At 53.6% G+C, this 57,153-nt stretch carries 54 protein-coding genes, 1 tRNA gene and 1 pseudogene (1 of these 56 only partly in view); 24 read left to right on the top strand and 32 right to left on the bottom strand.

From position 1 onward, the window contains the following. On the bottom strand, nt 1-498 hold the 5' portion of the coding sequence (locus QVF11_RS03090) for a winged helix-turn-helix domain-containing protein (RefSeq protein WP_287855188.1). 261 nt of this gene lie to the left of the window's left edge; only the first 498 of its 759 coding nucleotides appear in the window; the start codon lies at nt 496-498; the stop codon falls past the left edge of the window. 531 nt (nt 499-1,029) lie between these two features. Here QVF11_RS03090 and QVF11_RS03085 point away from each other — a divergent pair. Next, nucleotides 1,030-1,350 carry a hypothetical protein gene (locus QVF11_RS03085; RefSeq protein WP_139538902.1) on the top strand — a complete coding sequence of 107 codons (321 nt, stop codon included), beginning with the start codon at nt 1,030-1,032 and terminating at the stop codon, nt 1,348-1,350. A 339-nt stretch (nt 1,351-1,689) separates the two neighbouring features. Here the strand turns inward: QVF11_RS03085 and QVF11_RS03080 are convergent, their stop codons facing one another. From QVF11_RS03080 to QVF11_RS03070, 3 genes are read right to left on the bottom strand one after another with little or no spacing between them, the layout of a single operon-like run. Further along, on the bottom strand, nt 1,690-2,403 hold the full coding sequence (locus QVF11_RS03080) for an MgtC/SapB family protein (RefSeq protein WP_139538901.1): 714 nt from the start codon (nt 2,401-2,403) through the stop codon (nt 1,690-1,692). Between the two features lie 31 nt (nt 2,404-2,434). Continuing rightward, nucleotides 2,435-3,670, bottom strand: a complete 1,236-nt coding sequence (locus tag QVF11_RS03075) for an MFS transporter (protein WP_287855187.1) — start codon at nt 3,668-3,670, stop codon at nt 2,435-2,437. Nucleotides 3,671-3,682: 12 nt separating this feature from the next. Next, nucleotides 3,683-4,507: an MBL fold metallo-hydrolase gene (locus QVF11_RS03070; RefSeq protein ID WP_287855186.1), complete on the bottom strand. Its 825-nt coding sequence runs from the start codon at nt 4,505-4,507 to the stop codon at nt 3,683-3,685. A 334-nt stretch (nt 4,508-4,841) separates the two neighbouring features. On the opposite strand from QVF11_RS03070, the gene QVF11_RS03065 reads away from it, so the two are divergent. Further along, on the top strand, nt 4,842-7,016 hold the full coding sequence (locus QVF11_RS03065) for an extracellular solute-binding protein (protein ID WP_287855185.1): 2,175 nt from the start codon (nt 4,842-4,844) through the stop codon (nt 7,014-7,016). Nucleotides 7,017-7,140: 124 nt separating this feature from the next. Here QVF11_RS03065 and QVF11_RS03060 read toward each other — a convergent pair whose 3' ends face one another. Together QVF11_RS03060 and QVF11_RS03055 are read right to left on the bottom strand one after the other, a co-directional pair. Then, the gene (locus QVF11_RS03060) at nt 7,141-8,316 is read right to left on the bottom strand and encodes an MFS transporter (protein ID WP_287855184.1); all 1,176 of its coding nucleotides are present in this window, start codon (nt 8,314-8,316) and stop codon (nt 7,141-7,143) included. Next, nucleotides 8,313-9,503 carry a serine hydrolase domain-containing protein gene (locus QVF11_RS03055; RefSeq protein WP_287855183.1) on the bottom strand — a complete coding sequence of 397 codons (1,191 nt, stop codon included), beginning with the start codon at nt 9,501-9,503 and terminating at the stop codon, nt 8,313-8,315. Before QVF11_RS03055 ends, QVF11_RS03060 begins: the two co-directional genes overlap by 4 nt. 115 nt (nt 9,504-9,618) lie before the next feature. On the opposite strand from QVF11_RS03055, the gene QVF11_RS03050 reads away from it, so the two are divergent. After that, nucleotides 9,619-10,527: a LysR family transcriptional regulator gene (locus QVF11_RS03050; protein ID WP_287855182.1), complete on the top strand. Its 909-nt coding sequence runs from the start codon at nt 9,619-9,621 to the stop codon at nt 10,525-10,527. A 34-nt stretch (nt 10,528-10,561) separates the two neighbouring features. Here QVF11_RS03050 and QVF11_RS03045 read toward each other — a convergent pair whose 3' ends face one another. From QVF11_RS03045 to QVF11_RS03030, 4 genes and pseudogenes are all read right to left on the bottom strand, one after another. Further along, on the bottom strand, nt 10,562-10,858 hold the full coding sequence (locus QVF11_RS03045; RefSeq protein WP_287855181.1) for a hypothetical protein: 297 nt from the start codon (nt 10,856-10,858) through the stop codon (nt 10,562-10,564). Nucleotides 10,859-10,998: 140 nt separating this feature from the next. After that, nucleotides 10,999-11,484: a DNA-binding protein gene (locus tag QVF11_RS03040; protein WP_287855180.1), complete on the bottom strand. Its 486-nt coding sequence runs from the start codon at nt 11,482-11,484 to the stop codon at nt 10,999-11,001. A 193-nt stretch (nt 11,485-11,677) separates the two neighbouring features. Then, nucleotides 11,678-11,752, bottom strand: a pseudogene (locus QVF11_RS03035) (integrase); the annotation flags it as partial. A 175-nt stretch (nt 11,753-11,927) separates the two neighbouring features. Continuing rightward, nucleotides 11,928-12,004: transfer RNA gene (locus tag QVF11_RS03030), tRNA-Arg, on the bottom strand. Between the two features lie 298 nt (nt 12,005-12,302). Here QVF11_RS03030 and folD point away from each other — a divergent pair. Further along, nucleotides 12,303-13,169: a bifunctional methylenetetrahydrofolate dehydrogenase/methenyltetrahydrofolate cyclohydrolase FolD gene (gene folD / locus QVF11_RS03025; RefSeq protein WP_112215396.1), complete on the top strand. Its 867-nt coding sequence runs from the start codon at nt 12,303-12,305 to the stop codon at nt 13,167-13,169. A gap of 1 nt (nt 13,170) precedes the next feature. Further along, nucleotides 13,171-13,383 (top strand): ribosome-associated protein YbcJ, encoded by a 213-nt coding sequence (ybcJ, locus tag QVF11_RS03020; RefSeq protein WP_110273138.1) that lies wholly within the window; start codon nt 13,171-13,173, stop codon nt 13,381-13,383. Nucleotides 13,384-13,415: 32 nt separating this feature from the next. On the opposite strand, the gene QVF11_RS03015 is transcribed toward ybcJ, so the two are convergent. Then, the gene (locus QVF11_RS03015) at nt 13,416-14,159 is read right to left on the bottom strand and encodes an SDR family oxidoreductase (protein ID WP_112215397.1); all 744 of its coding nucleotides are present in this window, start codon (nt 14,157-14,159) and stop codon (nt 13,416-13,418) included. Nucleotides 14,160-14,339: 180 nt separating this feature from the next. Between QVF11_RS03015 and QVF11_RS03010 the strand changes: the two genes are divergently transcribed. After that, nucleotides 14,340-14,873, top strand: a complete 534-nt coding sequence (locus tag QVF11_RS03010; protein WP_287855240.1) for a metal-dependent hydrolase — start codon at nt 14,340-14,342, stop codon at nt 14,871-14,873. Nucleotides 14,874-15,158: 285 nt separating this feature from the next. On the opposite strand, the gene cysS is transcribed toward QVF11_RS03010, so the two are convergent. After that, nucleotides 15,159-16,544 carry a cysteine--tRNA ligase gene (gene cysS / locus QVF11_RS03005; RefSeq protein WP_287855179.1) on the bottom strand — a complete coding sequence of 462 codons (1,386 nt, stop codon included), beginning with the start codon at nt 16,542-16,544 and terminating at the stop codon, nt 15,159-15,161. A 173-nt stretch (nt 16,545-16,717) separates the two neighbouring features. On the opposite strand from cysS, the gene ppiB reads away from it, so the two are divergent. From ppiB to purK, 5 genes are all read left to right on the top strand, one after another. Continuing rightward, nucleotides 16,718-17,212 (top strand): peptidylprolyl isomerase B, encoded by a 495-nt coding sequence (gene ppiB / locus QVF11_RS03000; protein ID WP_112215399.1) that lies wholly within the window; start codon nt 16,718-16,720, stop codon nt 17,210-17,212. A 3-nt stretch (nt 17,213-17,215) separates the two neighbouring features. Beyond that, on the top strand, nt 17,216-17,938 hold the full coding sequence (gene lpxH / locus QVF11_RS02995) for a UDP-2,3-diacylglucosamine diphosphatase (protein WP_112215400.1): 723 nt from the start codon (nt 17,216-17,218) through the stop codon (nt 17,936-17,938). Nucleotides 17,939-18,045: 107 nt separating this feature from the next. Further along, nucleotides 18,046-18,375 (top strand): hypothetical protein, encoded by a 330-nt coding sequence (locus QVF11_RS02990; protein WP_112215401.1) that lies wholly within the window; start codon nt 18,046-18,048, stop codon nt 18,373-18,375. A 96-nt stretch (nt 18,376-18,471) separates the two neighbouring features. After that, nucleotides 18,472-18,981: a 5-(carboxyamino)imidazole ribonucleotide mutase gene (gene purE, locus QVF11_RS02985; RefSeq protein ID WP_287855178.1), complete on the top strand. Its 510-nt coding sequence runs from the start codon at nt 18,472-18,474 to the stop codon at nt 18,979-18,981. Then, nucleotides 18,978-20,045 carry a 5-(carboxyamino)imidazole ribonucleotide synthase gene (gene purK, locus QVF11_RS02980; protein WP_112215403.1) on the top strand — a complete coding sequence of 356 codons (1,068 nt, stop codon included), beginning with the start codon at nt 18,978-18,980 and terminating at the stop codon, nt 20,043-20,045. The genes purE and purK overlap by 4 nt, the downstream gene beginning before the upstream one ends. A gap of 193 nt (nt 20,046-20,238) precedes the next feature. On the opposite strand, the gene QVF11_RS02975 is transcribed toward purK, so the two are convergent. Genes QVF11_RS02975 through QVF11_RS02960 form a run of 4 tightly spaced genes read right to left on the bottom strand, consistent with a single transcriptional unit; the run spans nt 20,239 to nt 24,891 of the window. Further along, the gene (locus tag QVF11_RS02975) at nt 20,239-21,132 is read right to left on the bottom strand and encodes a carbamate kinase (RefSeq protein WP_287855177.1); all 894 of its coding nucleotides are present in this window, start codon (nt 21,130-21,132) and stop codon (nt 20,239-20,241) included. Between the two features lie 9 nt (nt 21,133-21,141). Beyond that, complete coding sequence (locus tag QVF11_RS02970) at nt 21,142-21,945, bottom strand: oxamate carbamoyltransferase subunit AllH family protein (protein WP_142512137.1); 804 nt, start codon at nt 21,943-21,945, stop codon at nt 21,142-21,144. Between the two features lie 9 nt (nt 21,946-21,954). Further along, entirely contained in the window at nt 21,955-23,214 is a 1,260-nt protein-coding gene (locus tag QVF11_RS02965; protein WP_112215406.1) for a YlbE family protein, read from the bottom strand. Nucleotides 23,215-23,223: 9 nt separating this feature from the next. Further along, a complete protein-coding gene (locus QVF11_RS02960) occupies nt 23,224-24,891 on the bottom strand; it encodes an acyl-CoA synthetase FdrA (protein ID WP_287855176.1) in 1,668 nt (555 codons plus the stop codon). 315 nt (nt 24,892-25,206) lie between these two features. Here QVF11_RS02960 and allD point away from each other — a divergent pair, with 315 nt between their 5' ends. From allD to allE, 3 genes are read left to right on the top strand one after another with little or no spacing between them, the layout of a single operon-like run. Beyond that, entirely contained in the window at nt 25,207-26,256 is a 1,050-nt protein-coding gene (gene allD / locus QVF11_RS02955; RefSeq protein ID WP_142466746.1) for an ureidoglycolate dehydrogenase, read from the top strand. Between the two features lie 21 nt (nt 26,257-26,277). Further along, the gene (gene allC, locus QVF11_RS02950) at nt 26,278-27,513 is read left to right on the top strand and encodes an allantoate deiminase (protein ID WP_287855175.1); all 1,236 of its coding nucleotides are present in this window, start codon (nt 26,278-26,280) and stop codon (nt 27,511-27,513) included. Between the two features lie 10 nt (nt 27,514-27,523). Then, nucleotides 27,524-28,306, top strand: coding sequence for a (S)-ureidoglycine aminohydrolase (gene allE, locus QVF11_RS02945; RefSeq protein ID WP_142466745.1), 783 nt, complete (start codon nt 27,524-27,526; stop codon nt 28,304-28,306). A gap of 601 nt (nt 28,307-28,907) precedes the next feature. Here the strand turns inward: allE and glxK are convergent. The 10 genes from glxK to allA all read right to left on the bottom strand — a co-directional run bounded on the left by glxK (nt 28,908) and on the right by allA (nt 41,109). Beyond that, nucleotides 28,908-30,053, bottom strand: a complete 1,146-nt coding sequence (gene glxK / locus QVF11_RS02940; protein ID WP_142512142.1) for a glycerate 3-kinase — start codon at nt 30,051-30,053, stop codon at nt 28,908-28,910. A gap of 22 nt (nt 30,054-30,075) precedes the next feature. Then, nucleotides 30,076-31,383 (bottom strand): uracil/xanthine transporter, encoded by a 1,308-nt coding sequence (locus QVF11_RS02935; protein ID WP_112217234.1) that lies wholly within the window; start codon nt 31,381-31,383, stop codon nt 30,076-30,078. 231 nt (nt 31,384-31,614) lie between these two features. Beyond that, nucleotides 31,615-32,976, bottom strand: a complete 1,362-nt coding sequence (gene allB / locus QVF11_RS02930) for an allantoinase AllB (protein ID WP_287855174.1) — start codon at nt 32,974-32,976, stop codon at nt 31,615-31,617. A 131-nt stretch (nt 32,977-33,107) separates the two neighbouring features. Next, complete coding sequence (locus QVF11_RS02925; RefSeq protein WP_287855173.1) at nt 33,108-34,562, bottom strand: allantoin transporter; 1,455 nt, start codon at nt 34,560-34,562, stop codon at nt 33,108-33,110. Nucleotides 34,563-34,772: 210 nt separating this feature from the next. Further along, complete coding sequence (locus tag QVF11_RS02920; RefSeq protein ID WP_112217241.1) at nt 34,773-36,029, bottom strand: MFS transporter; 1,257 nt, start codon at nt 36,027-36,029, stop codon at nt 34,773-34,775. Nucleotides 36,030-36,081: 52 nt separating this feature from the next. Further along, a complete protein-coding gene (gene glxR, locus QVF11_RS02915) occupies nt 36,082-36,960 on the bottom strand; it encodes a 2-hydroxy-3-oxopropionate reductase (RefSeq protein WP_139541403.1) in 879 nt (292 codons plus the stop codon). A gap of 97 nt (nt 36,961-37,057) precedes the next feature. Beyond that, nucleotides 37,058-37,834 (bottom strand): hydroxypyruvate isomerase, encoded by a 777-nt coding sequence (gene hyi, locus QVF11_RS02910; protein ID WP_112217230.1) that lies wholly within the window; start codon nt 37,832-37,834, stop codon nt 37,058-37,060. Nucleotides 37,835-37,847: 13 nt separating this feature from the next. Next, entirely contained in the window at nt 37,848-39,629 is a 1,782-nt protein-coding gene (gcl, locus tag QVF11_RS02905) for a glyoxylate carboligase (protein ID WP_112217229.1), read from the bottom strand. Between the two features lie 87 nt (nt 39,630-39,716). Continuing rightward, the gene (allR, locus tag QVF11_RS02900) at nt 39,717-40,535 is read right to left on the bottom strand and encodes an HTH-type transcriptional repressor AllR (RefSeq protein ID WP_112217228.1); all 819 of its coding nucleotides are present in this window, start codon (nt 40,533-40,535) and stop codon (nt 39,717-39,719) included. 91 nt (nt 40,536-40,626) lie between these two features. Continuing rightward, the gene (gene allA / locus QVF11_RS02895; protein ID WP_112217227.1) at nt 40,627-41,109 is read right to left on the bottom strand and encodes an ureidoglycolate lyase; all 483 of its coding nucleotides are present in this window, start codon (nt 41,107-41,109) and stop codon (nt 40,627-40,629) included. 215 nt (nt 41,110-41,324) lie between these two features. Here allA and allS point away from each other — a divergent pair, with 215 nt between their 5' ends. Then, nucleotides 41,325-42,248 carry an HTH-type transcriptional activator AllS gene (gene allS, locus QVF11_RS02890; RefSeq protein ID WP_112217226.1) on the top strand — a complete coding sequence of 308 codons (924 nt, stop codon included), beginning with the start codon at nt 41,325-41,327 and terminating at the stop codon, nt 42,246-42,248. An 87-nt stretch (nt 42,249-42,335) separates the two neighbouring features. Then, the gene (gene mnmH, locus QVF11_RS02885; RefSeq protein ID WP_287855239.1) at nt 42,336-43,424 is read left to right on the top strand and encodes a tRNA 2-selenouridine(34) synthase MnmH; all 1,089 of its coding nucleotides are present in this window, start codon (nt 42,336-42,338) and stop codon (nt 43,422-43,424) included. Nucleotides 43,425-43,487: 63 nt separating this feature from the next. On the opposite strand, the gene QVF11_RS02880 is transcribed toward mnmH, so the two are convergent. After that, the gene (locus tag QVF11_RS02880; RefSeq protein ID WP_112217225.1) at nt 43,488-44,633 is read right to left on the bottom strand and encodes a porin; all 1,146 of its coding nucleotides are present in this window, start codon (nt 44,631-44,633) and stop codon (nt 43,488-43,490) included. Nucleotides 44,634-44,841: 208 nt separating this feature from the next. Between QVF11_RS02880 and QVF11_RS02875 the strand changes: the two genes are divergently transcribed. Next, a complete protein-coding gene (locus QVF11_RS02875; protein ID WP_112217224.1) occupies nt 44,842-45,150 on the top strand; it encodes a monooxygenase in 309 nt (102 codons plus the stop codon). A gap of 71 nt (nt 45,151-45,221) precedes the next feature. Here QVF11_RS02875 and ybbP read toward each other — a convergent pair whose 3' ends face one another. Together ybbP and ybbA are read right to left on the bottom strand one after the other, a co-directional pair. Continuing rightward, nucleotides 45,222-47,639 carry a putative ABC transporter permease subunit YbbP gene (gene ybbP / locus QVF11_RS02870; RefSeq protein ID WP_287855172.1) on the bottom strand — a complete coding sequence of 806 codons (2,418 nt, stop codon included), beginning with the start codon at nt 47,637-47,639 and terminating at the stop codon, nt 45,222-45,224. Beyond that, a complete protein-coding gene (ybbA, locus tag QVF11_RS02865) occupies nt 47,636-48,322 on the bottom strand; it encodes a putative ABC transporter ATP-binding protein YbbA (protein ID WP_112217238.1) in 687 nt (228 codons plus the stop codon). The genes ybbP and ybbA overlap by 4 nt, the downstream gene beginning before the upstream one ends. On the opposite strand from ybbA, the gene tesA reads away from it, so the two are divergent. The 3 genes from tesA to QVF11_RS02850 all read left to right on the top strand — a co-directional run bounded on the left by tesA (nt 48,290) and on the right by QVF11_RS02850 (nt 50,631). Next, nucleotides 48,290-48,916, top strand: coding sequence for a multifunctional acyl-CoA thioesterase I/protease I/lysophospholipase L1 (tesA, locus tag QVF11_RS02860; RefSeq protein ID WP_112217239.1), 627 nt, complete (start codon nt 48,290-48,292; stop codon nt 48,914-48,916). The two genes, ybbA and tesA, sit on opposite strands and share 33 nt — an antisense overlap. Further along, nucleotides 48,906-49,715, top strand: coding sequence for an SDR family oxidoreductase (locus QVF11_RS02855; protein WP_167492809.1), 810 nt, complete (start codon nt 48,906-48,908; stop codon nt 49,713-49,715). Before tesA ends, QVF11_RS02855 begins: the two co-directional genes overlap by 11 nt. Before the next feature lie 61 nt (nt 49,716-49,776). After that, entirely contained in the window at nt 49,777-50,631 is an 855-nt protein-coding gene (locus QVF11_RS02850) for a co-chaperone YbbN (RefSeq protein ID WP_287855171.1), read from the top strand. Nucleotides 50,632-50,853: 222 nt separating this feature from the next. Here the strand turns inward: QVF11_RS02850 and fetB are convergent, their stop codons facing one another. Beyond that, on the bottom strand, nt 50,854-51,636 hold the full coding sequence (gene fetB, locus QVF11_RS02845) for an iron efflux ABC transporter permease subunit FetB (RefSeq protein WP_142512149.1): 783 nt from the start codon (nt 51,634-51,636) through the stop codon (nt 50,854-50,856). Continuing rightward, entirely contained in the window at nt 51,623-52,300 is a 678-nt protein-coding gene (fetA, locus tag QVF11_RS02840; RefSeq protein WP_112217218.1) for an iron efflux ABC transporter ATP-binding subunit FetA, read from the bottom strand. The genes fetB and fetA overlap by 14 nt, the downstream gene beginning before the upstream one ends. A gap of 136 nt (nt 52,301-52,436) precedes the next feature. On the opposite strand from fetA, the gene QVF11_RS02835 reads away from it, so the two are divergent. The 4 genes from QVF11_RS02835 to QVF11_RS02820 are packed head-to-tail and all read left to right on the top strand — an operon-like array spanning nt 52,437 to nt 56,682. Then, the gene (locus QVF11_RS02835; RefSeq protein WP_112217217.1) at nt 52,437-53,354 is read left to right on the top strand and encodes an SPFH domain-containing protein; all 918 of its coding nucleotides are present in this window, start codon (nt 52,437-52,439) and stop codon (nt 53,352-53,354) included. Beyond that, nucleotides 53,351-53,809, top strand: coding sequence for an NfeD family protein (locus tag QVF11_RS02830; protein ID WP_142512150.1), 459 nt, complete (start codon nt 53,351-53,353; stop codon nt 53,807-53,809). The genes QVF11_RS02835 and QVF11_RS02830 overlap by 4 nt, the downstream gene beginning before the upstream one ends. A gap of 21 nt (nt 53,810-53,830) precedes the next feature. After that, the gene (locus QVF11_RS02825) at nt 53,831-55,996 is read left to right on the top strand and encodes a PA5441 family protein (protein ID WP_287855170.1); all 2,166 of its coding nucleotides are present in this window, start codon (nt 53,831-53,833) and stop codon (nt 55,994-55,996) included. Beyond that, nucleotides 55,966-56,682 carry a DUF3142 domain-containing protein gene (locus QVF11_RS02820; RefSeq protein ID WP_112214201.1) on the top strand — a complete coding sequence of 239 codons (717 nt, stop codon included), beginning with the start codon at nt 55,966-55,968 and terminating at the stop codon, nt 56,680-56,682. Before QVF11_RS02825 ends, QVF11_RS02820 begins: the two co-directional genes overlap by 31 nt. Here QVF11_RS02820 and cueR read toward each other — a convergent pair. Further along, the gene (gene cueR / locus QVF11_RS02815; protein ID WP_139541388.1) at nt 56,679-57,089 is read right to left on the bottom strand and encodes a Cu(I)-responsive transcriptional regulator; all 411 of its coding nucleotides are present in this window, start codon (nt 57,087-57,089) and stop codon (nt 56,679-56,681) included. The genes QVF11_RS02820 and cueR overlap by 4 nt on opposite strands. Nucleotides 57,090-57,153: the final 64 nt, after the last annotated feature.

The following is a 57,153-nucleotide window of genomic DNA, read 5'->3' as shown; positions in this document are numbered from 1 at the left end:
AATACGAGTCAGGTTATCCGATTCTTTCGATAGGATCGATGTTGCAGCAACTTCATATTTTATGGCAAAAATAAAAATCAGGCTGCATACAAGAGCCATAGCGCCACCGAGTTTCAGGTGACGAAATCTTCCTGGAGGGGAGACTCCCTTAACGACTTCATCACATCGTTTTATTTTGATCTCTGCTGAGAGAGAGAAACCAGCGCCGGGGATTGTCAAAATAGCATTATCTATTCCCGTTAAGGATAATAACTTCTTTCTGAGAATACTAATATACTGATTTAAAGAGGAATTTGATGCTGCATGCCCCCGCGACTCCCACACCTTCTCTAACAGGCTTTGCCGGGACACGACCTCACCATGAGATGCAATCAGTATAGCCAGAATATGATTAGCCGTTTTTGTTAACTGGTGTTTTTCCGTTACGCCAATATCGATATGAATGAGTTTACCCGACCCAGAGTTATAAAATACTTTGTTTTCGATTAAGTACTTCATAATGATTCGGCATCCTGTGAACACCACGGTTGCTGCGGCAAGAGAAGTCCTTGGCATATTCAGCCCTGCCGCATCCCGGGAAGATTGAAGTAATGTAGCGTGTTGGTAAATCAATGGTATCAATAAAAGCATACTAAATGTTATACAGTTAATCACTTTATTTTAATTATGTGTGCAGCCTCAAAATTATGAGCACATAAGAAACAACAACCAACACATTTAAATGATTTAGAATAATTAAAAACAAAAACATACATTAAGTATCAAACCATCACACTTTACAGCGATTAAAACCTAATAAAAAACATTTAAATTTCACGTAAAAATTCTTTTTCAAATTAAAATTACATTATAAATATTTAAAAATTAATCTATTGAACCTTTTACATCTATAATTATTGACAAATAAATTCCGCATTGAATTAATGGTTTTTTCTTTATATATTTTAAAACAAGAACACTCAGTCACTTCATGCAGATAATCTGTTGAATTTGACTTAGTAAGTAACATTAATAATTAAGAGGAAAATCATGCATAGCTATCGTTGGGCCAAATTTCTTATTGCTGGCGCAAGGTATAATGACAGTCATTTATTGCTCGTAGAGTTTTATATCCACCATGAGTTAGATGGCATCATTAAACCTGGAATTTGCAGGAACAGACAATGGATATTGAGCCATTTAGTTAATGGTTCAACCCTGTTCACTCTGAATCAGAATAATAACAAATGGGAAAAGAAAGACAGAGTAATTCTCAATCAGGTCGCGGGTAGGTATTATATCAGAACCCATCCATCCCCTCATCCTGGGGATGATATCGGTTATCATTTTGCGCAAGGCTGCATGATTTAACTGGAAATATAACATCTCTATTTTTAACTACAGGTTTAATACGAATGTGGCGAATATGTTCAATTTTAGACATTACCCGTAGTAACCATGAGAGGCCATTAGTAATAATCGTAGATGAAAAAATGCATCTGCGTATCGTCAGACCACCCCTCTCATGCGAACAAATAAGAAAGATAAGTATTGAAAAGCTTGAGGAGATTATCATCAGAGAATTAAACTAGCCTGTACTATCCGTGAATAACCACGACCGTAATGTCAAATTTTCGCATTTGGCATTACAGTGCTTCCCCATACACCAATAAGCTGCGTATGGGGCTAGCGTCCATCGCTTCAGCCAACTCAATGTTCAAGAGCAATTGCACAAACGTGCTCAACATGAGTAAGATCGTGGTACAAGTCGGGTAAGGTCATCTTTTTACGAATGACAACTTTTAAGTTAACCTCTATTTTCCCTTTTTTAATATCTCTGATGGTAATGTTTTCAATAATATTCTTTTGCTGATGAATACGTGTTATCAAATTTTCAAGCGCATCGCGTTCATCAAGAATAACTCGAACTTTCACTTTACCTGGAAATTGATTCTTAGTTTGTAAGAAAATGATAAATGGACTCAATTTTATTGCCAATAAAAATAACCCTGTAGCAAAAAATGCGTGAAAATAAAAACCGGCACCGCAGGCGATTCCCATCCCGGCAGATGCCCAGACGATTGCCGCTGTCGTGAGACCAGAAATAGCATCGTCGTGTCGGTGCAGAATCACTCCCGCCCCCAGAAAACCCACGCCACTGATAATCTGAGCCGCCAGACGCATTGGATCGCTACGAATATTCATCGAAATTTCTGCATAGTATTCAGCTGACTGTATTGAAACAACAGTTAACACGCAGCTGGCGACAGACAAAATGACACAAGTTTTGAATCCGACGGGTTTCCCTTTCGATTCTCTTTCAAGGCCAATAATGCCACCCAGAATAAACGCAATGCTGATTTTGACGATCGTAACTAACGGTAAAAAACCTTGTTCATTGATAATGGCGGCCAGATTATTCATGCAATTACCTTAATGAGACATCCTCAATAATTCAGGAATTTGCTTTTTTCAGGGAGAGATCTGTTTTGCGTTTTGAAAGATCATCCAGGAAGAAAATCAGGAAGAAGACGCTCACCACCGCGGCAACACCGGCAGAAACTAACCAGAATGTCTCCCATTGCGGTAAAGCCTCAGGACCTTGTTCAGTCACAGTACTGTTAAAGATCTGCCCGCATACGGTAGAGGCGAACAGTAGGCCCACGCCGTTGGAGACGATAAATCGCAAACTTTGGGCTTGCGCTTTAATCTCTGGCGCGGCTTTACGGTCAACATAAATATCGCCCACGGTAAAGAAAAAGTCCCAGCAGAAACCCTGTAACATCAAACCGATCAGCACAAACATCATGTTGGCATCCAGAGAGGCATGGGCAAACAACAGCGTACGAATGATCCAGCAAACAGCGCCAAGCATCAGAGTGATTTTGAAGCCTGCTTTCAGTAGGAAGAACGACAGGAGGAACATGAAAACGACTTCACAGGCAATGCCTACCTGCATCATTGTTGCAGCGTTATCAAAACCAAGTGCTTTTAAAAAGACTGGAATATAGGCGGAGTAAGCAGTTTTTGGGATCATAAGTACAAAAATACTGAGCATCAGAACCGTGAAGCTACGATCTTTGAAGAGTGCCAGAGCATCCAGACATAAGAGATCGCGAAGGGTAAAGGCACTCCCTTTAGCTCTTGGCGGGGTATTCGGTAACGTAAAGCAATATAGGCCAAGAACGACGCCGGAGGCTGACGCAATATACCAGGTGATAGTGTTGCCGGAAAAACCCATTTCACCAATGATAAAGCCGATAACCATAAAGCCAAATGTGCCAAAAACACGTATAAACGGGAAGTATTTTACCCCGTTAATATGGCTGAAACTGATACTATTTGCCAGCGCAGTTGTTGGATAAAAAAGTAGTCCAACGAGAAAAATCATGGTCAGCGTCATGCCCGTGTTTTGTGCTTCGATGAACTGCGGAACAAACAACAGAATGCCAGCATTAATTAAATGCAGGATCGCCATGACTTTTTGAGATGAAAAAAAGCGGTCTGCTACCATGCCAATAAATAAAGGTGAGAGAATGGTCGCCAGTCCAAGTAATGCATAGGATGAACCAATTATGGTCGCCATACCATAGGTGCTTAATACCAGCCCCATGGTCATATTCCATGCCCCCTGCATAAAGTACTGTATGAACATCATAATCAACAGGCGTGGTGTTTTATTAAGGTCCATATTGCATATCCTTTATTGGTTGATGCTCAGGTTAAGCCCATCCCAGGCGACAAGAATGTTCTCTTTATCGCACGCCGCCACGAGCTCATCATGTAGCAGGCCGCCGCTGTGTGAAATATGTGAGACGATGAGTTTACTTTTTTTATTAAGGCAGCCCAGCTCTGCAAGCCTGTCTCTGGCGGCGAAGACCGTTTCCAGACTCATATGGTTATTCGTACGATTGTCGCCATTAAAGCCGTAGGTACATTCAAGAACGGCCAAATCAATTTTTTTCCCTTCCAGCCACTGCCAGGTAAGCTCAGGAAACCAGCCAGAATCATGGCCATAGAAAATTGACTGGCCTTCTTTTTCGATAAACCAGGTATAACAAAGCTCCCATCTAGCATGGTTAGCCAGCAATGGGGTAATACGATATCCACGGGTTTCAACCGTCACGAAGGGCACCAGGCAATGAAAAGCAAATCTTTCAGCGCTGTAACCCGGCAAAACCTCTGCCGCACCGTTAATGGCGCGATCATTCCCAAAGATATGTAGCGGATGAGTAATTTCAAATCCATAACCTTCCATTCGGCTAAAAAGATCGCCGACGTTAAAATGATCGGGATGAGTATGGGTAAACAGTAGCGACCTGATCTCCGTTGCGTCCAGACCCTCACGAAGCAGTTGCTGGCTGAATTCAGGTGCGACATCAATCAACAGTTCATCATCAATAATCGCTGATGAGTGTGTACGTAAGTCTTTTCCTTTACGTATGCGAGCGTGTTGACAGTGCTCACAGCGGCAAAAAGGATTAGGTATCCCTTCAGATGCCGCCGTTCCCAGAAAATGGATCTTCATGATTTCCCTCTTATCACAAACATAAACGCTGTTTTTTTAATCTATAATGTAATAAAACGTAATTGGAACGTGTCAATTATCATTCTACTCTTTCATGCAAACAACGATCTTTTCTCTCAGAAGTGATCCCCTTCAAGGATTTATTATTTTTATTAATAATTTCATTATATTGCAATACAAACCACATTATTAAGTGATTTAGACTTAAGTAGATCGAGAATTTTTTGAGTAAAAATCACTCAATTTAATTTTGTAACGTTCAAATAATATCAACTACGATAGTTTCCGGATGAACGCCGTGCTAGCATCGAAGCATCAAAGAAAGGATTTAAAAATGCCAACTATCAAAGACATAGCAAGAATTGCCGGTGTGTCGCACGGAACCGTATCTAATGTTCTCAATGGCAGAGGAAATGTGAGTGTTGAAAAGATTGAAGCGGTTCAACGCGCAGCTAAGGAAGTTGGCTATCAGTTAAATGCGCAGGCGCAATCTCTGAGAGCCAGCAAAAGCCAAGGAATAGCGCTGATTTTGCCGGATATCAATACGGAGCAGTACTATCAGCTTTATCGGGGTCTGCACCAGGCCTGTAAGCCTTCGTTAAGCGAACCATTGGATCTTTATCTGACGAATGACCTATCCAATCTGGAACTGGAGATTCTGCAAACGCTGACGGCGAAGTCTTACCAGACTATTGTCACCGTCAGTTGCCTGAGCAACAGCCAACCCTATTACGAAGTGCTCAAACTGCCTGCGGAGAATATTCTTTTTGCATATCGGCAACCTGCTGGGGCTGAATATTACTTCAGTCTGGATTACGCGACTGCGGGTGAAGAAATAGCAAAAAGGGCGTTGATGCAGCAACCGAGCCATATCGGCATTTTCTGCGAACCGATTGAATACGCTCACAGCACATCTTTTATTCAGGCGATACAGGAAACATGCCGAGCGTTGAGTCCGCATACTAAACTCACGATTTTACCGGCACTCGCCAGTGAATCGAACACCGTCGCATTTGATTTTTTCCGCGGGGCACCACCTGATCTTTTTATCGTTCAGAATAGTGATAAAACGCGTGCATTGACGCAAGCAGCCTGGTTTGGTAGTTCGCGGTCCTGTCCACCAGTACTGCAATTGAGTGATAATCTGCCTGCTGCTTTCGAGGGCGTCACAAGCTACCAGATGGATTATGGTCGCCTGGGGACATCAATGGCTTCCCACATTCGTCAGCCCAAAAACCAAGATAAGCATCGCATTCTGACCAATTGCGGTTTTTCTTTGAATGGCCAGTCCGTACAGCCGCCTGAAGCCGAGGCAGCGCTGAATATGTTGATTTTGCCTAGTCCCTCAACCGATGCGCTGAAGAAACTATTACCCCACTTTTATCGCCAGACTGGCATTAAGGTAAATCTCGCGGTTTATCCTTATGATGAAGTGTTTGAAATTCTCTCCCACCTTCATCTGCATCCCTATTACGATCTGCTACGAATCGATATGGCATGTTTTCCCTGGTTTGCGGAGAAAGTTTTATTACCTCTGGAGTCTGTTTCCCCTACCCTTCCGCTACTCCTGGATAACTTCTCTGAGCAAATTCAGCAGCACTTCGGCCTGGTGAATGGAACCGCCTGGGCAATTCCTTTTGATGCTAGTATGCAGCTCTTGTTTTACCGACGCGATCTCTTTGAGGATGCGACGATAAAACGGATGTTTTATGAAACAACGGGTAAAGAATTAACGCTGCCTGAGAACTTTGCACAATTCGATGAAATAGCGGCTTTCTTCAGTAAGCTGCATCAACCTGATAACCGGCTGCGCCCGATGGGAACGGCAATAACACTGGGTAGTTCAGGGCTTATTGCCACCGAATATCTGCTGCGTTATTACGCTCTCGGCGGACGTCTGGTGCGTGAAGGTGAACCCGTGCAGTTGGATGCTTCACTCGCCGCAATCGCTCTTGATCAGTACCTGCAACAACTTTCCGTCGCGGTGAATCTACCCGGAGAGTGGTGGAGTGACGCTGTTAAACAGTTTGAGCGCGGAAATCTTGCCATGCTGATTATGTATCTCAACTTGTTCAATGACGTTGCGCATACGGCCATTGCCCCTACAATCGGCTATGCTCAGGTTCCGGGACAGATTCCACAGCTGGGAGGGGGGTCTATTGGTATGTCCCGCTACAGTAAAAAGAAAAAACAGGTTGAGCAGTTCTTCCACTGGCTCTATTCCGATGAAATTGCGCGCCATCTGGTTCTGTTAGGAGGGAACAGCGCCTGGTCCGGAATCAGCCACGATCAAAACGTTCTCAACGTCTATCCGTGGTTTAATTTATTGAATGAAAAAGGAATGTCAGGAATAAGGGAGTCTCAGGGGAATAAAGGGGTGCCCTTTAACCTACGACAGGCAGAGATAATTATCGGACAAGGCGTAACGAACGCGATTAATGGCATTATGGATGTCTCCCAGGCCGTGGAATACATTAATGCGCGGATAAAAAATGAAACCGGCAGCTAGCAATATGAAAATGTTCACTTCTTATTTGTATTAACAGATTTTATTCTGCCTGTAGTGCTCACGCTTTTACCTGCGTGAGCATTATGACCTGGGAATAGCGAGGATGGCGAGGTTACATCAGATTTCATTCTGGTGAAGCCGGAAAACCGCTTTCTTTAGCAAACCAGACCGTCAGGAATGTTACGATCAGCAGCACTAGCAGTACGGGGGAGAACGCACCGACACCGATGTGGCCCAGCAGCACGCCGCCAACAATACCTCCGCTGGCAATAGCAACGTTCCAGGCCGTCACCAACATCGACTGCGCGACATCCGCAGCCTCGCCAGCGCTCCTGGCCAGCGCGGTCTGAAATAAGGTTGCTGAGCCACCGAAAGCCAATCCCCAGACGCCCACCGCAGCATAAACCGCAGTAGCATGGGTACCGGCTATACCCAATATCAAAGCCGTAAGTCCGAATAAAACCGTGCTTACCAGAGTTAGCGTACGCAGATACCGATCAATCAGCGCCCCGATGACCCCGATGCCCATTACTGAAGTTATTCCAAAAATCAGCAATATCAAATCCGCGCGATCCACCATTCCAGCTATCGCCAGAAATGGGGCAATATAGGTATAGAGGATGTTATGTGCGAGAACAAATGCCAGCACCACAAGCAATACAGAGCAAATCCCCGGTAGAGTGTACACGTGCCGCAGCGACAGACGTTTATTCGCGGATTGCCCTGCGAAGTCCGGTACTTTCAGTCTCACCCAGACCATCAATAGCAGCGCCATCAGGCTTATGCTGCCAAAACAGATGCGCCATCCCACCAGATTGCCGATAAAAGTACCGGCAGGTACCCCCAGAGAAAGCGCCAGTGGCGTACCGGCCATCGCAATAGCGATGGCCCGGCCCTTCTGATGTTCTGGCACCATTCGCGCCGCATAGCCAGCCAGCAGCGCCCACAATAATCCCGCCGAAACACCCGCCAGGAAGCGCGCCATCATCGTTAGCGCGTAGCTGGCAGAGAACGTCGTCACCGTGTTAGCGATGGCGAAACCGGCAATGGCCGCCAGCAGCAATGGCCGACGAGGAATCCCTTGTGTGGCAGCAGTCAGCGGAATAGCCGCCAACAGGGAACCGATGGCGTAAATGGTAACAGTCTGGCCAGCCCATGCCTCAGAAATGCCCAGGCCTTGCGCCATTTGGGGCAGAAGACCTGCCGGAAGTGCCTCGGTCAGTATGGTAATAAAAGCCGCCGTGGCAAGCGCCAACAGCGATCCGATCGGCATGCGCTCCCGAATTGTCGATGCCATCATTTAGTCCCCAGGGCACAGTAAACCGCATCGCGCAGGTCAGTGACAAAACGACCCGACATGCCTTCGTATAAGGTGTTAGTGAAAGCAACGACGCTAAGCCCCTGCGCCCGATCCACGAACCAGGAGTGGCCGTAAGCGCCTCCCCAGCGCCAGGTCCCTTCTGTCTCGGGGGAAGCAGCCGCCATCCGATCGCGTAGAACCGAAAATCCCAGCCCAAATCCGAAGCCCGGCGCATTGGGCAGTTCATGATTAATCGCCCAATCGCGTCCCATTTCCGCAATCAAGTCGCTGGGCAGAATGGCGCCACTATCTTGACGCAAGGCTTCCAGCAGACGCATAAAATCTTCGGCTGTTCCCGCCATGCCAGCGCCACCCGACGGAAATGCCTGCGGATCGAAGATGCGTTCAGGGCTGTAGCTAATGCCGACGGCCCCCTCAAAGGGGGAAACGATTTCACCCTCCTCCAGCAGGTGCGGCTGCGGCTTATCATTTACCCAAGCGGTCGCTACGCGCTGCTTATCAAGGACAACGAAACCTGTATCCGCCATTCCCAATGGTTCGGTCACAAGCTGGCGCACGGCCACATCGAGTGGTTCGCCACACACTCGCTCGATTAAAGCTCCCAGCACATCGGTTGCCAGCGAGTACCCCCACCCCGTACCCGGCTCGTACAACAGCGGTACGCTAGCGAGGCGGCGTAAATTCTCAGCCAGCGTGATACCGGACCTGTCCATACCGTCCGATACGCCGGCCCGTGCGTAAGGGCCATTCACAGCGGCCTCAAAGAATCGGTAACCTAGCCCAGCCGTGTGGCTCAGCAGTTGCCACACGGCGATCCGCGCCGGTCGGCCATCGGCCAGCAGCGGGCTGAACTCAGGTAGCCAACGTTCAACAGCGTCGTTTAGATTGAGCTTGCCTTGCGCCACCAGCACCAGCGCTGCCGTTGAGACAATTGGCTTACTCACCGAAGCTAACCGGAAGATTGCATCCAGGGTCATCGCGCGATGATGTTCGCGATCGGCCCAGCCAGCGGCCTGGCGGTGAATCAGTGCCCCGTCGCGAGCTACCAGTACCACCGCACCGACCAGACGATGCTCATCCAATGCCTGTTGGACAACATTCTTAATGCGGTCAGTTAAACGCGCCAGCGGAGTACCTGTGGGCAGCGAAAATGCGGGAATCGACATTGGGAATTCCTTTCATTGATAAACATTCCCGCATGATAGAAACGCTGTTATTAAAGAAAAAGTAGGGTACAGTTCCTTTCTTAGCGGAACTATTTGTCCGCAATGGAGGTATCTGGTGGACAATCTTAACGGCTTCGTGGTGTTTGTGCGGGTCGCCGAGACGCGCAGCTTCGTTGCGGCTAGCCGATTGCTCGGCGTGTCGGCATCAGCCATTGGTAAAAGCGTGGCAAGGCTTGAAGAGAAGCTCGGCGTACGCCTGTTTCATCGCAGCACACGCAGTATCACGCTGACCGCCGAAGGTACGCTATTTCTTGAACGCAGCCGTCGTATTCTTGCCGAGATCGAGGCCGCGGAGCTGGAGCTCTCACAGGCGACGAGCGCGCCGCGCGGCCGCTTGCGGGTCAGCCTGCCCCTGGTCAGTTCGCTGGTACTGCCGGTGCTCGGTGAGTTCATGCGCGAATATCCCGCTATTGAACTGGATCTGGATTTCACAGACCGATTGGTTGAGGTGATTGAAGAAGGATTCGACGTGGTGGTCAGAACGGGAAACCCGACAGACTCGCGTCTGTCAGCGCGGAGATTGGGTACCTTCCGCTCAGTGCTGGTCGCCTCCCCCGATTACCTGGCACGGCGAGGTATACCCAAAGTTCCTTCCGATCTGCAGGAACACTCCTGCCTGCACTACCGCTTTCCCAACAGCGGTAAACTGGAATCGTGGGCGCTGCGGCAAGCGCCCGGAGACCCCGAGCTGCAGCTTCCCACCTCAATGATTTGCAACAACATTGAGACGCGAGTATGTTTCGCCCTTCAAGGGCTGGGAATCGCCTATTTGCCGGAATTCTCAATCAGGGAACAGCTGGCAAATCAAAGTTTGCGCTCTGTTCTGGCAGAACATGTGGAACGCACCGGTGCCTTCCACGTACTCTGGCCCGCCAGCAGACATCCTTCGCCTAAAGTTCGGGCCCTGGTGGATTTCCTCTGCGCCCGGGTATTCCCGGTCTCTGGCACCAGGCTGCAACACTGAACTGACGGAAAGCTTTGATAGCAGTAAAGGTGGCTTATATTTGTTGAGATTGGCGCCAGTCGTTAATCATTTCTTTGGTCACCTCTTTTTTGTAGCAAACGGGCGCATAGCCTCCGGCTTTGCTCCAGGCACTGCGCCTGCCGCAGGAACTGCCGTTTCTGGCCCGATTAAACGGGCAGGCGCAAACCCCGGGATAAGAGGCAATTGAGTCATCAATAATCTGCTGCTTAACCTGATCATCGGTTAATTGCGCTGATTTAGCGACGGCGGTATCCGACGTAAAAATACATACCGACACCAGCACGGCGATACCAAGTCGCTTAACGTCCATGGTGATTTCTCTGAGGGAAGGTGAATACTTAAACTACGCGGCGGAAAGTAAGATGGTGTTGATCTTTCTCAATAGAGTTAAATATCTATTTGAAACGGATTGTTGATTCCGCCATAAGGAACCTGATCGACATTCAGTACTTATTCATTATCTTTCTCCTGAATATATTCGCTAATTGTCATTTTCGAATCACGAATGCGATCTGAAATTTTACGGAACCGGTCTTTCCAGTCAGCTGGTAAATTTTTTACCTGGGCTATCTTACAAGCGACACCATATGGTGTACGCCCAAGTTTTTCGGCCAGCCAGAAAAGATGATCTCCAATCTCCTCCTCCGGAACAGGCTCTAATACTTCCCTGAGCATGGACTCATCGGAGTCATTCCATGGTATCCCAGCATTTGGAAAACGTGGATCGATAATTTTTTCTTTCTTCTCCATAATACTCTTTTTTACTGACGAAGATTTTTGTAAATAAAGCATAGCAACACGCGCTTTCATTGCCCCGATCGCGGCAACAGCCCTAACCAAATCAAGGCGCTCTGTGCGTGTCAGAAATTTTTCATCACAAATCAAATCATTCAGAGAATCAATTATATTATTAAGATTTTCTTCAGTTATATTCATATTCTATCCTTAGCGATAAATTCCCAAGAGCGAGTTTCGTATCATTACTCATAGTTTCATATATGTCATCCGACCTGGAACATTTTGAGGCTCAATATTGATTATATTGACCAGAATATTTTTAGTACATATCTGTTTATATCACCGCCCATCGCTCACCATCGGGAAGTACTACTACTGTAGCCAATTTCCCCCCACCACCATCAGTGAGTTTGTATTCCTTCTCCTTTGGTTTTGCAGTTTCTATCTGTCGTGCATTTAGTGGCATATGGGGCCCCTAATTTCCATTAAACGAGATGAGCCCCCTCAAAGGTCCCCAGTTACCACTTGATTTAGGTAGGACTGAGTTGACTTCGATAGAACTCGTGACAGAAAAATCCAGTAATATCAGGGAGTATAAAGGATAAAAAAGAGAATTCAGTAGAGGTGTGTTGACTTGAAAATGGTACGCCCTACAGGGCTCGAACCTGTGACCTACGGCTTAGAAGGCCGTTGCTCTATCCAACTGAGCTAAGGGCGCACTGAGAAGTGGGAACTTCATGATGTGCAATCGCCGGGAATTATACGGTGCACACCTGATGAGTCAATGTATTTTGCCGTGAAACTGCGCTTGTCTGCATAACCTGTCTGGTTATGCAGCTAAAGCAGTACAAAGTTTATCCAGGTGCATGTTTCTGCACGCTAACTTCAGTGTTGGTTCGACTCCGGTCAGGCCAAAAGAAAGATAAAATCTCAAACGAAGACTGACAGCGGGGCTGGCTTCTGACAAAATATCACCATCCCCCTTTCGTAAAGATACAGATGGAATCCTCTCTCTGATGGCAGCAAAAATTATTGACGGTAAAACGATTGCGCAGCAGGTACGCTCTGAGGTTGCGGAAAAAGTGAAGGCTCGCGTTGCGGCAGGATTTCGTGCCCCAGGGTTAGCCGTCGTACTGGTTGGCAGCAACCCAGCATCGCAGATTTATGTCGCTAGCAAGCGCAAAGCGTGTGAAGAGGTAGGCTTCGTCTCCCGTTCGTACGATCTCCCGGAAACCACCAGCGAAGCGGAGTTGCTGGAGCTTATCGACACGCTGAATGCCGATAACGCTATTGACGGTATTCTGGTCCAGCTGCCGCTGCCCGCTGGTATTGATAATGTTAAAGTTCTCGAACGCATTTCGCCGGACAAAGACGTCGACGGTTTCCACCCGTATAACGTGGGTCGCCTGTGCCAGCGCGCACCGCGCCTGCGTCCGTGCACCCCGCGCGGCATCGTGACCCTGCTTGAACGTTACAACATCGATACCTACGGCCTGAACGCGGTGGTCATTGGCGCATCCAATATTGTCGGACGCCCGATGAGCATGGAGCTGCTGTTAGCCGGTTGCACCACGACCGTGACCCATCGCTTTACCAAAAACCTGCGTCATCACGTCGAAAACGCCGACCTGCTGATCGTCGCGGTCGGTAAACCGGGCTTTATTCCGGGCGAATGGATTAAAGAAGGCGCGATTGTGGTCGATGTTGGCATTAACCGCCTGGAAAGCGGCAAAGTGGTTGGCGACGTGGTCTATGAAGATGCCGCCGCACGCGCATCGTTCATCACGCCGGTTCCCGGCGGCGTCGGCCCGATGACCGTCGCCACCCTTATTCAGAACACGCTGCAGGCGTGCGAAGAGTATCACGATATTCAGGAGGCCTGAGATGGCGAATTTTTCTTTAGGCAAACACCCGCACGTTGAGCTGTGCGATCTGCTGAAGCTGGAAGGCTGGAGCGAGAGCGGCGCGCAGGCGAAAATCGCCATTGCCGATGGTCTGGTCAAAGTCGACGGCGCGGTCGAAACCCGCAAGCGCTGCAAAATCGTCGCCGGTCAAACGGTGAGCTTTGAAGGTCAAAGCATTACCGTTACCGAGTAAAAAGCAAAGGCGCCACAACCGGCGCCTTAATTTTATCCCCGCCCAACGAACGGCATCTCGTTGGCCATGATCGTCAGCTCCAGTACGTTAGTCGTTGGCGGCAGCGCCGCAATCATCTGAATCGCCGCCGCAACATCGGCCACATCCATCATCGCCTCTGGCGCAATCGTGCCGTTAGCCTGATAAACGCCTTTGCGCATCCGCGCCGAAAGCTGCGTCTCGGCGTTGCCAACGTTAATCTGCCCGCAGGCGATATTATATTGTCGACAGTCGAGTGCGATGGATTTTGTCAGCCCAGTAATCGCGTGCTTCGAGGCGGTATACGGCGCGCTATACAAGCGTGGGGTGGTTGCAGAAATAGAAGCGTTGTTAATAATCCGCCCGCCCATCGGCTGCTGCTGTTTCATTATCTTGATAGCTTCTTTGGCACAGAGGAAGCTGGCGTGCACGTTAAGATTGAACACCCGCTGCCACTCCTCAAACGGGATCTCTTCAATTGATTTCGCCGGACTGTTATTGCCCGCATTGTTAAACAGCAAATCCAGACGACCAAACTGTTCGTGGACGCGCTGAAAAAGTGTCTCAACCTGCTGCGGGTCAGTGACGTCTGCGGCAATCGGAATAAATCGTTCAGCGTCCAGCCCCTCTGCGCACTCAGTAAGCTGCTGCTCGTTACGTGCCACCACGATGACCGCGTAACCCATCTGATACAGGGCCTGCGCCGCCGCATAACCAATGCCTTTACTGCCCCCGGTAACCAACGCCACCTTCTGCATACATCTTCTCCCTTATGATATTTAGCTTCACGCTAGCGCGTTAGCGAACGAACAGGAATGGTCGCAATGCAAAAAATCAGCGCGCCGATCCATTCATTTGCCCAAAATCAGAATCTGGAGGGAATGTCTTTACCGGGTACAGGGGCGATAATGGCAATTATTTTCTCAGGATTACGGGATATGCCAACCATCATTACCCACGCCGCCGTGCCTTTATGTCTTGGAGCCGGGCTGGGGCTACAGATTATCCCACCACGTCTGTTGCTGGCTGGCGTCGTACTTGCCATGTTGCCGGATGCCGATGTGCTGTCATTCAAGTTCGGCATCGCCTACGGCAATGTCTTCGGCCATCGCGGTTTTACGCATTCCCTCCTGTTTGCGTTTGTTGTTCCGCTGCTTTGCGTATTATTTGCGGGGCGATGGTTCCGCGTCGGCCTGGTGCGTAGCTGGCTGTTTTTGACGGTTTCGTTGCTGTCACATAGCCTGCTGGATTCAATTACCACAGGTGGGAAAGGTGTAGGCTGGCTGTGGCCATGGCTGGATGAGCGTTTCTTTGCACCCTGGCAGGTCATCAAAGTCGCTCCTTTTGCCTTAGCGCAATACACTACGCCATCCGGCCATCAGGTTATTATTTCAGAACTACAGTGGGTCTGGCTGCCGGGAGCCGTTCTGACGCTGTGTTTGTGGGCATATAGAAGCCGGAAAAAAATGTAACGGATTGAATTCAGAGAACTTGTGCTTATCGTATAAATGATAAGGCCGCAGTAAAGCGGCCTTAATTTCAATAAGAGCCTATCCCAGCAGGCGTTATTGGCGCAGACAGTTTGAACACGGGCAGCGCGGAAGAGCCGGAGCGTACACGTAGTACGTGAGGATGATTCGCTCCGCTCACCCTTCGGGCCGCCCTGAAGGGCGTTCAAAACTCGGTGAGTTTTGTCTGAGCACTGCCAGGTTCAAAGTGGCAAGCAAAATAGCCCTAATGAGCCAGGCTCTAAGAGATTACTTACGCCGCCAGGTGGTACCCTGTGGGCCGTCTTCCAGCACAATGCCCATCTCGTTGAGACGGTCACGCGCAGCATCCGCAGCCGCCCAGTCTTTCGCTTTACGCGCATCCAGGCGCTGTTGGATCAAAGACTCAATTTCGGCCACCTCTCCGTCGTCCGCCTGCGCACCGCTTTGCAGGAAAGCATCCGGCTCCTGCTCCAGCAGGCCCAGCACCGAGGCGAGCTTACGCATATGCGCTGCCATGGCGTTGGCTGCGGCGGCATCTTCGCTCTTCAGGCGGTTCACTTCACGCGCCATATCGAACAGTGCAGAGTAGGCTTCCGGGGTGTTGAAATCGTCGTCCATCGCTTCAATGAAACGCGCTTCGAACGCCTCGCCACCTGCTGGCTCTGCGGTTCTGTCAGTTCCGCGTAGCGCGGTATACAGGCGCTCCAGCGCAGAACGTGCCTGCTTTAAGTTCTCTTCGCTGTAGTTCAGCTGGCTGCGATAGTGGCCAGACATCAGGAAATAGCGAATAGTTTCCGCATCGTAGTATTTCAGCACGTCGCGCACGGTAAAGAAGTTGCCCAGCGATTTTGACATCTTCTCGCGGTCAACCATCACCATCCCGGAGTGCATCCAGTAGTTAACGTACTCGCCGTCGTGGGCGCAGGTGGACTGGGCGATTTCGTTTTCATGGTGCGGGAACATCAGGTCGGAACCACCGCCGTGAATGTCGAAATGGTTGCCCAACTGTTTGCAGTTCATCGCTGAACACTCGATGTGCCAACCCGGACGGCCCGCGCCCCACGGCGACGGCCAGCTCGGCTCGCCCTCTTTCGACATCTTCCACAGCACGAAGTCCATCGGGTTATGCTTGACGTCAACCACATCAACGCGCGCACCGGCCTGCAGTTGGTCGAGGTCCTGGCGCGACAGCTGACCATAGTTCGGGTCGGTCGGGACGTCGAACATCACGTCGCCGTTGTCTGCGACATAAGCATGACCTTTGGCGATCAGCTGCTCGGTGATCTCAATGATTTCCGGGATATGGTGAGTTGCACGTGGTTCCTGATCCGGGCGCAGGATATTCAGCGCGTCGAAGTCTTTGTGCATCTCGGCAATCATACGATCCACCAGCGCAACGAAGTTTTCGCCGTTTTCATTAGCACGCTTAATGATTTTGTCGTCAATGTCGGTGATGTTGCGCACATACTTCAGCTTGTAGCCGAGAAAACGCAGGTAGCGTGAAACCACGTCGAATGAGACAAACGTACGGCCATGGCCGATATGACAGAGGTCGTAAACGGTAATACCACACACGTACATGCCAACTTCCCCGGCATGGATAGGTTTAAATTCTTCTTTTTGGCGCGTCAGTGTATTAAAAATTTTTAACATCGAAGATTCCGTGTAGACGTGTGTGGATATAAGTCGCGTATTCTAACCTTAATTCAACCCCGAAGCAGCACACATTGCAAGGTGATCCAACCCCGAGGTTATGCTATAACAGCCCCCTATATCTCACCCGACTCCGGGTGCAGGCACCACAATCATCGGAACAGGATGCAAAAATGGTAACTTTCCACACCAATCATGGCGATATCGTAATCAAGACGTTTGACGACAAGGCGCCGGAAACAGTCAAAAACTTCCTGGACTACTGTCGTGAAGGTTTCTACGACAACACCATTTTCCACCGTGTTATCAACGGCTTTATGATTCAGGGCGGCGGTTTTGAACCGGGCATGAATCAGAAAACCACCAAATCTCCGATTCAGAACGAAGCTAACAACGGTCTGAAAAACACCCGTGGCACCCTGGCGATGGCTCGTACTCAGGCACCTCACTCCGCCACCGCACAGTTCTTCATCAACGTCGCCGATAACGACTTCCTGAACTTCTCCGGCGAAAGCCTGCAGGGTTGGGGCTACTGTGTATTTGCAGAAGTGGTTGAAGGTATGGACGTGGTCGACAAAATCAAATCGGTATCTACCGGCCGCAGCGGCATGCACCAGGATGTGCCGAAAGAAGATGTTGTGATCAAAAGCGTCACCGTCAGCGAGTAATTCGTGGCGACACTTTTTATTGCGGATTTGCATCTGCAAACGGAAGAACCGGCGATTACCGCCGGTTTTCTGCGCTTTTTACAGGGGGAAGCCCGCAAGGCGGACGCCCTGTATATCCTCGGCGACCTGTTTGAAGCGTGGATCGGTGATGACGATCCGAATCCACTGCATCAGCAAATTGCCTCAGCGCTCAAAGCGTTAGCCGACTCCGGCGTCCCCTGCTACTTCATCCACGGCAACCGCGATTTTCTCGTCGGCAAGCGATTTGCCCGCCAAAGCGCGATGACTCTACTGCCGGAAGAGCAGCTTCTCGATCTCTACGGGCGCAAGGTGCTGATTATGCACGGAGATACCCTCTGCACCGACGACGCAGGCTATCTGGCGTTTCGCGCGAAGGTTCACAACCCCTGGGTCCAGCGCCTGTTTTTGGCCTTACCGCTGTTTATCCGCCGCCGTATTGCCGCCAAAATGCGCGCCGACAGCAAAGCCGCCAACAGCAGCAAGTCGATGGACATTATGGACGTGAACCCGCAGGCAGTGGTTGACGTCATGGAGAAGCATCACGTTCAGTGGCTGATTCACGGGCATACGCACCGTCCGGCCGTTCATCAGCTACAAGCCAATGGCAAAGCCGCTTGTCGCGTGGTTCTTGGCGCGTGGCATAGCGAAGGTTCAATGGTCAAAGTCACGCCAGAAGACGTCGAGCTGATTCATTTCCCTTTCTAGCGCCCTGCAAGCACTATTCCGAAAAAGCCCCTCCTGGCAACAGAAGTGCTGTCTTTACGCTTAACCACCAGGTTAGTTTTCAGCCAAATAACTCTCAAGGAACGAGCATGCAAAAGTGGAGTCAGCCCCTGATTTGGGGAATGGTTATCGCCATCATCGGCCCGATTACCGCCAGCTTTTACGGTCTGGCGTTTATCTACCTCGGCTCACTCACCGTGCTGGGGATCGCGGTTTTACTCTGGATTCTTTATTTTTATGCAATTTATCTACTCTGCACCCGGCCCCATGATGAGCGCTTTGTACAAATATACATGCTGATTATGAGTATTCTTATGCTGCCCTGGGGACTGGTGCTGGTTTTCACCTTTTTCGCCAGCGCGACTAAAGCCTATAATCAGCGAGTTTCATCAGATCCCGATGAGACAAAAGACGCCTGACCATGCATACGCAACCGTTTTCCTTGCTGGCAGTTCATGCTATTCTCTGTGGCCTCTAAAGCAGTGTGAAACACACCCACAGGAGTTTTAAGACGCATGTCTTCCCGCAATAATTCGGCGCGTATCGCCATCGTGATGGGGTCCAAAAGCGACTGGGCTACCATGCAGTTTACCGCAGAAATCCTTGATGTCCTGAACGTTCCGTACCATGTCGACGTGGTCTCCGCACACCGCACCCCCGATAAACTGTTTAGCTTCGCCGAAAGCGCAGAAGAGAACGGTTTTCAGGTGATTATTGCCGGTGCGGGCGGCGCGGCGCATCTGCCGGGCATGATTGCGGCGAAAACCCTGGTGCCGGTTTTAGGCGTACCGGTGCAGAGCGCGGCGTTGAGCGGTGTTGACAGCCTCTACTCCATCGTCCAGATGCCGCGCGGCATTCCGGTTGGTACACTGGCGATCGGTAAAGCCGGGGCCGCCAACGCCGCCCTGCTGGCCGCGCAGATCCTCGCGCAGCATGATGCTGAACTGCACCAGCGCCTCAGCGCCTGGCGTCAGGCGCAAACCGATGAAGTACTGGAAAATCCGGACCCGCGGGGTGTGGCATGAAGCAGGTTTGCGTCCTCGGTAACGGCCAGTTAGGCCGGATGCTGCGCCAGGCCGGCGAGCCGCTGGGTATTGCGGTCTGGCCGGTCGGTCTGGAAGCCGACCCGGAAGCGGTGCCGTTTCAGCAGAGCGTGATCACCGCAGAGATTGAACGCTGGCCGGAGACCGCCCTGACCCGCGAACTGGCGCGCCATTCTGCCTTCGTCAACCGCGATGTCTTCCCGATTATCGCCGATCGTCTGACACAAAAGCAGCTGTTCGACAAGCTGGAACTCGCCACCGCGCCGTGGCAGCTTCTGGTGGATAAAAGCGAGTGGCCTGCGGTATTTGCTCGCCTCGGCGAACTGGCTATCGTTAAGCGCCGCGTCGGCGGCTACGATGGTCGCGGCCAGTGGCGTTTGCGGGAAAATGAAACCGCTCAGCTACCGGATGATAACTACGGCGAGTGTATCGTCGAGCAGGGGATTAACTTCTCCGGCGAAGTATCGCTGGTTGGCGCACGCGCTCAGGACGGTAGCACGGTCTTCTATCCGTTGACCCGCAACCTGCATCAGGACGGTATTTTACGTGCTAGCGTCGCTTTTCCGCAGGCGAACGCGAAGCAGCAGGAGCAGGCAGAGTCGATGCTGTCGGCGGTTATGCATGAGCTAGGTTATGTCGGCGTGATGGCGATGGAGTGCTTTATCACTCCGGAAGGGTTGCTGATTAATGAGCTGGCGCCGCGCGTGCATAACAGCGGCCACTGGACGCAGAACGGAGCGTCTATTAGTCAGTTCGAACTGCATTTGCGGGCGATTACCAGCCTGCCGCTACCGCCGCCGGTGGTGAATAGCCCGTCGGTGATGATCAACCTGATCGGTACCGACCTGAACTACGACTGGCTGAAGCTGCCGCTGGTGCATCTGCATTGGTACGATAAAGAGGTGCGTCCGGGTCGTAAAGTTGGGCACCTGAACCTGACCGACAGCGATACCGACCGACTGAGCGCGACGCTGGAAGCGCTGAAGCCGCTGCTGCCGCCGGAATACACCAGCGGTATCTTCTGGGCGCAGGCGCAGCTCGCATAATCCTGCCCGTCATCCCGGCTTGCGGCGCGCTGCGCCTTAGCCGGGCTACAAAACCCTCTATGCGCACGGATTCTTCGGGGATTTTCCCGGAGGCGGTGCTGCGCACCTGCCCGGGCTACCCGATCGCACAATCTTGTAGCCCGGGCAGGCGCTTTGCGCCGCCCCCGGGGAAAGCGGGCACGATAGCCACCCATCAGGGCTTGATACAGGTCCCCGCCAACCCGGCCAGAGTGTCATCGATGCGCGATAGCGCGCCTATCCACGCTCGCTTGCCCCGGCGGCGCACGTAGCCGCTTACTGCCACGATTTTCGGCCCCATTGCGCCGTCGTCGCGGGCAAACGGGGCCAGCCCTTCCGGCGTTGCTTCACGGATCGGTCGCTGCATCGGCGTGCCCCAATGTTCATACACCGCGTCGGCGTCGGTGAGGATCACCAGGCCATCAGCATTAATCTGCTCTGCCAGCAGCGCGGCGGCGAGGTCTTTATCAATCACTGCCTCCGCGCCCTGCCCGCTCTCCAGCACCGGAATTCCGCCACCGCCGCAGCATATCACCGCATGGCCTTCGCCCAGCAGGCGCTCAATCGACTCGCTCTCCTCAATCCTCACCGGCGTCGGCGAAGGCACCACCCGACGCAGGTACTTACCGTCGCGCTTCATCGTCCACCCGTACTCGCTCTCCAGTTGCGCCTGAAGCTCCGGGTCGTAAACCGGGCCAATAAATTTCTCCGGGGATGAAAAAGCCGGATCGCTCGAGGCTACAGCTATGCGCGTCATCACTGTCGATACCGGCGGCATCTCTGGCTCCTGCGCCAGACGCTGGGCCAGCATATAGCCAATCATGCCCTGGCTCTCCGCCACCAGCACATCCAGCGGATAAGGTTCAACATCGCGATAGGCCAGATTTTGCAGCGCCAGCAGGCCCACCTGAGGTCCGTTGCCGTGAACAATCGCCAGCCGATAGTTCTGCGCCAGGCGCGCCAGAGCCGGAACCGCGCTCTCAATATTGCGATACTGATTTTCCACCGTCAGCGCTTCCCCGCGCTGCAATAAAGCGTTGCCGCCGAGGGCAACCACCAGCGTTTTCATGATTTTTCCTTAGATAATGTGTTGCGCCAACCAGAATCCCAGCAGGGTATCCGCGCCGGAGGTGTGGCCCATCGCCAGCAGAGCCTCGACGGCGGGTTCAATGCGGCGTCGGCGTTGAAGAGCATGCGCGAAATGCATCAGCGGCGAGGCAAAACGCCCCTCGCTGGCGTAGCGTAAATAGTTGACGCTCACCTGGGTCGTGGCGGCGTGCAGATCGCCGGAAGCACGAAAGAAAGTCCGCCCACCGTAGCGGGACATTTGCCCCGCGCACCACGCCGCCAGCATCATGCCGATCAGCATATCGTCCAGACTCGGCGTCAGGCCCGGCCCTTTGCCCAGCCATAATCGCCAGTCGATAGCGTTGCCGGTCAGCGCCGAGGCAAAACAGTGGCGTAATTGCCGCAGCTCAGGATGCTGCGGCAGATGAATCGCCTGCGACAGCGGCCCGAACAGCCCGGTCTCTTCCGGGCGATTCATTAACGTTGCTGGCAGATAAGCGCCATTAGGCTGATAACAAGGCTGCAGGGAGCAGCGCCTGCGTGGCGGTGACAGCAAAAGGCTATCGACCTGAATGCCGTTGTCCCGCGCGAGCGGCAGCGCCCCCGCCCGCAGCGCCGCGTGTAAGCGGATAAAATCGCGATGGCGTAATACCCATCCGCCAGGGCTCACCCCCTGCCCCTGATGATGAAGCGTCAGCAGCGCGCCGCCTTCAACATAGAGATTGATAGTGCGTTGCCAGAGGCCGCCGGTTCGCCAGGGCTGGCGATGGTCCGGCGCATCGACGCTGCCTATCAGCGGACGAATAGTCTCCATCGCGCCTCCTCAGCTCACACCCAGCTCGTCCGCCAACGCTTCCAGCGCCAGTTCGAAACAGGCCAACGGCGCTCTGACGGTCCCGGCGCCAATCTGGCCGATCCCCGCCTCTTTATGCGCAATACCGGTGTTGATAAGCGGAGTAATACCGGTTTCAACCACCCGACGAATATCCAGACCCAGACAGGCTCCCTGGAAATCCCAGCCCGGAATTTGCAGCTGCATATTGCGCTCCAGGAAGATTTCCGCCATCTCCTCGGAAACGGATTTCGCCGCTTCCATTCCGCCCGCGCCGACAAAACGCGTCACGCCTGGGGCCGCGATCATTGCCGCGCCGCCAATACCGAAGGTTTCGGTAATGGCGCTATCGCCCATATCCGGGTTAGCCTGCTCCTGAGAAAAGCCGGTGAAAAATAGCCCCTGCGGCGTATTGACCGGCGCGGTAAACCAACGGTCGCCCAGCCCGCTGACGCGGATACCGAACATATCGCCGTTGCGGGTCATCGCGGTGACGATACTGCCCGCACGAATTTGCGCCCCGCTATCCATCGCCGCTTTGCAGTAGGCCATCGCCAGGTTAAGGAAGAACTGATCGGTAATGGCGAGAAAATCCATCACTTCAGCAATCTGCTGTTTGTCATCGTTGAGGCGCGCCAGATGCGGCGCCAGCGTGCGCATCAGCAGCGCGGAGGTGGCGATGTTGCGCTGGTGGAACTCATCGCCCATGGTGATGCCCTGCGCCATCATTGCGGTCAGGTCGATGCCGCGCTCCATCTGTTTCAGCGCCGCGCTCAGAACCGGCATCAGCACATCGCGCATCCAGCGCAGGCGCTGTTGGACGTCTTCGCCGTAAGCGCCGAAACGCATCACCTTGCCAATCCCTTCATTCAGATTGCAATACGCGCGGTTGCCTTCGGCGATGTTCTCCACCACCAGCATCGGCATATTTGGCGAAGTAATGCCTCCCATCGGCCCCACGGCGTTAACGTGGTGGCAGGGAATAAAGGTAATGTCGCCGCCTTCCAGCATCGCATGGGCCGTTTTTTCATCCTGCGCCCAACCTTCGAATAAGCATGCGCCAATGCAGGCCCCTTTCATCGGGCCGGTCATCTCCTGCCAGCGCATCGGCGGCCCGGCGTGGAGCAACGTTTTATTCTGATTCAGCGCCCCGATTAAAGAACCCGCTGGCTTCACATCCAGCCAGTGCGGACGTGCATTACGAATTCGTTCTATTACTGCGTCATTGGCCTGCGCCACTGATGTAAACATAGAGACCTCTTATTGCAAACGTTCTAATAAACGAGCCAGTTTCTTATTTCCTCCGGCGATCGGTGCCCACTGATAGTGGACAACCGGCGTTCCGGCGGACTGTAAATCAAGCGCAAAGCTGCGCAGGCCAGCGTTGATCACCGCCACGCCGTCCAGCAGGCTGGCACGCGGTGCCAGTTCAGCCATCTGCGGTGGGCTAATGAGCGCTGCGGCAAGCAGGGTGGCTTCGGGAAGGCTGTCAACCACCACAATCCCCGCATCTTCAAGAACGGCTATCTGACGGGAACGACACTGCGGATCGGTTTCGGTGCCGGTCACCGTCGCAATAACGTGCAGTGAATGGCTATCATCCCTGAGCGCCCAGGCCCGCTGGCAGGCTGCCACCAGCGATTCGGCGGGATCTGCAGTCGCGCCGTAACCAATCACCACGTCCAGCAGCAGTACGCCAACCTGAGTTTGCTCACCTAGTTCAGCAATCAGCTGGTTGCGCAGGGAGGGATCGATCATCGGATGCGGGCGGCCTACGGTGTAAAAATCATCGCCGAGGTCGACTATCTGGTGGCCCTGCGCGTTGAGCATCATGCCCTGCGGATGATGTTCGTCAGGAGTGATGCCAAGCCGTTCAGCGAGCAGCCCGGCGGATTCCGCAGCCAGCGTGCCGCCGGTGTACAAACCGCGAATCTGTTTTCCCGCCACCGCGGTCAGGGTTTCCTGATGGCGCACCACCCGCGCCAACAGGCAGGCCAGGCGTCCTGCTTCATCCAGCGTGCGGGCAAACCAGACGTTCTCATCGCGAGTAGCTTTCGGCGCATAGCCAAGAAACAGCGCCACTACCGGTTTGCCGCTGCGCTTCATGGCGCTAATTATCCGCAGGCGCACCGCCTCGGCGGGCGGCTTAGAAACAAAGGCCAGCACCTGGCTCTGCCCGTCGTGAGTCAGCATTTCCAGCGCCGTTTGTGCGCTAATACCGCCCACTTCAGCGCTCAGGTCACGTCCGCCAAGACCAATCGCATGGCTGATTCCTTCGCCGCCGAGGACAATTTGCGAGACCAGTTCCTGAATGCCGGTACCGGATGCACCAATCACGCCGATATTGCCGTCCGGCGTGACGTTGGCAAAAGCCAACGGCGTTCCGGCAATCATGGCGGTGCCGCAGTCCGGCCCCATCACCAGCAGCCCTTTGTCACGGGCGCGTGTTTTCAGGGCAATTTCATCTTCCAGGGTGACGTTATCGGAGAAAATCATCACGTTTTTCTCGCTGCTGAGCGCCTGATGGGCAAGCTCGGCGGCGTACTCTCCAGCAACGGAAATCAAGGTCATATTGGCCTGAGGCAGCTTTTGCGTGGCGCTTTGCCAGCGACGAACCACGCTGAGGCTCTGACTCTGCCCGCTCCCCTGCGCCAGGGCGCTGAGAGCTTCATCAAGACCAGCAATAATCATTTCCGTCACCGACGCATCCGCGCAATCGGTGCGAATCGCTACGCAAATATCATTCGGCGTGGCCGTGGCAAAATCGTCGTGCCAGAAACCGGTGGTCTCCAGCAGCGCCTTATTTGCCGGTGTTCCCATCATGACCGAAACATCATCGACATTTTCTGACTCACTCAGCTTGCGTGAAATAATCATTAAGCTGACCGAATCCTGAAAACAGCCCTTTTTAATAAAGGCATGGATCATAATAACTCCCCAATAATTGCACCCATTGCAATTGAATGAGCATGGTTAATCTGCAATCAGGCTAGCGATATAAAATTATTGGCGGCGTGACCAATATCACATGGAAATTATTACAAGATGCTTTCAAATAAACGCCATAACATTATCTCGTAATTTTCAATGAATAGATTAACCGGGTCCCTTCTGATAAATCGGCGGTGATTATCAAATAAAATCTAACTAACTATTTTTACCAATACAGATCACAATTTAAGTTTATTTTCCCCGTATTTTAATCGGCAGTCAGGCTCTACACCGTCGTTAAAAGGAAGACAGATGAAAGTCAGTCGGGAAACACTTCATCAGCTTATTGCCAATAAGCTGAACACAGCAGGGCTTACTCATGATCACGCGGATATTATTGCCGACGTGCTGGTTTATGCCGATGCCAGGGGAATTCATTCGCACGGCGCAGTACGCGTTGAATATTATGCAGAGCGTATTTCAAAAGGCGGAACCAATCGCAACCCCACCTTCACCTTTGAAAAGAGCGGCCCCTGCAGCGGCATTTTGCATGCCGATAACGCCGCCGGTCAGGTCGCCGCCAAAATGGGTATGGAGCAGGCGATAGAAATCGCTCGGGAAAACGGCGTGGCCGTGGTCGGCATCCGGCGCATGGGGCATAGCGGCGCGATCTCTTACTTCGCGCAGCAGGCGGCCCGGGCGGGGTTTATCGGACTTTCGCTGTGTCAGTCAGACCCGATGGTCGTGCCATTTGGCGGCGCGGAAATCTATTACGGCACCAACCCGCTGGCCTTTGCCGCACCCGGCGAGGGCGACGATATCATCACCTTCGATATGGCCACTACCGTACAGGCCTGGGGGAAAATTCTCGACGCCCGCTCGCGTCATGAAACCATCCCCGATAGCTGGGCGGTGGATAAAAACGGCGCGCCGACCAGCGACCCGTTTGCCGTCCACGCCCTGCTGCCGGCTGCCGGTCCAAAAGGCTACGGCCTGATGATGATGATCGACGTCCTCTCCGGCATTTTGCTCAACCTTCCCTTTGGCCGTCAGGTCAGCTCGATGTACGACAACCTGAGCCAGGGGCGTGAGCTGGGTCAGCTACATATCGTTATCAACCCGGAGTTTTTCTCCTCCAGCGCGTTATTCCGCCAGCATATCAGCGACACCATGCGCGAATTAAACGCCATTACGCCAGCCCCTGGATTTAACCAGGTTTATTACCCGGGGCAGAACCTGGATATCAACGAGAAAAACAGCGCCGTCGACGGTATCGAGATCGTTGATGAGATTTATGACTATCTGGTTTCGGACGCTTTATACAACCGCTCTTATGAAACCAATTCCCCTTTTGCTCAATAAATTAAGATACAGGAGTTGCGTATGGCTAATTACTTTCGACAGGCAATTGAAGAGACACTGCCCTGGCTTTCCTCCTTCGGCGCTGACCCTGCCGGAGGCATAACCCGCCTGCTCTACTCGCCGGAATGGTTACAGGCGCAGCAGGCGTTCAAGCAAAAGATGAGCGAAAGTGGGCTGGAGACGCGCTTTGATGAAGTCGGCAACTTGTATGGTCGCCTGCCCGGTTCGCGCTTTCCCGACAAAGTTATCCTTAGCGGCTCGCATATTGATAGCGTGGTCAACGGCGGTAATCTTGACGGCCAGTTCGGCGCGCTGGCGGCATGGCTGGCGGTTCGCTGGCTCAAAGAGACCTACGGCGAACCGCTGCGTACCGTCGAAGTGCTGGCGTTAGCGGAAGAAGAAGGTAGCCGCTTTCCTTATGTGTTCTGGGGCAGTAAAAATATCGTCGGCATCGCCAACCCGGCGGACGTTCGCGATATCAAAGACACCAAAGGCGTGGCTTTTGTTGATGCCATGAAGCAGTGCGGCTTCACGCTACCCGCCGCACCGCTGGCTCCGCGCCGCGATATAAAAGCCTTCGTTGAGCTGCATATCGAACAGGGCCGCGTACTGGAAACCAACAAGCAGTCCATCGGCGTGGTCAACGCCATCGTTGGGCAGCGCCGTTACACCATTACCCTCAACGGCGAATCCAACCATGCCGGCACGACCCCAATGGGCTACCGCCGCGATACCGTCCACGCCTTCAGCCGCATCTGCTGCGAATCTATCGCCAAAGCAAAAGCCCACGGCGACCCGCTGGTGCTCACCTTCGGTAAGGTCGACCCGCAGCCGAACACCGTCAACGTGGTACCAGGTAAAACGGTCTTTACCATGGACTGCCGCCATACCGACGCGTTTGAATTAACGGCCTTTACTGAAGTGATTGAAGCCGATATGCGGCGGATCTGCGAGGAAATGGATATTGGTATTGAGATTGACCTCTGGATGGATGAAGCCCCGGTACCAATGGATAAAACCCTGGTCGCCCAGCTCACCGCGCTTTGCGAAAAAGAGAAGGTGAATTTCCGCGTGATGCACAGCGGCGCGGGACATGACGCGCAAATTTTCGCCCCCTGCTTCCCGACCTGCATGATCTTTATGCCGAGCATTAAAGGCATCAGCCATAACCCTGCGGAAAGTACGCATATCGACGATCTGGCGGAAGGCGTGAAAACCCTTGCATTAATGCTGCATCAACTGGCCTGGACTGAATAAGGAAAAAATAATGGGATATTTAAATAATGTAGTGGGTTATCGCGACGATTTACTGGCCAGCCGTTCCATCGTACGCCACGGTAATTATGCGTTGTTGACGCCGGATGGCCTGGTCAAAAATATTATTCCTGGCTTTGATAATTGTGATGTGACGATTCTGTCGACGCCGAAATTAGGCGCAACCTTTGTTGACTATCTGGTCACGCTGCATGAAAACGGCGGCAATCAGAGCGGCTTCGGCGGCGAAGGAATTGAAACCTTCCTGTACGTGATTGAGGGTGAAATCATCGCCCAGGCGCAAGGCAAAACCTTCCCGTTGACCAAAGGTGGCTATATTTATTGCCCGCCGGGCGAAAAGGTCATCTTCACCAATAGCCATTCAGGCGATAGCCAGCTATTCCTCTACAAGCGCCGCTATGTTCCGGCAGAGGGCCACGCGCCATATCTGGTCACCGGTAACGTCAACCAGCTTGAACGTATTCATTATGAAGGGATGGAAGACGTTATTCTGATTGATTTCCTGCCGAAAGAGCTGGGCTTCGATATGAACATGCATATTCTCTCCTTCGAGCCGGGCGCCAGCCACGGCTATATCGAAACCCACGTGCAGGAGCACGGCGCTTATATTCTTTCCGGCCAGGGCGTTTATAACCTCGACAATAACTGGGTACCGGTGAAAAAAGGCGATTATATATTTATGGGCGCTTATTCACTGCAAGCAGGATACGGCGTCGGACGCGAGGCGTTTAGCTATATCTACTCGAAAGATTGCAACCGCGACGTTGAGATCTGATTACCACTGATTAAGTTCACCTTTTTTGTTTAGCTATGTTGGATTTTGCCACGGTGAAAACCGTGGCATTTTTTATACCCTAAATAATTCGAGTTGCATGACAAAGCACTTGTGCTTTGAACAGCGCTTGCGCTGGCCCCGCAGGGGCGAGGCCGTAGGCCGAGTAACGCGGCAAGAGAGCGACAAATTCGTCGGGAACGAATTTGACCAGCCGAAGGCTGGCCTCCGGTGAGAGGCAGGAGCCTCTCATTAATCCCCAGGAGCTTACTAAAGTAAGTGACTGGGGTGAGTGACAAATCTGTCAGGAACAGATTTGAACACCGTATCGCGGTGGCCCGTAAGGGCGAGGCTCATGGATGAGCCGAGTAACGCAGCCAACGCACATGCAACTTGAAGTATGACGGATATATTGCCCGGCGGCGCTTCGCTTGCGCGGGCCTACGGGTAAATCTCGCAGCTTTCCCAAGCCGGGTAAGGCGTCAGCCGCCACCCGGCGAAATGCGGGCGCAATAGCAAAGACGGATTTGTTACCCATCTCATAAAATTTTTTTTGTTTAGCTATGTTGGATTTTGCCACGGTGAGAACCGTGGCATTTTTTGTTCAGGCGGGGATGTTCTGGCCAAGCTTGATCGCACAGGCAATATTGCGCGCGCTGGCGTAAAGGTTTTGTTCACCGCGATCCAGCACGTCGGCCAGCGGCGCGAGCGCAGGCAAAATACTGAATACCGCATCAATACCGTGCTGATGCACCGCTTCGACGCCATCGCCCAACACGCCCGCAATACCGATAACCGGTATACCGTGCTTTTTAGCGATTCGCGCCACGCCGATGGGCGCTTTACCGCCGACGGTTTGCGAATCAATCCGCCCTTCACCGGTGATCACCAGATCCGCATCGCGTAGCGCCTCCTCCAGATGAACGGCCTCAATCACAATGTCGATGCCCGGCTTCAGCGCCGCGTTAAGGAATACGCGAGCCGCAACCCCCATTCCCCCCGCAGCGCCGCCGCCGACAATCGCCGTCACATCCTGACCGGTCGCCGTCATCAGTACCTGAGCATAATTTTGTAAACCACGCTCCAGGGCGACAACCATTTCCCTGCTGGCCCCTTTTTGCGGGCCAAAAACCGCCGCTGCGCCGCGCTCGCCGAGCAGCGGGTTATCAACATCGCAGGCCACGTCAATCCGGCACTCTTTCAGGCGCGGATCGAGTTCACGCAAATCAATGCTGGCCAGCCGCTCTAACGCACCGCCGCCGAGGCCGACGCTCTCGCCATGCTCATCAAGAAAACGCGCCCCCAGAGCCTGAGCCATACCCATTCCGCCGTCCACCGTGGCGCTGCCGCCAATGCCGAGAATGATATGGCGAACGCCAGCGTCCAGCGCGTGGCGAATCAGCTCTCCGGTACCGTAGCTGGTGGCCCGCACGGGATTACGCTCACCGGCAGGAACCAGCATCAGCCCGCTGGCCGCCGCCATTTCAATAAACGCGGTTTGCCCATCACCGCTCAGGCCATAGAAGGCACCAACAAAGTCCCCCATCGGCCCCATTACCGGCAGCATCACCATTTTGCCCTCGGTAGCCTCAACCATCGCCTCAACCGTCCCCTCTCCGCCGTCGGCTATTGGCAGGCAGATGCACTCCGCCTGCGGGAAAATAGAGACAAAGCCCGCTTTAATTGCTTGTGCACAGCGGCTGGCGCTCACGCTTTCTTTGAAAGAGTCCGGTGCAATAATAATTTTCATTGTTCGTCCTTTTTTGCTGTCATTACTTAATACGATCCCAGGGAATGAGATTTTCCATGACCACCGCCAGCAGTACGCCGATTAATAAGCCGTTGCCCAATAACGGTCGGATTGTCAGGGGAAGCGTCTGGAGATAGACCGGCGGCAGCCCCATTAAAAAGATGCCGACAAATAGCGGCAGCGCCAGCCGGTAGATATTTCGTGCCGTGAAGGTAATTTGCTTACTGAAAGATAAGCTCGAATATAACAACGGAAGATATGAGACCAGCATGACTGCGCTGCTAATCGGCAACGGTAATGTGGTAAAAAAATGGGTTAACGGCGTAAATAACCCTACCAGCAGACAGCACAGGCAGCCGATAATAAACGGCTGGCGCGAAGTTTCTCCGGTTTGGGTTAATAATCCTATCGACGAAACAAAAGGCGAAAACGGCACCACGCTGAGCGGAACCGTAATTAACGTCATTAATCCGGAGATAATAAAACTCCGTCGATAACGGGTATTGCTGGCGCCCTGTTCCGGGTAAAAAACGTCGGTGCCGCGAATCGCGCCGTAGGTGTTGGTAATATTCACCAGCCCCGCCAGCAATGCCGTCAAAATAATGCCCGAGCGTAATTCGCCGCCGTAGCCGAGCGGAAACCACTGCCAGTGAATCGGCCCGGACGCCGCCGTGGCAGGCGGAGTACGGAACAGCAGATACCAGCTTGCCCATCCCACCAGCGTCCCCACCAGCAAGGCGTAGCGGGCGATGCCGTCCGGGAGGAATATAATCATCCCCAGCACCAGAATCATCACCGCCAGCGCGAGGCCAAACGGTGCCAGTTGAATCGCCACGTTGGCCTGCGTCGAGCTAAAAGGCAGTCCAAGCATACCTTTGAAAAAAATAGTGGTGAGCTGTGCGCCGAGCAGCAGCATAAAAAAGACCATCACCGTCGGGCTGAAGAGCTTCGCCAGGCGATGACCGATACCGCTGACGCCAATGATGATGGTCAGAACAGCAGAAAGAAATATACCGACCGCCAGGCTGGTCGCAATGCTGTCGAACGCCGTACCGCGGGCGGCTTCGCCGACGGTAATGGTGAGGATCGTGCTCCACCAGAGTCCCGTCGGGCCCTCCATAATGGCGCGGCGGTGACCAGATATCGCCTGCGCCAGGCAGGCCAGCCCGGTGGTGATAAAACCGTACTGGGTGAGCGTGATAAGCGCGCTGGCCGGGAGCTGAAAAGCGGACTGTAGTGTCGGCGGTACCACAACGGTGTTGCAGAATATAAAGAAGAACCATTGAAATCCCGCCAGGATGTTTCGTTTATATAGCGGCAATACCATCATGATGAAATCCTGAAACAGCGCCTGCCGTTAAACAGGCGCTAAATATGGAATTGACCGAGGGATTTCCCGGAGGCGGCGCGATGCGCCTGTCCGGGCAACTCACCCGCAAACGGTTGTGAACCCGTACGCCACCAGGAAGATGCCACGCCTATACATCAGGTTCGGCACATTTCCCGGAGGCGATGCTACGCATCTGTCCGGGCTACAAACCGCACTCGGTCCGGGTTACCGTTACTGCTGATGCTTAAGGATAAATTTCCCTTTCGGCGAGTGCGGGAAGCCCTGCTCGATGTCATAAATTACATCGCCGCGCAGGATGGTTTTGGTGATACGCGCGCCAATCTTACGACCCACGTATGGGCTGACTTTATGGCGATACTCAAGATCTTCCGCCTGCAGGATGTAGCTGCTGTTCGGCTGAATAAACACCAGGTCGGCATCTTTGCCTGGGGCAATACGACCTTTATGCTTAAGGCCGAAAATATCAGCAGCGTTAGTCGCCATCAGACGGGCAAATTGCGGCAGTGACATACCGCGCTTCTGCACCGCTTCATCAAACATCACGTCCATGCAGCTTTGCAGACCGGCAATCCCGCCCCAGGCCTGCATGATGTTGCCCGCCTTCATTTCCGGCGGGCACGGAGAGTGATCAGAGACCAGGCAGTCGATTTCACCGTTGAACAGTTTTTCCCACAGGCCTTTCTGGTTTTCCGCGTCGCGGATCGGCGGAGAGCACTTCGCCAGGGTGCCAATCTCTTCAAACTGATCGGTATCCAGCACAAAGTAGTGTGGGCAGGATTCACAGGTGACGTCCTGCCCTTCCTGACGGGCGCGCGTGACTTCGGCAACCCCTTCCGGGCTGCTGACGTGGCACACGTGCAGGCGGCAACCGGCGACTTTCGCCAGATACAAAATGCGGCGAATCGCCTCAACTTCAGTGAATACCGGGCGGGACGCGACGTAATCATGGGCAGTTACGCGACCTTCCCTTTTCGCCTCTTCGCCCAGCTCATCGCAGATCAGCGCGTTTTCGCAGTGCACCAGCACGGTCTGCTTCATTTCGGCCAGCTTTTGCACGCCTTTGAAGAACTGCCAGTCGTTGACGTCGCGGAAATCGTTGTCGATACCACGATCGCCGCAGGTGGCGACGAAGCATTTGAAGCCCACAACGCCCACTTCATCCAGTTCGTGCAGACGGTCCAGGTTATAGGAGACCAGTCCGCCAAGCTGCGCGGCGTCGATGGTCAGCTTGCCCTTCGCCGCATCAAATTTCAGCTCGATAGTTTCGCGATCGACGGTAGCAGGCAGCTGATTCAGCGGCATTTCAATCATCGTAGTGATGCCGCCTTTTGCCGCCGCGCGGGTACCGGTTTCGTAACCTTCCCAATGGGTACGGCCCGGTTCAGAGATGTGCGTATGCGCATCGACCATCCCCGGCGAAACGATCAGGCCCGAAGCATCCATCACCTGCTTCGCTTCACCGAGGTTTTCACCGATAGCGGCGATTTTACCGTCGGTTACTGCGATATCCACCACCCGAGATTCGTTTTCCAGAATAACGGTGCCGTTTTTAATGATTAAATCAAAAGACATATAAAACCCCTTGTATGTGTACAGATAAGTAACCCGCCATACTTCTGTTTGCAGCCATGCGGGCTGTAATACGAATGGCTTTGGGTATTGATGTTTCGTCCATGAAATAAAACTTCCTCACGATAATAAAATCAGTTAGCCACACCCGGGCGCGAAGCATTATTCGGCAGCGCCCGTTTTTTTAGTAATGAGTACGCCGCAAAGGCGACAATAACGCCAACAAACCAGGACACGCGGGAGAAAGGCTCCAACAGCGGAATAAACTTCCCACCGAGCGACAAAATAACCGCCACAATCGTTACAACAAATGCAGTGACGTTAAATCCATTATCAAAATATTTATAATCACCGGGCGCGGTATACAGTTCATCAAGATTAATTTGCCCACGCATGACGAAAAAATAGTGCGCCATCATCACCCCAATAACCGGGCCAAGCATGCCGCCGATAATATCGAGGAAGAGATAAATACTGTCCTGATTCTCCATTAATTTCCACGGACAAATCAGCAGGCTAATAATACTGGCAATCAGTACGCCATTTTTATACGTCAGCTTCGTGGGGGCAATCGCCGCGATTTGATAGCCCGCCGGAATAATATTACCGGTGGCGTTGGTTGAAATCGTGGTCATCAATATCACCAGCACCGCAAAGAAAGAGGCAAACAGGCTGTCCCATTTCTGCACAATATCCAGCACGTTCCAGGTATCCATGCCGTAATGGATACTGGCACCAGCGATAATGCACACCCCGGCAACCGCAAACAGAATATAAGCCACCACCAAGCCAAGGGTTTGGCCAAGAGCCTGATCGCGAAACGAGCGCGCATTCTGGGTAAAGTCCGACGCGCTCACCGCTGGCGCCGCCCATACGGCAACCACCGCATTGATGACCACCAGGAACAAGAAACCAGTATGTTCCGCTTTTGCCACCCCGGTCGGCAGGTAGTCAAGGATCGGGCCGATCCCCACCAGCGAGATAGCCCAGATTGCCATGCCGCCGAAGACAATATAGATACAGGGATTCAGTATCGCGGTGAATTTATTGAGAACTTTTCCGCCACCAAAACCAATACCAACGTTAATCAACCAGAAAACCAGAAAGGCGATCAGCCCCGGTAGCGACAGCCCCAACAGCTTAAAATCACCGCCGAGCGTCAGAAACGATGGCCACAGTTTTCCTAATAAGATCAAAAAGGCCAGCGATCCTGCGTAGCATTGCAAACCAAACCACATAATCGCCGCAATGCCGCCCCTGAGCAGTCCGGGTAATAGCGCCCCGCGCACGCCATAAGAGGCTCGTAATATCATGGCGAAGGGTACCCCGTATTTACTTCCGGCGGCACCGTTAAACACCATCACCAGTGCAATAATAAAAGCGCTCAATATTATTGCCATCATAATACTAAACGTCGACAAACCTAGAATAAAAAAACCGCCAACCATCACATAATTAGGTACGTTGTGTACGGAGCCCATCCATAAAGTAAAGTAGTTAAATGTTTTCCAGTTACGCTGCGATTCTATTTTTGGTAATAGATCGTCGCTATAACCCCTGGCTTTGTAGAGATCTTGAGCTTGTTCCATAATTCCCTCTTAATACGCATCGGATTACGTTTGTAAACAGGTTTAGCTATGTGGAACAAAAAATTATTATGCTTATTTATACCCTAAATAATTCGAGTTGCAGGAAGGCGGCGACGCAGGGAGTCCCCTGGAGCTTACTCCAGTAAGTGACTGGGGTGAGCGAGGAAAGCCAACGCACATGCAACTTGAAGTATGACGGGTATATATTTATTATACTGGGATTGTCTTAGGCCGTATTTTGTTCTTACGCAAAGTAATGAGCGCAAACAGTATTGTTCCGGTAATCACTAATCCGGCAGACATCACAAAACTAATTTCTTTTGAACCGGTCAGGTCGGAAATAAAACCGGTGAGCGTCGGTGCAACCACTGCTGAACTCATACCAAAGAAATTAAATAAGCTGAAGGCGCGACCTAATGTTTTTGCCGATGCCTGCTCGGAGACGAATGAGATAAGTATCGGGTCAACGGCCATTTTGCCCAGCAGTCCATACAGCACCAGGCTAATCATCAGCATGGTGGTATTCGGCGACAGAACGGTAAACATCAGCATGGCTGCGGCGACAATCTCCAGCCCGAGAATAACTTTAACTTTACTGTCGCGGAATTTATCCGAGAGATGGCTAAAGAACAGCGCGCCCGGAACGCCGACAACCGCCACCAGCGCCGAAGCAAAACCAATTGCGCCGCCGTCAAACCCGCGTTCGGTCTGTAGGTATGAAGGCAGCCAGGTCACAATCAGATAGTAGCCGTAGCAGGTGCAAAAATAGAGGAAGTACACGCTACACAGCAGTGGGGAAAACAGCGGTGCTGATTTCTCTTCAGCGATCGGCGCTGACGCCGCCGTGCTATTTTTGTTCTCCGCCGCAGCAGGCTCTTTCAGCTTACGGCGAATCACAAGGGTAAATACGCAGAGCATAACGACCAGAATCGCAGCGACGATAAACAACACGTTTTGCCAGGCCATGTTCATGCTTTTCACGAGAATACTTGAGCCGATCAGGCCAATCCCCATCCCGATGGCGGAGCCGCTGTTGATGATGGCGTTAGCCAGCGCCCGTCGCTCCTGCGGCACGTTGGCCGAAGAGAGCGAATAGGCGGAGCTAAAGAAGGAGGCGCAGCCCGCACCGGCCAGTAATGAACCGATATAAATCAGCGTCAGATTTCCCGCATTAGCGATACTCAACGTACCGATAATAAATAGCGAAAAACCGCACATCAGCATAATTTTCTGGCCCAGCTTATCAACCAGAATACCGCAGGGGATCTGCATTCCGCAGTAGGCCAGAAAATAGAAGCTGGCAATCGCGCCAATTTCAGCATTGCTGACGTTGCCTAAGGAAGCCTGAATTTCCGGATAAATAGGTGTTAATACGGTACGATAAATCCATATTGCCACCCATCCCAGACTCATTACGACGACTATTTTCTTCCAATAGTCGATACCTGTTTTATTGATTTTATCCATAAACTCACCACAGAGGTTTAGAAATGCTGCCGCAATCGACAGCATTTTATTATTAAGATATTTTATGATTCGCCATTAGTTCCAGGGCCTGAACTAAAGATGAATGGTCTAATTCACTACCACCGTTTGCAGCACAGGTATTAAATAGCTCCTGACAGGTTGCCGTATTCGGTAAATTAAGCGCCAGCGCTTTCGCGCTCTGCAGCGCCAGATTAAGATCCTTCTGGTGCAGAGAAATTTTAAAGCCCGGATTAAACGTCCGGTTCAGCATTCTTTCACCGTGTACTTCCAGAATACGCGAAGACGCGAAGCCGCCCATCAGCGCCTGACGTACGCGAGCCGGATCCGCACCGGCTTTAGAAGCAAAAACCAGCGCTTCGGAGACCGCTTCAATATTCAGCGCCACGATAATCTGATTGGCGACTTTACAGGTCTGTCCGTCGCCGTTACCGCCAACAAGGGTGATGTTTTTACCCAGAATATCAAACAGCGGTTTGACGCGATTAAATACGCTTTCTTCACCGCCAACCATAATCGAGAGCGTCCCTTCACGCGCGCCGATTTCCCCACCGGATACCGGCGCATCCAGATAATCAGCGCCCAAATCCCGCACCTGCTGGGCAAAACGTTTGGTTTCAATCGGCGAGATGGAACTCATATCAACGATGGTTTTCCCCTTCAGCGCCGCTTTCGCGCAGCCGTGTTCACCAAACAGCACTTCGGCAACCTGCGGGGTATCCGGTACCATGATAAAAATAATCTCGGACTGCTCCGCGACCTGCTCTGCGGTTGCCAGATGCTGTGCGCCCTGCAAAAGCAGTTCATCGGCAACCGGGCCAATGGTGGTAACGTGCAGAGCGTGGCCCGCTTTCGCGAGCCGGACCGCCATCGGGGTGCCCATAATACCCAGACCAATAAATCCCAGTTTCATAAGTGTCCTCTTAGAATTTCTGTTTCGATTTATTTGGGCAATAGTTATCCCTTCCTGGAAATGGAATAATAAATACTGCCCAAAGATAAATTAAGAATTAACGGTAGTGATTAAACCATGTCAGTCCCGCTTCAGTGGTGCTCAACGGTTTATATTCACAGCCGACCCAGCCGTCATAATTAGATTTATCGATAAATTTAAAAAGATAATCATAATTAATTTCACCGGTTCCCGGCTCGCCGCGATTTGGATTATCGGCAATCTGTAAATGGCCAATACGATTAGCATAAGTTTGCATCGTATGGGTTAATTCCCCTTCCATGCGCTGCATATGGTAAATATCGTACTGGATTTTCAGATTATCGCTGCCAACCTCGTCAATCAGCGCCAGCGCCTGATGGGTGGTATTCAGATAAAAGCCCGGCATATCAAAGTAATTAATCGGCTCAATCAGCAACAGAATACCTTCCTGGGCCAACGCGGCGGCGGCAAAACGTAAATTCGCCACCAGCGTTGAGCGAATATGTTCTTCGCGGTAGCCCACCGGAGTTTTGCCGACCAGGCAGTTAATTTTTCGATTGCCCAGCGCTTTGGCATAGCGAACTGCGGCGTCAACCCCCTCACGAAACTCCGCTTCGCGACCGGGAATACAGGCTATGCCGCGCTCCCCTGCCGCCCAGTCGCCAGCGGGTAAATTGTGTAAGGTATGCTCCAGCTGGTTGTCGCTCAGCTTTTGCTTTAATACCTCGGGCGCATAGTCATACGGGAACATAAATTCAACGGCGCGAAAACCGCAGGCCGCCGCTTTCTCAAAGCGATCCAGAAAATCATATTCCAGAAATAACATCGAAAGGTTGGCAGAAAAGCGCAACATAGGTTCACCTCATTTATTCATATTTCATAAAGCAGGTTTCGGTTGGCGCATCGATGGCGCTATCGGCAACGTCTTCGAACTCCATCACGTTATCCAACTCGCTACCCATCGAGATATTGGTCACGCGTTCAAGGATCACTTCCACAACGACCGGAACGCGATACTCTTTCATCCACGCTTTCGCCTGCTCAAATGCGGGCGCAATATCCTCAGGTTTGAAGACGCGAATAGCCTTACAGCCGAGGCCTTCAGCGACTTTCACGTGATCGACGCCGTAGCCGTTCACTTCGCTGGAGTTAATATTTTCGAACGCCAGCTGAACGCAGTAATCCATATCGAACGCGCGCTGGGACTGGCGGATTAAGCCCAGATAAGCGTTGTTCACCAGCACGTGAACGTAAGGAATGTTAAACTGCGCGCCCACCGCCAGCTCCTCAATCAGGAACTGGAAGTCGAAGTCGCCGGAAATCGCTACCACGTTACGTTCCGGGTCGGCGGCGCAGACGCCCAGCGCAGCAGGCAGCGTCCAGCCTAGTGGCCCCGCCTGACCGCAGTTGATCCAGTGGCGGTCTTTAAATACGTGCAGCATCTGCGCGGCGGCGATTTGCGACAGACCAATGGTGGTGACGTAGCACACGTCGCGGCCAAACGCTTTGTTCATCTCTTCATAGACGCGCTGCGGTTTAACCGGAACGTTATCAAAGTGGGTTTTACGCAGCAGCGTGCGCTTACGCTCCTGGCACTCGTCCACCCAGCCCTCGCGGCGCGGCAGGCGGCCCTCTTTTTGCATCTGCTGGGCGATCTCCACCAGTTGGGTCAACGCGGCTTTCGCATCGGAAACAATGCCTAAATCCGGACACAGCACGCGGCCAATCTGCGTAGGTTCAATATCGATATGGATAATTTTACGGCCTGCGGTGTACTTCTCGACCGAACCGGTATGGCGGTTAGCAAAGCGGTTGCCGATACCGAACACCAGGTCGGAGGCTAGCAGCGTGGCGTTGCCGTAGCGATGGGCGGTTTGTAAGCCAACCATCCCGGCCATCAGCTCGTGGTCGTCCGGGATACAGCCCCAGCCCATCAGCGTCGGGATCACCGGCACATGAGTGATTTCCGCAAATTGCTGCAGCAGCGCCGCGGCATCGGCATTAATCACCCCTCCACCAGCGACAATCACCGGGCGCTCGGCCATCAGCAGCATCGCCAGCGCCTTTTCAATCTGCGGACGAGTGGCGACAGGCTTATAAGCCGGAAGCGGTGAATAGAGCTCAGGATCAAACTCGATTTCCGCCACCTGGACATCATAAGGCAGGTCAATCAACACCGGGCCCGGTCTGCCGGAACGCATCAGATGGAAAGCCTGCTGCAGCACGCCCGGCACCAGCGCCGCTTCGCGCACGGTTACCGCCATCTTGGTGACGGGCTTTGCGATGGACTCAATATCTACCGCCTGGAAATCTTCTTTGTGCAGACGAGCGCGCGGCGCCTGGCCGGTGATGCACAGAATAGGAATAGAGTCCGCGGAAGCAGAGTACAGGGCGGTGATCATATCCGTTCCCGCCGGGCCGGATGTTCCCAGACAGACGCCGATATTACCGGCAGTCGCGCGGGTATAGCCTTCTGCCATATGGGACGCGCCTTCCACGTGACGGGCCAGGATATGACGGATCCCACCATGCTGACGCATCGCCGAATAAAACGGGTTTATCGCCGCGCCGGGCACGCCAAATGCAGTGGTAATACCTTCTTTTTCCAGTACATACATTGCCGCGTCAACGGCTCTCATTTTTGCCATTTTTTACTACCTCGCTATATTGGAAAATTTTTCCAAACTTAAACAAAGCCAAAAAGTCCCGCTCCTCCGAGCGGGTCGGATCGGCGATCAATCTGCCTGGGGCTTGAGTCCCAGCGCGGTGCTGATATTCCTTGCCGTCTCCCTCACCAGCTCTCCCTGGCTGACAAAACGGTCCGGGGTTAATCTGGACGCGGGTCCGGAAATCGAAATGGCCGCCACCACGGAACCCACATCATCGTAAACCGCTGAAGCAATGCAGTTTAATCCTGTCACATGCTCCTCCTGGTCAATGCTGTAGCCGCAGGCTCGCGCCTCATCCAGATTTCGCTGCAGGACCGGCAAATCCACGATCGTCGTCGGCGTAAACCGCTGCAGCCCGGTCTTCACAATCACATCGACCAGCTCTTCCGACGAGAGCGGGTACAACAACGCTTTCCCGGCTCCCGACGCGTGCAGCGGCAGTCGGCTTCCCAGCGGGGCGCACATTCGCACCATCGACTTGCACTCCTGCTGGCCAATCAGCACCGCTTCGTTGCCGTTGCGAATCGCCACATTGACCGTCTCGCCCGACATCAGCATTAGCCGCCGCATAAAGGGGCCGCCAACGGACAAGACATCCCGGTTGTGGATGTACGCCGAGCCGATATTGAACGCGCCAAGACCGATATGCCACCAGCCTAACTGACTGTCCTGATAAACAAAATCTGCGCCTTCCAGCACTTTAAGCAGGCGAAAGGTGGTCGATAACGGTAAGTCCAGATTCAGGGAAATATCGCTAACCGACGAGCTGCCGCCGCTCTTTTCAAGGTATTGCAGTATTGCGATCCCTCTCTCCAGCGCCTGAGCGCCTTTTTGCGCGGAAGGCTCCTGCTGGCCCGGCCTTCCACGCCTTCTTACTTCTGTCATACCTCGATTATCTCCGGCTCAAAACCTGAGCATAAATAGTGTGTAAGCGCCCACATGTTATGCAAGATAATCGGTAGCGTCACGTGCAACCTCACGCAAAGCTCAACTCCACGGTCGGGATCTCCACGACATCACAGTTATCTTTTCCACCACGATCGACGGTCAAAAAATCAGTTTCGACCTGCCAGGCAAACAGCGGGTGATGCCAGACATTGCGGTGGTAATTCACCCCCTGACGACCATTAGAGATAAATGCCCGAAGCGTGTTCATATCCGGCTCATCACCTCCTGCCGCCACTACCACCACAAAGGCTTCGCCGTTCATCGGCATGAACGCCTGAGTTCCCAGAGGATGGCGCTCAAGCTCGGTCACCACAATCGGCAGTACCGCTGGCTGGGCGCGGTTGATGCTGATAAGCGTCCGATCCTGCTGCAGCGTCTCAACCTTGGCCAGGTCGTGAAAACGCTGCACTTTGCCATCATTAATATGGAAAAAATCCTGGCCTTCCGTTTCGATAACATCTCCGTAGGGGCGGAATGCTTCGTACGTCAGCGGCAATACTTCAAGCTTCATTGCATATTCCTTAGTCATTAAGAGCCGTTCCACCATCCTCGTCCAAAGAGGAAGTCGGTGTCTATGTCGGTCAATCTAGAGTCATCTAAAAGTGACATCAACTGTAAGTTGGAATAATTTTCCAAAACCTGATTTAAGCCACATAATTGAAAAGGATATTGTGAAAAAATACTTAAAAATCAGGGGTGAATTATTAAATAACGAGGAAATTAGCGATGCTAGATCCCGAAACACTACGTACCTTTGTTAGCGTCGCGGAGACCGGCAGTTTCTCCAGAGCGGCGGAAAAACTGTACAAAACCACCGCCACTATTAGCTATCGCATCAAGCTGCTGGAGGATAACACCGGCGTGGCGCTGTTTAGCCGTACCACCCGTAGCGTCCTGCTTACCCCGGCGGGAATGCACCTGCTGGCGCAGGCCAGAGAGTGGCTGGGCTGGATTGACAGTATGCCCGGTGAGCTACAGCAGATAAACGACGGCGTTGAGCGTCAGGTCAATATCGTCGTGAATAACCTGATGTATCACCCTCAGGCCATTGCGCGACTGCTGGCCTGGCTCACTCAGCGCTATCCTTTTACACAGTTTCATTTTTCGCGCCAAATTTATATGGGCGTCTGGGATACGCTTCTTCACGATGACTTCTCGCTGGCGATTGGCGTCACCGGCACCGAACCGCTATCAGAAAATATTGCGGTCAACCCGCTGGGTGAAGTGACCTGGCTGTTCGTGATGTCGCCGAATCACCCCTTAAGCCAGCAAGCCGATCCGCTATCGGAAGCCCAGTTGCGTCGCTACCCGGCTGTCAACATTGAAGACAGCGCCCGCAGGCTGACCAAGCGCGTCGCCTGGCGCCTGCCTGGACAAAAAGAGATTGTGGTTCCCGATATCGAAACCAAAGTCGCAGCGCACATTGCCGGTGTCGGCATCGGCTTTTTGCCGGAACCGCTGTGCCAGCCCCTTATCGCTCGCGGCGAGCTAATTGCCCGACAAATTCCGGCCATGCGCCCACCTTCGCCTCTCAGTCTCGCCTGGCGCAAAGATCATCCCGGCAAAGCGGTTCAGGATATCGCCTCGCTGTTCAGCCATTCCGCCCCGGAAATTCAGGGATTCCTGACGCTATTCAGCGATACACCGTGAAAAATCAATCCAGTCTGCCGCCCACCGCGTACAATAGGCAGATTATCGCGTCGAGCGACGCGTCTGGATTGATTAACGGTTTGGATGATGGAATTAGTATCACAGAATATTCGGCAGATTCTCGCCAGCGATACACCGCTGATTGACGTACGCGCCCCGATTGAGTTCAGGCAAAGCGCCATGCCCGCGGCGGTCAATCTGCCGCTGATGAACGATGACGAACGCGCTGCCGTCGGCACCTGCTATAAGCGTCAGGGGCCGGAAGCTGCGCTCGCGCTGGGACATCAGTTGGTCAACGGCGAGGTTCGCGCCAGCCGCCTTGCCGCCTGGAAAGAGGCTTGTGCGCGCCATCCCAATGGCTACCTGTGCTGTGCCCGCGGCGGCCAGCGGTCACATATCGTACAGCAGTGGCTGAAGGAAGCTGGCGTTAATTACCCGCTGGTTGCCGGCGGCTATAAAGCGCTACGTCAGGCGGCTATTCAGATTACCGAAGAGCTGGTGCAGCGCCCTATCGTGCTGATCGGCGGCTGTACCGGTAACGGCAAAACCCAGTTGGTCTGCGCTCAACCGGACGGTATCGATCTCGAGGGCCTCGCTCATCATCGAGGTTCTTCGTTTGGCCGGACTTTGCAGGAGCAGTATCAGCAGGCCACCTTTGAAAATCATCTGGCCGTGGCGATGCTTAAAAAGTCCGTGCAACAGACGCGCTGGGTACTGGAAGATGAAGGGCATATGATTGGCGCGAATCATCTCCCGGAGTGTATGCGCGTTCGCATGGCGCAGTCGCCGCTGGCGGTAGTGGAAGACCCGTTCGAGCTTCGCCTTGAACGGCTGCGCGAAGAGTATTTTACGCGGATGCATCGCGACTTTATTGCCGCCTGTGGCGAAGAGCAGGGCTGGCAGGAATATAGCGAATATCTGCATCATGGCTTGTTTGCCATTCGCCGTCGCCTGGGGTTACAGCGTTTTGCTCAGCTCACCGCTCTGCTTAATGAGGCGCTGCTTGAGCAGCAGCGTACCGCCAGCACCGAAGCGCATTTCAGCTGGCTGGTTCCCCTGCTGAACGAATATTACGATCCGATGTACCGTTATCAACTGGGCAAAAAAGCGGAGAAGATTGTTTTTCGCGGCAGCTGGCAGGAAGTCGCCGCCTGGTTAAAAAGCGCAGAGGAGTGATCCCCTCTCCCTTTGGGGAGAGGGAGAAAACCGGCGTACAGCGCCACCGGAAGCTGCCACAACTTAGAAGTCGTAGCGCAGACGCACCAGGTTCATATCGCCCAGGTTGTCGGTGCTGGACGTGAAGACGTGTTCGTAATCAACACGGAAGCCGTAATCCAGCTGGAAGCTTACGCCGACGCCGTTATCAATACGCTGGTAGTTGCGGCCATTCACGTACTGCAAGCGGTCGCCCATAAAGTACGGCTGAATAGATTTCACCGCATACTGACCAATCGGGAATTTATAACCGGCGAAGTACTCAATACCCCAGGCATCGCCCGCGAAGTAGTTATGCACATCAGTTTTCTTGGTAGTCAGGAAGTTCTGATACCAACCACCGCCGAAGGAGAAGGTCCAGTTATCCGGCGTCCAACTCAGCGCCGTACCGACGATGTTCTGATCGTAAGATTTGCTGTCTGAATTTGATGGGTTACGCATGTCGGCGCGGGTATAGTTCCACGCGGTGCCCCAGGTCAGGTCCTTCATGATGTGGTAATCCGCACCAATAGAACCCCCGCCTTTACGCTTATAGCGCAAGCCGTTGCCCGGCAAGTATTCGCTGTCTTCAAACAGATAAGAAGCGTAGAGATCGACATCGCCAACGGTTTTCTTATATTTCAGCATATTACGTGAACGGTAGGATCCATCGTAATCACCGTTGATCCCGTTGCCCGGCGCCTGGCCGACCATGTCATAATCCCAAATATCGGTTTTCACCCCGACGACATCGTAATAAACGCTGTTCTGCTGACCGTAGGTTAAGGTGCCCCAGGTATCGCTTTTCAGACCGGTATAGAGCATGCGGCGGCTGGTATTATTCGCGCCTTCGGCATAGTGGTTATCCCAGTCGAAGAGGGCTGGAATATTGACACCCAGTTCGTAGTAGCTAATCCAGCTAATATCATCAAACAGATAGTAGTCAGCGGCAAAACGGAAACGGGTGCCGCCGTCAAAACCATTGCGTTTATAAGAGCCTTTATCACCATCGCCGGACATCATATTGAACTGGGGACGGATACTCCCGCCAACGGTGAAGTTAAGACGGCTTAACGGATCGCCCGCCTGCGGATCTTGTTTTAACAGAGTAATCTCAGCCTGGGATGCAAAAGAGGTTAACGCCAGGGCTGCGCCGATCGATATCGCCAGCGCTTTTATTTTATGTGCCATACTTTTTCCTTGATTAATAAGCAACCTTATATTTGCCAGTTGAATATTAACTGCGATTCAGTATGCCGTGTTGTTGGGTTTTTAATGTTTCGTGCGGTTAAAAATCAGTGACTTATCATTTTGTGCCGTTAAAATATCCATGGTTATAATTTCATCACTTTGTCATTAAAATGAAGTATTACCGCTCTACATCATCCAAGGAGGAATTATGTCGAAAAAATTACTACAGCTGCACTTTGCCTTTAATGGCCCCTTCGGTAGCGACATGTCCCGTCAGCTCGTGGAGCTGGCCGAGTCAATTAATCAGGAGCCGGGGTTTATCTGGAAGGTCTGGACGGAGAGCGAAAAGAATCAGGAAGCGGGCGGGATCTATCTTTTTGAGGATGAAACAACTGCGCTTGCTTACCTCAACAAACACACCGCGCGCCTGAAATCTCTCGGCGTGGATGAGGTTATCTGCAAAGTTTTCGACGTTAATGAGCCGCTGACTGCGCTGAACCACGGTCATCTGCAATAGCAACTCGCATCCGTACAGGGTGAAAAACCCCGGGTTGCGGCTAACGCCTTACCCGGGCTACGTAACTAACTTTATCCCTGACTAAACTGGCGGAACAGCGCTTTGCCTTTTAGCAAACGCAACCCCAGCCAGCCGCCGCACAACGACAGCAGTATCGCCCCGCAGAGCGGCAGCATTACCCACAGCCGCCAGTCCGGAGACCACGGGAAATCAAAGATTTTGCTTTGCAGAAGCGCCAGCGCCACCTCTGCACCTATCGCCGCCACCACGCCGGAAACCACGCCCAGTAGGGCAAATTCAGCCCACAGCGTGGTGCGCAGCAGAGACTTCCCTGCCCCCAGCGTGCGCCAGACCACCAGCTCCTGATAGCGCTGACGCATCCCCACCTGCACCTGAGCCAGCAGCAACAAGACACCGCAGGCCGTCACCAGAATCACCATCACCTCCAGCGCACGGCTTACCTGAGTCAGCACCTGAGCGATCTGCTGCAAAATCGCGCCGATATCCAGCAGGCTGACGGTCGGGAATTCGCGGTTAAGCTGGGTGAGCATCCCGTTGCCGTTATCCCAGCGGAAGCTGGTGAGCCAGCTTTGCGGCTGCCCATCGAGCGCCCCCTGCGGGAAGATAAAGAAAAAGTTTGGCCGCAGGCTCTCCCAGTCCACTTTACGTACGCTGGTCACTTTGGCGCTAAAGTCCTGGGTATCGCCGGTAAAGGTCACGCTATCGCCGAGCTTCACCCCCAGCCGCTGCGCCAGCCCCTCTTCAATCGAGACTTCACCCGCTTTCGGCGGCCAGCTTCCGGCCACCAACGGGTTATGATCTGGCCGCTCGTTGCTCCAGGTGAGATTCAGCTCCCGGTTCAGCGCTTCATCTTTATTGCCTTCCGCTGCCTGACCATTAATTTGCGTCAGGCGAGCGCGAACGATCGGATAGAACTCGGTAGCGCGGGTCTGATGTTCAGCGAGGAAGGTTTTCACCGGCACCACCTGCTCTGGCGCGATGTTAATCAGGAAATAGTTGGGGCTTTCCGGCGGCAGTTGCTGCTGCCAACGGTCAAGCAGATCGCCGCGCAGCACCAGCAGCAGGGCCAGCAGCATAAACGACAGCGAGAAAGCCGCCAGCTGGCTCAGCGTCGACCACGGCTGACGCAGCAGGCGGTTGACCGCCAGACGCAGCGGCAGCGCTTTCAGCGTCACGCGCTTCAGTAACCACAGAACGCCCCACCCCGCCAGGCCACACAGCAGCGCCAGCACCACCGCCCCCGCCAGTACCGCCCAGAGTAGAGGGCTGCCGCCCATCAGCAGCGCCAACAACGCAACCACCACCACGCACACCAGCGGAATATAGAACTTCAGCGGCCAGACGTTAGCGACAACATCCTGGCGCAAGACCCGCAGCGGCAGCGTCGCCAGCAGCAGCCGATAAGGACGCAGCCCGACCAGCAGGGAAATCACCACCATCGCGCCAATCGCCCACAGCCACGGCCAGGCGCTTGCTGCCGGAAGCGCCGCCGGGAGCACCGGCTTAAGCATCACCAGCAGGATATTTTCCAGCCCGACGCCCATCGCCCCACCGGCAATCACCGCCAGCGCCAGCAGCATCAGCCATTGCCCGACGATCAGCTTGCGCAGCTGTGTCCGCCCGGCACCGAGGGTTTTGAGGATCGCCACCAGATCGTAACGGCTGCGGCAATAATGGCTCATCGCCACTGCCACTGCGGCAACCGCCAACAGCAGTGTTAACAGCGCCGACAGCAGTAAAAACTGCTGCGAGCGCTCCAGCGATTTACCTAACGCGCTGTCGTCCTGCTCCAGGCCAATCCAGCGATGTTCCGGCCCCAGCTTCGGCAGCAGCCACTTTTCATAGTCCGCCAGCTGCTGCGGAGTTCCGGCATATTTATAGCGCCAGGAGACGCGGCTGCCGGGCTGCACCGCGCCGGTTTTCGCCACATCAGCGGTATTCATCATCAGCCGCGGTGCCATCTGGAAAGGGTTAAATCCGGCGTCCGGCTCCTGAATCACCTCTCCGGCAATGCGCAGCGTGGCGTCACCCACGTCAATGGTGTCGCCGGTTTTCAGGTTCAACAGAGCCATCAATCGCGGCGCCAGCAGCACGGTTCCGGCCTGCAGCTTCAGCCCCGGCGGCTGGGTTTGCAGCTGACCATATAGCGGATAAGTGTCGTCAACCGCTTTCACCTCCGCCAGCTGCGGCGTATCGCCGGAAAAAGTCATGGTAGCGAAGTTCAGCTGCTCGCCAACGGTTAAGCCGAGCCGACGCGCTTCGTCAATCCACGCGCCAGGGACCTCGCGCGAACTGCGCAGCGTGCGGTCTCCGGCCATAAATTCCCGGCTCTGTTGGCTGAGGCCTTTCTCCATGCGGTCGCTTATCGATCCCAGCGCCAGCACGCAGGCCACCGCCAGGCTCAGCGCCAGCCAGACAATCAGCAGCGACGGCGAGCGCCATTCGCGCCAGAACCAGCGGGCAATCATGCTTCCTCCTGCAGTTGGCCATCAACCAGCCGCAGCCGTCGGTCGCAGCGCCCCGCCAGCAGCGGGTCGTGGGTCACCAGAATTAGCGTAGTGCCGTGCTCGCGGTTCAGTGAAAACAGCAGGTCGGCAATTTTATCCCCGGTCTGCCTGTCGAGGTTACCGGTGGGTTCATCAGCAAACAGCAGCTCCGGGCGGCCGTTAAACGCACGCGCCAGCGCCACCCGCTGCTGCTCACCGCCGGAAAGTTGTACTGGCAGATGATGCAGGCGTTTACCCAGACCTAGCTGCTCCAGCAATGCCTGAGCGCCGCCGCGGCTTTTCCTGTCGCTTTCACCGCGCAGCAGCGCCGGAAGCTCGACGTTTTCCAGCGCATTAAGCGTCGGTATCAGCATAAAAGATTGAAAAACAAAGCCGACATGCTTAGCGCGCAGCTTTGCTCGCGCCTCTTCGTCCATCTGATGCAGCGGCTGCCCGATCAGCGAGACTTCTCCGCTCGTGCCGTCATCCAGACCGGCGAGAATCGCCAGCAGCGTCGATTTACCGGAACCCGACTCGCCAATCAGGGCGATGGTCTGCCCCTGTTTGACAACCAGCTCAACTCCGGTAAGGATGGAAAGCTGATGCTCACCCTGACCGACGGACTTCTTAAGATGATGAACTTCAAGTATGTTTTCCGCTGGCATTTGCCTTTCCTGTTTCTGGTCCTGTTTACCTGCCGCGCGATGGCGGCCGATACGCTGTTGGTTCTCGGCGACAGTCTGAGCGCCGGTTATCGAATGGCGGGCAATACCGCCTGGCCTGCGCTGCTTAATGATAAGTGGCAGGCAAAAACGCCGGTCGTTAACGCCAGCATCAGCGGCGATACCTCACAGCAGGGGCTGGCAAGGCTTCCGGCGTTGCTCAAACAGCATCAGCCGCGCTGGGTGCTGGTTGAGCTGGGTGGCAACGATGGGCTGCGCGGTTTCCCGCCGCAGCAGACGGAGCAGACCCTGCGTACCATTATTCAGGATATCAAGGCGGCGAACGCCGAGCCTTTGCTGATGCAAATTCGCCTGCCCGCTAACTATGGTCGCCGTTATAATGAAGCCTTTAGCGCAATCTATCCGGCACTAGCCAAAGAGTTTGATATTCCTCTGCTGCCCTTTTTTATGGAAGAGGTTTATCTGAAACCGCAATGGATGCAGGACGATGGAATTCACCCTAATCGCGACGCCCAGCCGTTTATCGCCGACTGGATGGCCACGCGTTTGGCTCCCTTAGTTAATCATGACTCCTGATAGCCGGGAGTCGTCTGCAGGTAAAGTTATGCAAAAATCGGTTTTAGTTACAGGATGTTCCAGCGGAATTGGCCTTGAAAGCGCGCTGGATTTAAAGCGCCAGGGCTTTAATGTGCTGGCCGCCTGCCGTAAAGCGGACGATGTCGCGCGGATGCAGGAGCTTGGTATGACCGGTGTTTTGCTGGATCTTGACGATCCGCAGAGCGTTGAACGCGCTGCCGCAGAGGTCATCGCCCTGACTGGCAATCGTTTGTACGGCCTGTTTAACAACGCGGGCTACGGTGTCTACGGCCCGCTGCCGACCATTAGCCGTCAGCAGATGGAGCAGCAGTTTTCCGCTAACTTTTTTGGCGCACATCAGTTAACGATGCTGCTGCTTCCAGCAATGGAGCCGCATGGAGAAGGGCGTATCGTGATGACCTCATCGGTGATGGGGATAATCTCCAGCCCAGGTCGCGGCGCCTATGCCGCCAGTAAATATGCGCTGGAGGCGTGGTCCGATGCCCTGCGCATGGAACTGCGCCATAGCGGGATTAAGGTCAGCCTGATTGAGCCTGGCCCTATCCGCACCCAATTTACCACCAACGTTAACCAGACTCAGGCCGACAAGCCAGTGGAAAACCCGGGTATCGCCGCCCGTTTTACCCTCGGGCCGGAAGCGGTGGTGGAAAAGGTGCGCCATGCATTTGTCAGCGATAAACCAAAACTGCGCTATCCGGTAACCCTGGTGACGCACGCGGTGGCCCTGTTGAAACGTCTGCTGCCGACCCGCGCGATGGACAAAATTATCCAGGGCTGAGTTGAAGCGTCTGCCGCTGGCCCCATATATCTATACAAATATCGACTAAAGAGACTCGCTCATGTCCGCACAAAATATTGTCAATATTACCGAAGCTAACCTACACCAGACGCTGCAGCAATCCGCGACTACGCCAGTGCTGTTCTATTTCTGGTCCGCGCGCAGCCAACACTGCGAACAGCTGACGCCGGTGCTGGAAAGCCTGGCCGCGCAGTACAACGGTCTGTTTACTCTGGCAAAAGTTGACTGCGACGCCGAGCAAATGCTGGCTTCACAGTTTGGCCTGCGCGCTATCCCTACGGTATACCTGTTCCAGAACGGCCAGCCGGTGGACGGATTCGAAGGGCCGCAGCCGGAAGAAGCGGTTCGTGCGCTGCTGGATAAATTCCTGCCTCGCGAAGAGGAGCTGAAAGCGCAGCAGGCAATGGCGCTGATGCAGGAAGAGAACTACGCCGATGCATTACCGCTGCTGAAAGATGCCTGGCAGTTGTCGAACCAGGACAGCCAGATTGGCCTGCTGCTGGCGGAAACGTTGATTGCGCTGCATCGTTCCGATGAAGCGGAAACCGTGTTGAAGACCGTGCCATTGCAGGATCAGGACACCCGTTATCAGGGACTGGTGGCGCAGATTGAGCTGCTGAAAAAAGCTGCCGATACGCCGGAAATCCAGCAACTGCAGCAGCAGGTGGAGCAGAATCCGGAAGACGCAGCGCTGGCCGCCCAACTGGCGTTGCAGCTGCATCAGGTGGGGCGTAATGAAGAGGCGCTGGCGCTGCTGTTCAGCCATCTGCAAAAAGACTTAGGCGCTGGCAACGGCGAAGTACGTAAGATGCTTCAGGAGATCCTCTCCGCGCTCGGCACAGGTGACGCACTGGCCGCGAAGTACCGCCGCCAGCTCTATTCACTGCTTTATTAATAGTAACGACCCCAGCTCTCGCTGACCGGGCTACAGGTTCACCGCCGTCTGCGGGCCGGTAGCCCGGACAAATGCGCAGCATCGCCTCCGGGAAATTTGCCGGATCTGATACCCAGGCGTGGCATCTTCCCGGTGGCGCTATGCTGACCGGGCTACGGGTTCATCGCCGTCTGCGGGCCGGTAGCCCGGGTAAGGCGTTTACGCCGCAACCCGGGAGGAAACTTACGATCGCTTTTTCAACTGCGTCACCACCAGCTGATGGCGAGCGTTGAAGAACTTCAGATAGGTCAGATACCCGGCAATAATCGTTGACAGACTGGCGGTCGATAGCAGCATAAACGTCACCATAATCTGATACTTAATCGCTTTTACCGGGTCAATTCCGGCAAAAATCAAGCCCGACATCATCCCAGGCAAACTCACCAGCCCAACCGTTTTTGCGGAATCGACTGTTGGGATCAGCGCGGCGCGAATGCTATCGCGAATCAGCCTTGCCGAGGCCATCTTCGGCGTCGCCCCCAGGCTCAATTTCTCCTGAATCTGCTGCTGCTCGCTGCTAAAACGCTGGCCCATATTGTTGTAGCACAGCCCCACCGCCACCATTGCGTTTCCAGCGACCATCCCGGCAATCGGGATCACCTGCATCGGCACAAAAGCAATCGACCCGGAAAAGACCAGCACCGCCAGCGTTAACCCGGCACCGGTCGTTATCGCGATAAACGAGGAGACAAAGGCTTTATCGATATATTTACTGCGTTTTTTCGCATTCCACGCCGCGTTAAAACAGATAAACAGCACCATTAGCAGGGTCAGTACGGCATGATTGACGTTAAAGATATATTTCAGTACGTAGCCGACGATAATCAGTTGCACAATCGCCCGGCAAATACTCCAGATAATATCTTTTTCCAGCGCCAGCTTTTCCCGGTAGCTGACCACAATCGCCACCAGCACCAGAAGCATGGATAACGCCAGCGACTCATTGGTAATATTATGCCCGTTCACTTTTCACCTCCTGAACTTTCCCCGTGACAGGCTGGAGCGTAATCACCTCATCCGCATGAGCGATTTCATTTTGATCGTGAGTCACCCACAACACGGCAATATTTTTTTCCGTCACATAGCGATGAATAATGTCATTCACATTGCTTTTATTACTCTCGTCCAGCGCGCTGGTAATTTCATCTAATAGCAGCACCTGCGGTAAAAATTGCAGATTACGAATCAATGACACGCGCTGTTTTTCGCCGCCGGAAAGTTCATTGATTGATTTTTCCAGCGTGTTTTCCGCCAGCCCAAAGCGCAACAGATCGGCCACCAGTGCTTTCTGATCCGGCTGTTTATTACGGATTTGCCACGGAAAGACCAGATTGTCATACACCGAATCACCAAACAGTGCGGGAGTCTGCGCACAGTACGAAACCTGCTGGCGGTAGGTTTCCGGCGATAACGTATTGATATCCTTACCTTCAAAAAAAATCCGCCCTGAGGTTGGACTGAGAAGGGAGGCAATAATTTTTAATAGCGTGCTTTTCCCACAACCGGAAGGTCCGGTAATCAGTTTAAATTCCCCGGCCCTGAGCTGAAGATTAACCTCGTTGAGAATCACCACATCGTCGGCCTGAAACCCCACACCTTCCAGGTGCAAAATAGCGTTACTTTCCGTCATTATTCTTCCTATTTTTTCCACAACGATGCTAGTTTACTCCAGTTTTCTTTCACCTGGATGCGCAGAAAGATATACTCTGGTTAAACATGCGCCACGCTCTCGGTGCGCCAACAGGCAACAAGACAGGAGGTTTTTGATGCTGATTTTTATCCCCATTCTTATTTTCGTCGCACTGGTTATCGTTATTGCCGGTGTAAAAATCGTCCCTCAGGGATTCCAGTGGACCGTCGAACGCTTTGGTCGTTATACAAAAACGCTACAACCCGGCTTAAACCTTGTTGTGCCGTTTATGGATCGTGTCGGGCGCAAAATTAACATGATGGAGCAGGTCCTTGACATCCCTTCGCAGGAGGTCATTTCGCGCGATAACGCCAACGTTACTATTGATGCGGTGTGCTTTATTCAGGTCATCGACGCGCCAAAAGCCGCCTATGAGGTTAGCAACCTTGAGCTAGCGATCATCAACCTGACCATGACCAACATTCGTACCGTACTGGGCTCCATGGAACTGGACGAAATGCTCTCCCAGCGCGACAGCATCAATACCCGCCTGCTGCATATTGTCGATGAAGCGACTAACCCGTGGGGGATCAAAATCACCCGCGTGGAGATCCGCGACGTGCGCCCACCGGCTGAGCTGATTGCCTCAATGAATGCTCAGATGAAAGCCGAACGAACCAAACGTGCCTATATCCTTGAGGCCGAAGGGGTGCGTCAGGCGGAAATTCTCAAAGCAGAGGGTGAGAAACAGTCGCAGATCCTCAAGGCTGAAGGTGAGCGTCAGTCAGCGTTTTTACAGGCAGAGGCCCGCGAACGTTCTGCGGAAGCGGAAGCTCGAGCCACACAGATGGTTTCTACGGCGATTGCCGAAGGCGATATTCAGGCAATCAACTACTTTGTCGCGCAGAAATATACCGATGCGCTACAACAGATTGGTGCCGCCAACAATAGTAAAGTGGTGCTGATGCCACTGGATGCCACCAGCCTGATGGGCTCCATCGCCGGGATTAGCGAGTTGATTAAAGAAGGCGCTGGCGACCGGAAAAAATCATGATTGAGATGATTATTGCCCATCCACATATTTTCTGGCTCAGCCTCGGCGGGTTGCTGCTGGCGGCGGAAATGCTTGGCGGCAACGGTTATCTGCTGTGGAGCGGCATCGCGGGGGTCATTACCGGCTTGTTAATCTGGATGCTACCGTTTAGCTGGGAGTGGCAGGGAACGCTGTTCGCCGTGCTGACCCTGCTGGCGGCCTGGCTGTGGTCACGCTGGTTGCGTAACAGCGTCAAGCGCCAGAAACCCGCAGATGCCCAGCTCAATCAGCGTGGGCTACAGCTGATCGGTCGTCGCTTCACGCTGGAAACCGCGCTGATCAACGGTCGCGGCCACGTGCGCGTCGGCGATAGCTCATGGCCGGTGATTGCCGAGGACGACCTCGCGGCGGGCAGCAAGGTTGAAGTGGTCGCCATCGAAGGCATAACCCTACATATAAGAGCCGTACCACGATAATCACGCCACAGGACACCTGTCATGGTCAGGAAGACAACGTTTACCCTTTCGCTCTGCGCCCTGCTCGCGGCAGCCACCCAGTCATATGCTTCTTCTGATATCGAAGATTGCTCATGGAGCGACGAGCTATGCCGGTTAAAAGGCGTTCCAATCCTCACCCCTGAAAACGATTCTCGCGATAATCTGTTGCGCCTGCTGAGCGAAGCGAAATCTTTCGCCCTGCCTGTTCAGGCCATTCCCGTTGATGTCAGCCGTACCCGCGATGTTTACTTCGCCTGGCATCCGGAGTGGGATAGCGCGCCGCCTCCCGCGCCGCCTGCGCAAAGCGAAGACGAAATATTTACCCGACAAATGGCGGTGCTGAATATCGATCCCGCACAGGTCATGGCTGCCGATTCGGCTGAACGGCTGGGAACATCCGACTATGAACTGGAAAACCGCTTTGTCAGCAACACTCTTGCTGCCGTCAGCCAGTTCAACGCCGCCCTGCTGGCCACCCCCTCTGTGACCCCGCAGCAGCGTCATGACCTGGCGCTGGCGCGGCTGAAACTGTTTTATGGTGCCAATATCACCGCAGTCGCTGATATCCTCAATAGCTTCCCGGCAGATGCGGACGCCGACTTATTCGCTTATTACCTTTCCGGCATCGCTCACTTCTATGGCGGCAATTACACCGCCGCGACCCAAGATTTCACCCTGTTGCTGGAAAGTAATCAACCCTGGCTGACCGAGACCGCGCAATATATGCTGATGCGCACGGCGCTCAACAAGAGTAGCCAGAACAGCGTTGGGCAGTACGGCGATTTTGATATCGCGCGGATCAATCGTGATGATGCCGCACAAGCGCAAAAAGAAGCACAAGCCTATTTGCAACGCTGGCCCGCAGGGATTTATGCCGACTCCGCGCGCAACATGTTGCGCCGCATTAACTGGTATCTGCAGGCGTGGCCGCAGCTGGCAGAACTCTATGAGCAGGCCTTCCGGCAAACTGCCGACGCCGGGGAACTGCGTAGACTGGTGAGTGAATATGACAATGTCTTCGGCATGCCGTTCTACGCGCAGCCCGTTCTGGCAGCATTCCCGGACGCGCCGCAGGTCAGCTATGTCGAACTTCTCCGCGCCCTGCGCCTGAATGCTGACAATAAGCCGACCTTAACTCAGGCACAGCTTGACGCCAACAAAGCAGAGTTTGAGAAGAGCGGAAATCTGCCGCTATGGCGCGACCTACAGCTGCAGCTGTGGGGCGCGACGGGCAACGATGCCGCCATCCTGCAGGCTGTCACGCCAGCGAAAACGCTGCCGGCGAATGATATTCTCGCCTTCAGCGAACAGGTCCTCTACGGCGAAGCGCTAATGGGACAAAAACAGTGGTCCGCGGCGCGCGATTTTTGGCAGCAGCTGCTACAACTTAGCCAAAACCCCGAGCAACAGCAGTATACCCAGGCAAAACTGGCGGCAACACTGGTCTACAGCGGTAACGCGGCAGCTATTTTTGCCGCCAATAGCCCGGTGACCAATCTACGCTTTCGCTCCCGAGTGCTTAAAACCCAGGCCTCGCCAGAACTGCTACGCCAACAGGCAGCCAAAGGCCCCAATAATGAAGAACGTACTATCGCTCTGCATACGCTGCTGGTGCGGGATCTCACGGAAAGTCGTTTCAGCGACTGGCTGAACGACAAAAAGCTCGCCACCGCCATTACCCAGCCAGTAATCAGCGAGGCCTTTAACGACGTCAATCTTAGCAGCTTCGACTGGAGTGGCGAGGCGACTGAAGCCGGTTATGCCTGCCGCAGCCTGGATGATACCGTCGCCGTGCTCAGTAAAAACTCCGACGATGCCCATGCGCTTAACTGCCTGGGCGAGTTCTTTCGCACCACGCAGACGCATGTTGATCTGTGGAAAGATCAATCCGGCAACGATATGCTCGAGGCCGCCATCAACCGCCAGCAGCCTCTGGGACAGTACGATCGCCAAAGCTATTACCAGCAGATTATCACCTCGCCGAAAGCGGAGCCGGAAGATAAAAGCTATGCGCTCTATCGGGCGATTCTCTGTTACGCCCCCTCCGGTAGCAACGAATGCGGCGGCGAAGATGTCGAAAAACTACAGCGTAAGGGCTGGTTCACGCAGTTGAAAACGCAGTATCCGGGAAGCCCGTGGGCACAAAAACTCAAATATTACTGGTAATCGCGCTGCTATCCGGGCCAGCGCAGGCGGCAGAGCACGTTGATGCGCGCCAGCATTCTGCCTTCTGGCTGTGGTCTGGGGTGAAAGCCAGCAACGATCTGCAGAACGCGCAGACGGTGTATCTGCATCAAGGCGAGGTGCTGACGCGCGCGGGCGAGGTCATATTCCAGCGTCTCGGCTTGCCGGTCAGCCGCCTGACGTTTCCCGCAATCTGGCTTACCGTCCGGTTTACCACACTTGATGTACCACAGACGATTGTGCCGCGGATCGTACGCCTGATGCAGCGTTGGCGGGCGGCAGGCAATCAGGTGGTTGGTCTGCAGGTTGATTTTGACGCAGCCACATATCAGCTCGCCGACTACGCCCAGTTTTTGCAACAGCTACGCCAGCAGCTGCCGCCTGAGTTCGCGCTGGGGGTAACAGGCCTGCTGGACTGGGCCAAAACCGGCGATATTGCCACACTGAACGCACTTGCGGTTGATGAACTGGTAGTGCAAAGCTATCAAGGACGCCACACGGTGGCGAATTATCAGGACTATCTCCCCGCGCTCAGCCGGCTGCGTATTCCGTTCAAACTCGGGCTGGTACAAAACGGCAGTCGCGATCGGCAGGCGGAAATGCAGTTGAATGACTCCCCCTATTACCGCGGCACGGTGGTCTTTATGCTCAACCCGGCACGGCGTTAAGCCTGCGCCTTGCGATGACAGCAACCCGAGAGGTTATCGATTATCGGGCAATCCGCGCTGTCATCGCCGGGACAGGACTCCGCCAGCGCCAGCAACTGCGCGCGCATGCTTTGCAGCTCACTGATATGGCGTTCAATTTCCGCCACTTTTTCCAGCGTCCGGCGTTTAACGTCGGCGCTGTGTCGTGACGGATCGTTAAACAGAAATACCAGCTCGCGACACTCTTCCAGATTAAACCCCACCTGGCGGGCCTGTCGCAGCAAAGTCAGTTCATCCAGATGCTGCTGGCTGTAGCTACGATAGCCGTTCTCGCTACGCAGCGGAGGCGTCACCAGCCCCTTCTCTTCATAAAAACGAATCGCTTTACTGGTTAAGCCGGTTTTTTTCGCCACATCGCTAATATTCATGTTTCCTCCTGACGGAACAACCAACGGTGCTACGCCGTCATTCTAGCGCCAATCAGCATAAAAA

The sequence above is a fragment of the Klebsiella sp. genome (assembly GCF_027492335.1).
In the GTDB taxonomy this organism is placed as follows: Bacteria; Pseudomonadota; Gammaproteobacteria; order Enterobacterales; family Enterobacteriaceae; genus Klebsiella; species Klebsiella huaxiensis.
This window is presented reverse-complemented; position numbering and strand designations above follow the sequence as displayed.

Bases quoted from the DNA above. Each gene is read 5' to 3' on its own strand.
- QVF11_RS03085 (WP_139538902.1), top strand. From the start codon at position 1,030: ATGCATAGCTATCGTTGGGCCAAATTTCTTATTGCTGGCGCAAGGTAT.
- QVF11_RS03080 (WP_139538901.1), bottom strand. From the start codon at position 2,403: ATGAATAATCTGGCCGCCATTATCAATGAACAAGGTTTTTTACCGTTA.
- QVF11_RS03075 (WP_287855187.1), bottom strand. From the start codon at position 3,670: ATGGACCTTAATAAAACACCACGCCTGTTGATTATGATGTTCATACAG.
- QVF11_RS03070 (WP_287855186.1), bottom strand. From the start codon at position 4,507: ATGAAGATCCATTTTCTGGGAACGGCGGCATCTGAAGGGATACCTAAT.
- QVF11_RS03065 (WP_287855185.1), top strand. From the start codon at position 4,842: ATGCCAACTATCAAAGACATAGCAAGAATTGCCGGTGTGTCGCACGGA.
- QVF11_RS03060 (WP_287855184.1), bottom strand. From the start codon at position 8,316: ATGATGGCATCGACAATTCGGGAGCGCATGCCGATCGGATCGCTGTTG.
- QVF11_RS03055 (WP_287855183.1), bottom strand. From the start codon at position 9,503: ATGTCGATTCCCGCATTTTCGCTGCCCACAGGTACTCCGCTGGCGCGT.
- QVF11_RS03045 (WP_287855181.1), bottom strand. From the start codon at position 10,858: ATGGACGTTAAGCGACTTGGTATCGCCGTGCTGGTGTCGGTATGTATT.
- QVF11_RS03040 (WP_287855180.1), bottom strand. From the start codon at position 11,484: ATGAATATAACTGAAGAAAATCTTAATAATATAATTGATTCTCTGAAT.
- folD (WP_112215396.1), top strand. From the start codon at position 12,303: ATGGCAGCAAAAATTATTGACGGTAAAACGATTGCGCAGCAGGTACGC.
- ybcJ (WP_110273138.1), top strand. From the start codon at position 13,171: ATGGCGAATTTTTCTTTAGGCAAACACCCGCACGTTGAGCTGTGCGAT.
- QVF11_RS03015 (WP_112215397.1), bottom strand. From the start codon at position 14,159: ATGCAGAAGGTGGCGTTGGTTACCGGGGGCAGTAAAGGCATTGGTTAT.
- QVF11_RS03010 (WP_287855240.1), top strand. From the start codon at position 14,340: ATGCCAACCATCATTACCCACGCCGCCGTGCCTTTATGTCTTGGAGCC.
- cysS (WP_287855179.1), bottom strand. From the start codon at position 16,544: ATGTTAAAAATTTTTAATACACTGACGCGCCAAAAAGAAGAATTTAAA.
- ppiB (WP_112215399.1), top strand. From the start codon at position 16,718: ATGGTAACTTTCCACACCAATCATGGCGATATCGTAATCAAGACGTTT.
- QVF11_RS02990 (WP_112215401.1), top strand. From the start codon at position 18,046: ATGCAAAAGTGGAGTCAGCCCCTGATTTGGGGAATGGTTATCGCCATC.
- purE (WP_287855178.1), top strand. From the start codon at position 18,472: ATGTCTTCCCGCAATAATTCGGCGCGTATCGCCATCGTGATGGGGTCC.
- purK (WP_112215403.1), top strand. From the start codon at position 18,978: ATGAAGCAGGTTTGCGTCCTCGGTAACGGCCAGTTAGGCCGGATGCTG.
- QVF11_RS02975 (WP_287855177.1), bottom strand. From the start codon at position 21,132: ATGAAAACGCTGGTGGTTGCCCTCGGCGGCAACGCTTTATTGCAGCGC.
- QVF11_RS02970 (WP_142512137.1), bottom strand. From the start codon at position 21,945: ATGGAGACTATTCGTCCGCTGATAGGCAGCGTCGATGCGCCGGACCAT.
- QVF11_RS02965 (WP_112215406.1), bottom strand. From the start codon at position 23,214: ATGTTTACATCAGTGGCGCAGGCCAATGACGCAGTAATAGAACGAATT.
- QVF11_RS02960 (WP_287855176.1), bottom strand. From the start codon at position 24,891: ATGATCCATGCCTTTATTAAAAAGGGCTGTTTTCAGGATTCGGTCAGC.
- allD (WP_142466746.1), top strand. From the start codon at position 25,207: ATGAAAGTCAGTCGGGAAACACTTCATCAGCTTATTGCCAATAAGCTG.
- allC (WP_287855175.1), top strand. From the start codon at position 26,278: ATGGCTAATTACTTTCGACAGGCAATTGAAGAGACACTGCCCTGGCTT.
- allE (WP_142466745.1), top strand. From the start codon at position 27,524: ATGGGATATTTAAATAATGTAGTGGGTTATCGCGACGATTTACTGGCC.
- glxK (WP_142512142.1), bottom strand. From the start codon at position 30,053: ATGAAAATTATTATTGCACCGGACTCTTTCAAAGAAAGCGTGAGCGCC.
- QVF11_RS02935 (WP_112217234.1), bottom strand. From the start codon at position 31,383: ATGATGGTATTGCCGCTATATAAACGAAACATCCTGGCGGGATTTCAA.
- allB (WP_287855174.1), bottom strand. From the start codon at position 32,976: ATGTCTTTTGATTTAATCATTAAAAACGGCACCGTTATTCTGGAAAAC.
- QVF11_RS02925 (WP_287855173.1), bottom strand. From the start codon at position 34,562: ATGGAACAAGCTCAAGATCTCTACAAAGCCAGGGGTTATAGCGACGAT.
- QVF11_RS02920 (WP_112217241.1), bottom strand. From the start codon at position 36,029: ATGGATAAAATCAATAAAACAGGTATCGACTATTGGAAGAAAATAGTC.
- glxR (WP_139541403.1), bottom strand. From the start codon at position 36,960: ATGAAACTGGGATTTATTGGTCTGGGTATTATGGGCACCCCGATGGCG.
- hyi (WP_112217230.1), bottom strand. From the start codon at position 37,834: ATGTTGCGCTTTTCTGCCAACCTTTCGATGTTATTTCTGGAATATGAT.
- gcl (WP_112217229.1), bottom strand. From the start codon at position 39,629: ATGGCAAAAATGAGAGCCGTTGACGCGGCAATGTATGTACTGGAAAAA.
- allR (WP_112217228.1), bottom strand. From the start codon at position 40,535: ATGACAGAAGTAAGAAGGCGTGGAAGGCCGGGCCAGCAGGAGCCTTCC.
- allA (WP_112217227.1), bottom strand. From the start codon at position 41,109: ATGAAGCTTGAAGTATTGCCGCTGACGTACGAAGCATTCCGCCCCTAC.
- allS (WP_112217226.1), top strand. From the start codon at position 41,325: ATGCTAGATCCCGAAACACTACGTACCTTTGTTAGCGTCGCGGAGACC.
- mnmH (WP_287855239.1), top strand. From the start codon at position 42,336: ATGGAATTAGTATCACAGAATATTCGGCAGATTCTCGCCAGCGATACA.
- QVF11_RS02880 (WP_112217225.1), bottom strand. From the start codon at position 44,633: ATGGCACATAAAATAAAAGCGCTGGCGATATCGATCGGCGCAGCCCTG.
- QVF11_RS02875 (WP_112217224.1), top strand. From the start codon at position 44,842: ATGTCGAAAAAATTACTACAGCTGCACTTTGCCTTTAATGGCCCCTTC.
- ybbP (WP_287855172.1), bottom strand. From the start codon at position 47,639: ATGATTGCCCGCTGGTTCTGGCGCGAATGGCGCTCGCCGTCGCTGCTG.
- tesA (WP_112217239.1), top strand. From the start codon at position 48,290: ATGATGAACTTCAAGTATGTTTTCCGCTGGCATTTGCCTTTCCTGTTT.
- ybbA (WP_112217238.1), bottom strand. From the start codon at position 48,322: ATGCCAGCGGAAAACATACTTGAAGTTCATCATCTTAAGAAGTCCGTC.
- QVF11_RS02855 (WP_167492809.1), top strand. From the start codon at position 48,906: ATGACTCCTGATAGCCGGGAGTCGTCTGCAGGTAAAGTTATGCAAAAA.
- QVF11_RS02850 (WP_287855171.1), top strand. From the start codon at position 49,777: ATGTCCGCACAAAATATTGTCAATATTACCGAAGCTAACCTACACCAG.
- fetA (WP_112217218.1), bottom strand. From the start codon at position 52,300: ATGACGGAAAGTAACGCTATTTTGCACCTGGAAGGTGTGGGGTTTCAG.
- QVF11_RS02835 (WP_112217217.1), top strand. From the start codon at position 52,437: ATGCTGATTTTTATCCCCATTCTTATTTTCGTCGCACTGGTTATCGTT.
- QVF11_RS02830 (WP_142512150.1), top strand. From the start codon at position 53,351: ATGATTGAGATGATTATTGCCCATCCACATATTTTCTGGCTCAGCCTC.
- QVF11_RS02825 (WP_287855170.1), top strand. From the start codon at position 53,831: ATGGTCAGGAAGACAACGTTTACCCTTTCGCTCTGCGCCCTGCTCGCG.
- cueR (WP_139541388.1), bottom strand. From the start codon at position 57,089: ATGAATATTAGCGATGTGGCGAAAAAAACCGGCTTAACCAGTAAAGCG.